General features: G+C 40.3%; 54 protein-coding genes and 3 pseudogenes (1 of these 57 cut by a window edge). 39 read left to right on the plus strand and 18 right to left on the minus strand.

Going from position 1 to position 57,671, the window contains the following annotated elements:
- From ACFW0C_RS00740 to ACFW0C_RS00825, 18 genes are all read left to right on the plus strand, one after another.
- The coding region (locus tag ACFW0C_RS00740; RefSeq protein ID WP_378104483.1) for a LysM peptidoglycan-binding domain-containing protein at positions 1–674 on the plus strand (674 nt) is incomplete at its 5' end.
- 422 nt (positions 675–1,096) lie between these two features.
- Positions 1,097–1,966 carry a 3-deoxy-7-phosphoheptulonate synthase gene (aroF, locus tag ACFW0C_RS00745; protein WP_378104486.1) on the plus strand — a complete coding sequence of 290 codons (870 nt, stop codon included), beginning with the start codon at positions 1,097–1,099 and terminating at the stop codon, positions 1,964–1,966.
- Between the two features lie 55 nt (positions 1,967–2,021).
- Positions 2,022–3,161, plus strand: coding sequence for a 3-dehydroquinate synthase (aroB, locus tag ACFW0C_RS00750; RefSeq protein ID WP_378104487.1), 1,140 nt, complete (start codon positions 2,022–2,024; stop codon positions 3,159–3,161).
- Positions 3,162–3,164: 3 nt separating this feature from the next.
- Complete coding sequence (locus ACFW0C_RS00755; protein WP_378104488.1) at positions 3,165–4,067, plus strand: shikimate dehydrogenase family protein; 903 nt, start codon at positions 3,165–3,167, stop codon at positions 4,065–4,067.
- A 328-nt stretch (positions 4,068–4,395) separates the two neighbouring features.
- A complete protein-coding gene (gene leuS / locus ACFW0C_RS00760) occupies positions 4,396–6,810 on the plus strand; it encodes a leucine--tRNA ligase (RefSeq protein ID WP_378104491.1) in 2,415 nt (804 codons plus the stop codon).
- Between the two features lie 63 nt (positions 6,811–6,873).
- Entirely contained in the window at positions 6,874–7,737 is an 864-nt protein-coding gene (locus ACFW0C_RS00765; protein ID WP_378104492.1) for a pyridoxamine kinase, read from the plus strand.
- Positions 7,738–8,116: 379 nt separating this feature from the next.
- Complete coding sequence (locus ACFW0C_RS00770; RefSeq protein WP_378104495.1) at positions 8,117–9,937, plus strand: oligosaccharide flippase family protein; 1,821 nt, start codon at positions 8,117–8,119, stop codon at positions 9,935–9,937.
- Positions 9,927–10,718 carry a pseudouridine synthase gene (locus ACFW0C_RS00775; protein ID WP_378104497.1) on the plus strand — a complete coding sequence of 264 codons (792 nt, stop codon included), beginning with the start codon at positions 9,927–9,929 and terminating at the stop codon, positions 10,716–10,718. Before ACFW0C_RS00770 ends, ACFW0C_RS00775 begins: the two co-directional genes overlap by 11 nt.
- A gap of 351 nt (positions 10,719–11,069) precedes the next feature.
- Positions 11,070–12,473: a dipeptidase PepV gene (gene pepV / locus ACFW0C_RS00780; RefSeq protein ID WP_378104498.1), complete on the plus strand. Its 1,404-nt coding sequence runs from the start codon at positions 11,070–11,072 to the stop codon at positions 12,471–12,473.
- Positions 12,474–12,477: 4 nt separating this feature from the next.
- Positions 12,478–13,272: a TrmH family RNA methyltransferase gene (locus ACFW0C_RS00785; RefSeq protein ID WP_378104500.1), complete on the plus strand. Its 795-nt coding sequence runs from the start codon at positions 12,478–12,480 to the stop codon at positions 13,270–13,272.
- Between the two features lie 112 nt (positions 13,273–13,384).
- Positions 13,385–14,017, plus strand: coding sequence for an HD domain-containing protein (locus ACFW0C_RS00790; protein ID WP_378104501.1), 633 nt, complete (start codon positions 13,385–13,387; stop codon positions 14,015–14,017).
- Positions 14,001–14,345 (plus strand): winged helix-turn-helix transcriptional regulator, encoded by a 345-nt coding sequence (locus ACFW0C_RS00795; RefSeq protein ID WP_378104503.1) that lies wholly within the window; start codon positions 14,001–14,003, stop codon positions 14,343–14,345. Before ACFW0C_RS00790 ends, ACFW0C_RS00795 begins: the two co-directional genes overlap by 17 nt.
- A 533-nt stretch (positions 14,346–14,878) precedes the next feature.
- Complete coding sequence (gene pheS, locus ACFW0C_RS00800) at positions 14,879–15,925, plus strand: phenylalanine--tRNA ligase subunit alpha (RefSeq protein ID WP_378104505.1); 1,047 nt, start codon at positions 14,879–14,881, stop codon at positions 15,923–15,925.
- A gap of 6 nt (positions 15,926–15,931) precedes the next feature.
- Positions 15,932–18,361 carry a phenylalanine--tRNA ligase subunit beta gene (gene pheT, locus ACFW0C_RS00805; RefSeq protein WP_378104507.1) on the plus strand — a complete coding sequence of 810 codons (2,430 nt, stop codon included), beginning with the start codon at positions 15,932–15,934 and terminating at the stop codon, positions 18,359–18,361.
- A gap of 183 nt (positions 18,362–18,544) precedes the next feature.
- The gene (locus tag ACFW0C_RS00810) at positions 18,545–20,029 is read left to right on the plus strand and encodes a gluconokinase (RefSeq protein ID WP_378104510.1); all 1,485 of its coding nucleotides are present in this window, start codon (positions 18,545–18,547) and stop codon (positions 20,027–20,029) included.
- A gap of 159 nt (positions 20,030–20,188) precedes the next feature.
- Positions 20,189–21,172 carry a phosphate acetyltransferase gene (pta, locus tag ACFW0C_RS00815; protein WP_290489932.1) on the plus strand — a complete coding sequence of 328 codons (984 nt, stop codon included), beginning with the start codon at positions 20,189–20,191 and terminating at the stop codon, positions 21,170–21,172.
- Between the two features lie 645 nt (positions 21,173–21,817).
- On the plus strand, positions 21,818–22,285 hold the full coding sequence (gene tsaE, locus ACFW0C_RS00820; protein WP_378104511.1) for a tRNA (adenosine(37)-N6)-threonylcarbamoyltransferase complex ATPase subunit type 1 TsaE: 468 nt from the start codon (positions 21,818–21,820) through the stop codon (positions 22,283–22,285).
- Between the two features lie 47 nt (positions 22,286–22,332).
- The gene (locus ACFW0C_RS00825) at positions 22,333–22,872 is read left to right on the plus strand and encodes a GNAT family N-acetyltransferase (RefSeq protein WP_378104514.1); all 540 of its coding nucleotides are present in this window, start codon (positions 22,333–22,335) and stop codon (positions 22,870–22,872) included.
- Positions 22,873–22,930: 58 nt separating this feature from the next.
- On the opposite strand, the gene ACFW0C_RS00830 is transcribed toward ACFW0C_RS00825, so the two are convergent.
- Entirely contained in the window at positions 22,931–23,170 is a 240-nt protein-coding gene (locus ACFW0C_RS00830) for a TraX protein (protein ID WP_378104516.1), read from the minus strand.
- A gap of 227 nt (positions 23,171–23,397) precedes the next feature.
- Between ACFW0C_RS00830 and murB the strand changes: the two genes are divergently transcribed.
- From murB to ACFW0C_RS00855, 5 genes and pseudogenes are all read left to right on the plus strand, one after another.
- Positions 23,398–24,333, plus strand: coding sequence for a UDP-N-acetylmuramate dehydrogenase (murB, locus tag ACFW0C_RS00835; RefSeq protein ID WP_378104517.1), 936 nt, complete (start codon positions 23,398–23,400; stop codon positions 24,331–24,333).
- An 87-nt stretch (positions 24,334–24,420) separates the two neighbouring features.
- The gene (locus tag ACFW0C_RS00840; protein ID WP_378104520.1) at positions 24,421–26,082 is read left to right on the plus strand and encodes a DUF3744 domain-containing protein; all 1,662 of its coding nucleotides are present in this window, start codon (positions 24,421–24,423) and stop codon (positions 26,080–26,082) included.
- 39 nt (positions 26,083–26,121) lie between these two features.
- Positions 26,122–26,832, plus strand: coding sequence for an AzlC family ABC transporter permease (locus ACFW0C_RS00845; protein WP_378104523.1), 711 nt, complete (start codon positions 26,122–26,124; stop codon positions 26,830–26,832).
- A 10-nt stretch (positions 26,833–26,842) separates the two neighbouring features.
- Positions 26,843–27,154: an AzlD domain-containing protein gene (locus ACFW0C_RS00850; protein ID WP_378104525.1), complete on the plus strand. Its 312-nt coding sequence runs from the start codon at positions 26,843–26,845 to the stop codon at positions 27,152–27,154.
- A 198-nt stretch (positions 27,155–27,352) separates the two neighbouring features.
- Positions 27,353–27,562, plus strand: a pseudogene (locus tag ACFW0C_RS00855) ((S)-ureidoglycine aminohydrolase); the annotation flags it as partial.
- 300 nt (positions 27,563–27,862) lie between these two features.
- Here ACFW0C_RS00855 and fni read toward each other — a convergent pair.
- The 4 genes from fni to mvk all read right to left on the minus strand — a co-directional run bounded on the left by fni (position 27,863) and on the right by mvk (position 32,157).
- Positions 27,863–28,912 (minus strand): type 2 isopentenyl-diphosphate Delta-isomerase, encoded by a 1,050-nt coding sequence (gene fni / locus ACFW0C_RS00860; RefSeq protein WP_378104527.1) that lies wholly within the window; start codon positions 28,910–28,912, stop codon positions 27,863–27,865.
- Between the two features lies 1 nt (position 28,913).
- Complete coding sequence (locus tag ACFW0C_RS00865; RefSeq protein ID WP_378104529.1) at positions 28,914–30,098, minus strand: phosphomevalonate kinase; 1,185 nt, start codon at positions 30,096–30,098, stop codon at positions 28,914–28,916.
- Positions 30,082–31,095: a diphosphomevalonate decarboxylase gene (gene mvaD / locus ACFW0C_RS00870; RefSeq protein WP_378104531.1), complete on the minus strand. Its 1,014-nt coding sequence runs from the start codon at positions 31,093–31,095 to the stop codon at positions 30,082–30,084. Before mvaD ends, ACFW0C_RS00865 begins: the two co-directional genes overlap by 17 nt.
- Before the next feature lie 63 nt (positions 31,096–31,158).
- Positions 31,159–32,157, minus strand: coding sequence for a mevalonate kinase (mvk, locus tag ACFW0C_RS00875; protein ID WP_378104533.1), 999 nt, complete (start codon positions 32,155–32,157; stop codon positions 31,159–31,161).
- Between the two features lie 176 nt (positions 32,158–32,333).
- On the opposite strand from mvk, the gene guaA reads away from it, so the two are divergent.
- Positions 32,334–33,920 carry a glutamine-hydrolyzing GMP synthase gene (gene guaA, locus ACFW0C_RS00880; RefSeq protein WP_378104534.1) on the plus strand — a complete coding sequence of 529 codons (1,587 nt, stop codon included), beginning with the start codon at positions 32,334–32,336 and terminating at the stop codon, positions 33,918–33,920.
- 220 nt (positions 33,921–34,140) lie between these two features.
- Here the strand turns inward: guaA and ACFW0C_RS00885 are convergent, their stop codons facing one another.
- From ACFW0C_RS00885 to ACFW0C_RS00910, 6 genes and pseudogenes are all read right to left on the minus strand, one after another.
- Entirely contained in the window at positions 34,141–34,308 is a 168-nt protein-coding gene (locus tag ACFW0C_RS00885) for a hypothetical protein (RefSeq protein ID WP_378104537.1), read from the minus strand.
- Between the two features lie 63 nt (positions 34,309–34,371).
- A complete protein-coding gene (locus tag ACFW0C_RS00890; protein ID WP_378104538.1) occupies positions 34,372–34,596 on the minus strand; it encodes a hypothetical protein in 225 nt (74 codons plus the stop codon).
- A gap of 57 nt (positions 34,597–34,653) precedes the next feature.
- Positions 34,654–35,628, minus strand: coding sequence for a KUP/HAK/KT family potassium transporter (locus tag ACFW0C_RS00895; RefSeq protein ID WP_378104540.1), 975 nt, complete (start codon positions 35,626–35,628; stop codon positions 34,654–34,656).
- A pseudogene (locus ACFW0C_RS00900) lies at positions 35,522–36,175 on the minus strand (KUP/HAK/KT family potassium transporter). The gene ACFW0C_RS00895 and the pseudogene ACFW0C_RS00900 overlap by 107 nt, the downstream one beginning before the upstream one ends.
- Before the next feature lie 411 nt (positions 36,176–36,586).
- A complete protein-coding gene (locus tag ACFW0C_RS00905) occupies positions 36,587–37,249 on the minus strand; it encodes a Crp/Fnr family transcriptional regulator (RefSeq protein WP_378104542.1) in 663 nt (220 codons plus the stop codon).
- 153 nt (positions 37,250–37,402) lie between these two features.
- Entirely contained in the window at positions 37,403–37,849 is a 447-nt protein-coding gene (locus ACFW0C_RS00910; RefSeq protein ID WP_378104543.1) for an organic hydroperoxide resistance protein, read from the minus strand.
- 277 nt (positions 37,850–38,126) lie between these two features.
- Between ACFW0C_RS00910 and ACFW0C_RS00915 the strand changes: the two are divergent.
- The 3 genes and pseudogenes from ACFW0C_RS00915 to ACFW0C_RS00925 all read left to right on the plus strand — a co-directional run bounded on the left by ACFW0C_RS00915 (position 38,127) and on the right by ACFW0C_RS00925 (position 39,174).
- Positions 38,127–38,602 (plus strand): annotated as a pseudogene (locus ACFW0C_RS00915) (DUF3955 domain-containing protein).
- Positions 38,603–38,772: 170 nt separating this feature from the next.
- The gene (locus ACFW0C_RS00920; RefSeq protein ID WP_378104545.1) at positions 38,773–38,952 is read left to right on the plus strand and encodes a PTS lactose/cellobiose transporter subunit IIA; all 180 of its coding nucleotides are present in this window, start codon (positions 38,773–38,775) and stop codon (positions 38,950–38,952) included.
- Positions 38,953–39,006: 54 nt separating this feature from the next.
- Entirely contained in the window at positions 39,007–39,174 is a 168-nt protein-coding gene (locus tag ACFW0C_RS00925) for a MupG family TIM beta-alpha barrel fold protein (RefSeq protein WP_378104727.1), read from the plus strand.
- A gap of 73 nt (positions 39,175–39,247) precedes the next feature.
- Here the strand turns inward: ACFW0C_RS00925 and ACFW0C_RS00930 are convergent, their stop codons facing one another.
- Positions 39,248–39,760, minus strand: a complete 513-nt coding sequence (locus ACFW0C_RS00930; RefSeq protein ID WP_378104547.1) for a GNAT family N-acetyltransferase — start codon at positions 39,758–39,760, stop codon at positions 39,248–39,250.
- A gap of 444 nt (positions 39,761–40,204) precedes the next feature.
- Between ACFW0C_RS00930 and ACFW0C_RS00935 the strand changes: the two genes are divergently transcribed.
- The 5 genes from ACFW0C_RS00935 to ACFW0C_RS00955 all read left to right on the plus strand — a co-directional run bounded on the left by ACFW0C_RS00935 (position 40,205) and on the right by ACFW0C_RS00955 (position 45,282).
- Positions 40,205–41,551 carry an ABC transporter substrate-binding protein gene (locus ACFW0C_RS00935; RefSeq protein WP_338191264.1) on the plus strand — a complete coding sequence of 449 codons (1,347 nt, stop codon included), beginning with the start codon at positions 40,205–40,207 and terminating at the stop codon, positions 41,549–41,551.
- Positions 41,552–41,615: 64 nt separating this feature from the next.
- Positions 41,616–42,509, plus strand: a complete 894-nt coding sequence (locus tag ACFW0C_RS00940) for a carbohydrate ABC transporter permease (RefSeq protein WP_378104550.1) — start codon at positions 41,616–41,618, stop codon at positions 42,507–42,509.
- Positions 42,509–43,396, plus strand: a complete 888-nt coding sequence (locus ACFW0C_RS00945) for a carbohydrate ABC transporter permease (protein ID WP_378104553.1) — start codon at positions 42,509–42,511, stop codon at positions 43,394–43,396. Before ACFW0C_RS00940 ends, ACFW0C_RS00945 begins: the two co-directional genes overlap by 1 nt.
- A 12-nt stretch (positions 43,397–43,408) precedes the next feature.
- On the plus strand, positions 43,409–44,533 hold the full coding sequence (locus ACFW0C_RS00950) for an ABC transporter ATP-binding protein (RefSeq protein WP_338191261.1): 1,125 nt from the start codon (positions 43,409–43,411) through the stop codon (positions 44,531–44,533).
- Positions 44,534–44,544: 11 nt separating this feature from the next.
- Positions 44,545–45,282, plus strand: coding sequence for a glycerophosphodiester phosphodiesterase (locus ACFW0C_RS00955; RefSeq protein ID WP_378104556.1), 738 nt, complete (start codon positions 44,545–44,547; stop codon positions 45,280–45,282).
- Between the two features lie 69 nt (positions 45,283–45,351).
- Here ACFW0C_RS00955 and ACFW0C_RS00960 read toward each other — a convergent pair whose 3' ends face one another.
- Both ACFW0C_RS00960 and ACFW0C_RS00965 read right to left on the minus strand, forming a co-directional pair.
- Positions 45,352–46,326 carry a Gfo/Idh/MocA family protein gene (locus tag ACFW0C_RS00960; RefSeq protein WP_378104558.1) on the minus strand — a complete coding sequence of 325 codons (975 nt, stop codon included), beginning with the start codon at positions 46,324–46,326 and terminating at the stop codon, positions 45,352–45,354.
- A gap of 29 nt (positions 46,327–46,355) precedes the next feature.
- Positions 46,356–47,369 (minus strand): Gfo/Idh/MocA family oxidoreductase, encoded by a 1,014-nt coding sequence (locus ACFW0C_RS00965; protein WP_378104559.1) that lies wholly within the window; start codon positions 47,367–47,369, stop codon positions 46,356–46,358.
- 214 nt (positions 47,370–47,583) lie between these two features.
- Here ACFW0C_RS00965 and ACFW0C_RS00970 point away from each other — a divergent pair, with 214 nt between their 5' ends.
- The 3 genes from ACFW0C_RS00970 to ACFW0C_RS00980 all read left to right on the plus strand — a co-directional run bounded on the left by ACFW0C_RS00970 (position 47,584) and on the right by ACFW0C_RS00980 (position 50,239).
- Positions 47,584–48,447, plus strand: coding sequence for a MurR/RpiR family transcriptional regulator (locus ACFW0C_RS00970; protein ID WP_378104561.1), 864 nt, complete (start codon positions 47,584–47,586; stop codon positions 48,445–48,447).
- On the plus strand, positions 48,440–49,390 hold the full coding sequence (locus tag ACFW0C_RS00975; RefSeq protein WP_378104564.1) for a Gfo/Idh/MocA family protein: 951 nt from the start codon (positions 48,440–48,442) through the stop codon (positions 49,388–49,390). The genes ACFW0C_RS00970 and ACFW0C_RS00975 overlap by 8 nt, the downstream gene beginning before the upstream one ends.
- Positions 49,391–49,462: 72 nt before the next feature.
- A complete protein-coding gene (locus ACFW0C_RS00980) occupies positions 49,463–50,239 on the plus strand; it encodes a Cof-type HAD-IIB family hydrolase (RefSeq protein WP_378104566.1) in 777 nt (258 codons plus the stop codon).
- Between the two features lie 165 nt (positions 50,240–50,404).
- Here the strand turns inward: ACFW0C_RS00980 and ACFW0C_RS00985 are convergent, their stop codons facing one another.
- The gene (locus ACFW0C_RS00985; RefSeq protein WP_378104568.1) at positions 50,405–51,214 is read right to left on the minus strand and encodes an HAD family hydrolase; all 810 of its coding nucleotides are present in this window, start codon (positions 51,212–51,214) and stop codon (positions 50,405–50,407) included.
- Between the two features lie 171 nt (positions 51,215–51,385).
- On the opposite strand from ACFW0C_RS00985, the gene ACFW0C_RS00990 reads away from it, so the two are divergent.
- Positions 51,386–51,778 (plus strand): YccF domain-containing protein, encoded by a 393-nt coding sequence (locus ACFW0C_RS00990; protein WP_378104571.1) that lies wholly within the window; start codon positions 51,386–51,388, stop codon positions 51,776–51,778.
- Positions 51,779–51,828: 50 nt separating this feature from the next.
- Here the strand turns inward: ACFW0C_RS00990 and ybaK are convergent, their stop codons facing one another.
- A complete protein-coding gene (gene ybaK, locus ACFW0C_RS00995; protein ID WP_378104574.1) occupies positions 51,829–52,311 on the minus strand; it encodes a Cys-tRNA(Pro) deacylase in 483 nt (160 codons plus the stop codon).
- 273 nt (positions 52,312–52,584) lie between these two features.
- Here ybaK and ACFW0C_RS01000 point away from each other — a divergent pair, with 273 nt between their 5' ends.
- Positions 52,585–54,768, plus strand: a complete 2,184-nt coding sequence (locus ACFW0C_RS01000) for an amino acid ABC transporter substrate-binding protein/permease (protein ID WP_378104729.1) — start codon at positions 52,585–52,587, stop codon at positions 54,766–54,768.
- A gap of 95 nt (positions 54,769–54,863) precedes the next feature.
- Here ACFW0C_RS01000 and ACFW0C_RS01005 read toward each other — a convergent pair whose 3' ends face one another.
- Positions 54,864–55,823 carry a 2-hydroxyacid dehydrogenase gene (locus ACFW0C_RS01005; RefSeq protein WP_378104575.1) on the minus strand — a complete coding sequence of 320 codons (960 nt, stop codon included), beginning with the start codon at positions 55,821–55,823 and terminating at the stop codon, positions 54,864–54,866.
- A gap of 133 nt (positions 55,824–55,956) precedes the next feature.
- On the opposite strand from ACFW0C_RS01005, the gene ACFW0C_RS01010 reads away from it, so the two are divergent.
- Positions 55,957–56,232, plus strand: a complete 276-nt coding sequence (locus tag ACFW0C_RS01010; protein ID WP_378104578.1) for a DUF503 domain-containing protein — start codon at positions 55,957–55,959, stop codon at positions 56,230–56,232.
- Positions 56,233–56,236: 4 nt separating this feature from the next.
- On the opposite strand, the gene ACFW0C_RS01015 is transcribed toward ACFW0C_RS01010, so the two are convergent.
- Positions 56,237–56,680, minus strand: coding sequence for a YaiI/YqxD family protein (locus ACFW0C_RS01015; RefSeq protein ID WP_378104580.1), 444 nt, complete (start codon positions 56,678–56,680; stop codon positions 56,237–56,239).
- Between the two features lie 112 nt (positions 56,681–56,792).
- On the opposite strand from ACFW0C_RS01015, the gene ACFW0C_RS01020 reads away from it, so the two are divergent.
- A protein-coding gene (locus ACFW0C_RS01020; RefSeq protein ID WP_378104582.1) for an exonuclease domain-containing protein crosses the window boundary here: on the plus strand, positions 56,793–57,671 show its 5' portion. The gene runs 66 nt beyond the window's last position; only the first 879 of its 945 coding nucleotides appear in the window; the start codon lies at positions 56,793–56,795; its stop codon lies off the right edge, out of view.

Here is a 57,671-nt window from a genome sequence, read left to right on the forward strand (position 1 = left end):
CAAGTTCGTCTTCTTCATCAAGCGCAAGTGCAAATACTGGTTCATCTTCAGCATCTACATCAACTGGTAAGTCATACACAGTTAAATCTGGCGATGGCTTATACACAGTTGCGCGTGCTTTAGGTATTTCTGTTTCAGAAGCTCGTGCCTTAAACGGTGGTTCTGACTTAATTCACCCAGGTAAAGTATTTACTGCAGCTTCATCTAGTCAAGCGTCTTCTAGTTCAGCTTCATCAACTTCAAGTGCTTCAACTAGTCAATCATCTGCAAGTACATCAACAAGCGTAGCATCAGCTTCAGGCAACTCTTACACTGTTAAGTCTGGTGACGGTATTTACACTGTTGCACGTGTCTTAGGTATTTCATTAGCTGAAGCCCGTGCCTTAAATGGCGGATCTGACTTAATTCATCCAGGTAAAGTATTTACAACTGGTGGATCTAGCCAAGCTTCTTCAAATGCGTCAACAAGTTCATCTAGTCAAGCCAGCACAAGTTCATCTACATCAACTGCATCCTCTTCAGCAACTTCAAGTGCGAAGACACATACAGTTAAATCTGGTGAAACTTTATACCGTATCGCTAAAAACAACGGGTTAAGCTTAGATGAGTTAATGACATTGAACGGCTTATCAAACTACAACTTGTATATTGGCCAAGTCTTAAAACTAAACTAATTTGATCAAATTATGACACCTCAGCTTGTTTAGCTCCCCCTTTGCAAGCTAGGTGTTTTTTTTGGATAAAATTAGAATCAAATTAGAAATTTGTTGACAAGGTTAAAAAAGACTGCTAAAGTTGCATTATTAAATAGCGAGAGGAGGACTACAGCCATGAAATCATTACTAAGTACAACATTCTATAACTTTTTCAACTTTTACTTTTACTTTTACGGTTTTGGTAAAGGTGATTTTGTTGTACTTGAAAAAGGATATGGCTTTAGTTCTTAAGCAACTAGCATAGGTGCTAGTTACACAAGAAAGTCCTTTACAACAAAAATCACTCAAGGGTGGTTTTGTTGTAAAGGACTTTTTTCTTGCTTAAATACCAACCTTGGAAAATGGATATGGATACTGCGTTTAAAAAAGGAGAAAATAAAATGAATACACAAGTAATGACCGCAGAAGCGGAAGAAACGGTTTTAGCGAATATTAAAGAGCCATACAAACGAGCGAGCTTATCATACAAGTCGACACCGTCCGTTGTACAAGTCGGCAATATCCAAATTGGTGATGGTCATTTTGCCATGATCGGTGGTCCTTGTTCAATCGAAGGTTTAGACAAATTAGACGAAGTGGCTGCAGCGGTAAAAGATTCAGGTGCCAATATGTTACGCGGTGGGGCGTTCAAACCACGTACTTCTCCATACTCATTCCAAGGTTTAGGGCAAGAAGGTTTAGATATGTTAGAGGCTGTTGGTAAGAAATACGACTTACCTGTGGTGACAGAGGTGATGGCTGTTGATCAAGTACATTTATTCGATGGAATCGATATGTACCAAGTGGGTGCACGAAATATGCAGAACTTCGACTTATTGAAAGCGATTGGTCAAACGACGAAACCAGTTTTGTTAAAACGCGGTATGGCTGCTTCAATCGAGGACTTGTTAATGGCAGCTGAATACATTTTAGCCCACGGTAATCCTAATGTAATTTTATGTGAACGCGGTATTCGTACTTACGAAACAAGCACGCGTAACACTTTGGATTTATCAGCGATTCCCGTTTTACGATCAAAAACGCACTTACCCATCGTGGTTGATCCAAGCCATGCAGTAGGTAAACGTGAGTGGGTTGAATCAATGGCAATGGCTGCGGTGGCTGCTGGCGCTGACGGTTTGATTATTGAAATTCATCAAAATCCAGATGAGGCTTGGTCAGACGGCCGACAATCGTTATACTTAGATGAGTACAAGGCGTTAACTGAGAAAGTGCAAGCATTACATACATTCTTAGCGGATTTAAATTAATCTACAAACGCCAGTTAAACCACTTATCGATAAGCGTATTTTAAAGAATTGAGGAATGAAATTGGAAAAAGTAAATGTAGCAGTTGCCAATCCCTACGATGTGATCATTGACAACGATTTGATTAAAAATGCCGGACACCATCTGGAAGATTTAGTCCAACAACGTAAGGTCATGATTGTTACTGACGAGAACGTTGCTTCATATGGCTACCTAGGGACTTTACAAGAGGCGATTAGCCCAATTACGACTGATGTCGACACCATTACCTTACCGGCCGGAGAAGCCCAGAAATCATCTGCAAACTATATCCGCCTGCAAGAAGAGTTGGCCACTTTGAATTATTCACGTTCAGACGTCCTAATTGCCTTGGGTGGTGGGGTAATTGGTGACTTAGTTGGCTTTACAGCGGCGACTTACTTGCGTGGTATTCCTTACATTCAAATTCCGACGACCTTACTTTCAGCTATTGATTCTTCAGTAGGCGGCAAAACGGCCATTGACTTACCCCAGGGTAAAAACCTAGTTGGCGCCTTTAATCAGCCAGCACGCGTCCTTTGTGATTTAACTACCTTCCATACTTTATCGCAAACTATTTTCGAAGATGGGTGTGCAGAACTAATTAAATACGGCATGATTTTAGACAGTGATCTACTGAACAACTTAATGACCCGCAACCAACCTTTAAATGCTTTGAGCGAAGACTTGGCAGCTGTTGTTAAACGTTGTGTTGAGATTAAACGAAGCGTTGTGTTAGAAGACGAACTAGATTTAGGCTTGCGTCAACTATTGAACTTTGGCCATACCATTGGCCATGCGATTGAGCAAGTATCGCATTACAAAGTTTCCCACGGTCGAGGCGTTGCAACGGGGATGATTTTGACCCAGTTAATGGCTGAAAAAGAAGGGCTGACAGTATTAAGTTTGGCTGACCGTTTTAACAATTTACTCAACCAATACCATCTATTAGACCAAGTGCATGTGGCAAAAGAGTATACCTTTGAGGATATTCTTGGTGCCATGACCAATGACAAGAAACGTCGGGGTGGGGAAATTACAGAAATCTTCCCAGAATCATTCGGTAAATGTGAACTTAAAACCATTACGTTTGACCAATATGCCGGCTGGTTAGCATCCATTTTCGCTGATCTAAAAAACGATCAATTACCTATCACAATCGTAGAAGCGGAGGCTTAATGCGTGGATTCAATTACAGATATTAATGGGTCAACGAAGTTTGCAGCGGTGATTGGGCAACCCTTGAGCCACTCGCTTTCACCCATCATTTACAATACGTCTTTTAAAGCTCAAGACCTGAATATGGTTTACATCGCTTTTGAAACGGGCGAAGATGACACAATTGAACGAATCGAGCATTTGAAAGCCCTAGACGTTCAAGGGATAAACATTACCATGCCAGGGAAATTCAAGGCCATGCAGACGGTTGACCGCCTAGATGTTGCTAGTCAGTATGTCAACGCTGTCAACATGATTACCCGAGACGACAAGGGGCAATGGGTAGGCTACAATACGGATGGTGCCGGCTTATGGCTTGCCGTGAAAAATAGAGGCGTTGACCTCATTGGCAAGCGGTTAGTCGTTTACGGTTCTGGCGCAACGTCTAGAATTATTATTGCCCAGGCCGTAATTGAAGGCATCAGAGATATTTCTGTGGTGGCACGCAATATCCAAGAAAAAGACTTGCTGATTAAGGTGTGCGATGCTTTAAGAGCAGATTACCCACAAATTGATTTAAAAATGATTGACCTTTCAAACCAAGTTCAGGTGGGTCAAGCAGTCAAACAGGCTGAAATCGTGATTCAATCAACGAGCCTTGGGATGGCAGCAAGCCAGGGCCAATCCATTTTGGCGGATGAAAACTGGTTACAAGAGGGGACCGTGGTCATGGATGTGATTTACGACCCTATGGAAACCCGGTTTATGCAACAAGCAAAAGCAAGAAATTGTGTGGTCATTGGTGGTTTAGATATGTTAGTTTACCAAGCTAAATTAAACTACCAATTATTTGCCCATAAAGAAATGCCAGTGCAAGTAGTCTTTGATACTATTAAAGGTCAGTTAGCTGCTAGAAAAGCCAAATAAGACTTTAAAAACTGGATTGAGCCGGTTTGCTTTTACTGGGTTAAAGTGCTAGAATAAAGGCAATATTTGAACTTTTTCAGAGGTAGTAACAAGTTGTGTTCGATGAAGCGAGTATACGGTTGGTGGAAGTATATTTGAACCACTTGTGAATTAGGCTGGATTATAAGTTGGTGACGATGAGAAGCATCCGTTACCACGTCGCGCCAACGTTATCGGTATGAAGAGTACAAATCATAGGTGGTACCACGAAATTATTTCGTCCTATATACGTTTTTTTGACGTATGTAGGGCTTTTTTATTTTCACAATTAAAGGAGAGACAGAAAACAATGGCTTTTAATCATAAAGTAATTGAGAAGAAATGGCAGAAATATTGGGACGAGAATAAAGAGTTTAAAACTTTAGAGGATTATTCAAAACCTAAATATTACGCACTAGACATGTTCCCTTACCCATCAGGGGCTGGACTACATGTAGGACATCCAGAAGGGTATACAGCAACAGATATCATGTCGCGTTACAAACGTGCACAAGGGTATAACGTCTTACACCCAATGGGATGGGATGCTTTTGGTTTGCCTGCTGAGCAATACGCCTTAGATACAGGGAATGACCCGGTTGATTTCACTGCGAAAAATATTGCCACATTCAAACGTCAAATCAAATCACTAGGATTTTCTTATGATTGGGACCGTGAAATCAATACAACAGATCCGAAATTCTATAAATGGACACAATGGATTTTCACTAAATTATATGAAAAAGGTTTAGCCTATGAAGACGAAATTTTGGTTAACTGGTGTGAAGCTTTAGGTACAGTATTAGCCAATGAAGAAGTTATCGACGGTAAGTCAGAACGTGGTGGCTACCCAGTGGTTCGTAAACCAATGAAACAATGGGTATTACGGATTACTGCTTACGCTGACCGTTTATTAGAAGGTTTGGAAAATGTTGACTGGCCAAATTCAGTTGTTGAAATGCAACGTCACTGGATTGGTAAATCTGAAGGTGCCCAAATAACTTTCGATATCAAAGATCATGACTTAACTTTTGATGCCTTTACGACGCGCCCAGACACTATTTACGGCTTAACTTTCGCTGTTTTAGCGCCTGAACATGACTTGGTGCGTCAAATTGTGACTGAAGCGCAACGTGAAGAAGTGGAAGCATATTTACTTGCAGCTTCAATGAAATCAGACTTAGACCGTACAGATTTAGCCAAGGAAAAAACTGGGGTATTCACCGGTGCTTACGGTATCCACCCATTAACTGGTGAACCATTTGAAATCTGGGTTGCTGACTATGTTTTAGCTTCATACGGTACTGGTGCTGTGATGGCGGTTCCTGCCCATGATAGCCGTGACTACGAATTTGCTAAACAATTCAACCTACCCATTCGGCCGGTAATTGAAGGTGGCGATGTTGCTGTTGAAGCATACACTGGAGACGGTGCCCACATTAATTCAGGTGAATTAAACGGGTTAGAAACTGCAGAAGCTATTGAAAAAGCGATTGAAATGCTAACAGCTTCAGGTCGCGGTGAACGTCAAACAACATTCCGTTTACGTGACTGGGTCTTCTCTCGTCAACGTTACTGGGGTGAACCAATTCCAATTATCCATTGGGAAGATGGCACAACAACTGCAGTTCCAGAAGATGAGCTACCCGTTCGTTTGCCAAAATCTGATAACATTAAACCATCTGGTACAGGTGAATCTCCATTAGCCAATATTGAAGAGTGGTTATATGTCACTGATCCAGAAACAGGTATGAAAGGCCGTCGTGAAACAAACACAATGCCTCAATGGGCAGGTTCATCATGGTACTTCCTACGTTATATCGACCCTAAAAATTCAAATGAATTTGCTTCCAAAGAAGCTTTAGACTACTGGTACAATGTGGACTTGTATATTGGTGGGGCTGAGCATGCGGTATTGCATTTACTATATGCACGTTTCTGGAACATGTTCTTATATGATTTAGGCGTGGTACCAAATGAAGAACCATTCCAAAAACTATATAACCAAGGGATGATTCTTGGTGAAGGTAATGAGAAAATGTCTAAATCTAAAGGGAACGTTGTAAACCCTGACGATGTAGTCAACCAATACGGGGCGGATACCTTGCGTCTATATGAAATGTTCATGGGTCCTCTAGATGCGTCAATCGCCTGGTCTGAGAATGGCCTTGAAGGTTCTCGTCGTTTCCTAGAACGTGTATGGCGTTTACTAGTTGATGAAAATGGCAAGATGCGTGACCGTATTACGACAATGAACACTGGTGAATTAGACAAAGTTTACCACCAAACAGTTCAAAAAGTTACGGAGGACTTTGATAACCTACACTTTAATACAGCCATTTCTCAAATGATGGTATTTGTAAATGAAGCCAATAAGGCTGAAACCCTATACTATGAATACGTGAAAGGCTTTATTCAATTGATTGCTCCAATCGCGCCACATCTAGCTGAAGAAATGTGGGTAATTGTTGGAAACGAACCTGGTATTTCATACGTAGACTGGCCAACATTTGATCCAGCAATGATCGTAGACGATGAAATCGAAATCGTTGTTCAAGTGAATGGTAAAATTAAAGCGAAATTGCAAGTGCCAAATGATAGTGCTAAAGAAGCGTTGTTAGAAATTGCCCACGCAAACGAAAAAGTGCAAGAAGCAATTGCAGGTAAAACAATCCGTAAAGAAATCGTTGTACCAAACAAACTAGTCAATATTGTGGCAAATTAGTGGACAGCATAGCTGTCTTGTGTATAATATGGTTAGTTTAAATTAAGGGGAGATGGCTTTTACATGAAAAATATTTTAATTATCCACGATACATCTAGCTTCGGTAAATGTTCTACAACAGTGGCATTACCAATTCTATCAAGTATGCAACTGCAAGGAACTATTTTACCAACAGCCTTGTTATCAACACATACAGGGCCTGGATTTGAAGGATTCACATTTCTAGATTTAACTGATGAAATGGAAAAAATCGTGGATCATTGGCACTCATTTGGCTTAAAATTTGATGCAGCATATGTAGGTTACTTAGGTAGCGTTCGCCAAATCAAGTTTTTAGAGAATGAATTGCCAAAATTATTAAAAGATGATGCAAAATTCTATCTTGATCCTGTTATGGCTGACAATGGTAGCTTCTACTACGGTTTTGACGAAGAATATGCCAAAGAAATGTTGAATTTATGTGCGATGGCTGATGTGATTATGCCTAACCAAACAGAAGCGAGCTTCTTGTATGGTGTGGATTACACTGAAGGTATCTGGCCACAAGAAAAAATTGACGAATTCTTAACATTAGTTCGTAAACAAACGAATGCTTCAGTGGTGTTAACTGGTGCAGGATATGACGGCGAAAGCCAAACTGGGGCTTACTACTTAGACGTAGAGACTGGTGAACAAGGTTTAGCGACTGGACCATTTATCGGTGGTAAATTCCACGGTACTGGTGATATCTTCGGTTCAATCTTTGTTGGTGCATTAGCAAATGGTGCTTCTGTTAAAGGGGCTAGCCAATTAGCGGTGGACTACATTCCAAAAATTATCGAAAAATCATTAGATGATCCAGATGTTATGATGAATGGTTTACAATTTGAACTATTCTTAGGCGACTTGTCTAACTTCGTAACAAAATTAAAAGCTAACCAACAATAATATTCAGACAAATCATAATCTGGCAGTTGTGTAGACTACATAACTGTCAGTTTTTATTTGGCAAATTTCACGTTATTTGGCTAAGGCTTTACTAATCATTGCCTTAAAAATTGAAGATAGTCGAGGTGGCGAGTAATACTGCATGCGACTATCTTTGGTAAATTTAAACACCAGGTTTTCTGATATAATAGGATTGTTATATACGTGCCAAAAGGCCAAAATTTACATCCTTTGTTTTAAACCTTAAGGTCTTTTTAATCTGATGATGATTGAAATGACGGTAGGTATTATATAAAATGAAAGCTAAGTATTTTTCAAAGATAAATAAATATAAAAAATTGAAATAAATCAAAAATATTGTATAAGGAGCAAAATAAATATGGGTATAGACGATCCGAATTTAAATCGGACTGATGGAGTAGAAGAAGTGATTCAACCTGAAGAAGTGGATCCTCTTGATCTGCCACCTAGAAAACCAAGTACCAGCGCACAAGAAAAAATGAATGCTGGGGCATCTTGGATGACCATTGCCTCAATGGTGTCACGGATCTTAGGGGTCCTTTACATCATGCCTTGGTACAAATGGATGGGTGAACCACACATCGCCAATGAAGCCAATTCCTTGTTCAATATTGGGTATAGTTACTATGCGATTTTCTTGTCCATTACAATCGCCGGGGTACCAGATTCAATCGCTAAGCAAATGGCTTATTATAATGCACGAGGCTACTATAAAACAGCCAACCGCTTGTTCAAGGCGGGTCTAGCCTTGATGACGGTTACTGGTTTAGTAGGTGGTGTCCTACTTTGGACATTCGCACCTATTTTGGCCCAATCAACGCCAGCTCGTGATTTCGATTCAGTAGTCTTGGTTATCCGTTCCTTAGTGCCAGCTTTAGTTGTTCTACCAACGATTTCAGTAGTCCGCGGTTACTTCCAAGGGCACCAAGATATGAAACCATCCGCGATTTCACAAATTACTGAACAAATTTTACGTGTCCTATACATGTTAGGAGCAGTTTACATCATCCGTGTGATTAATAACGGTGAGATGGTCAGAGCTGTAACCCACTCTACATTTGCGGCCTTCGTTGGGGCACTCGCAGCCTTAGCCACATTGGTATTCTTCTTTATGCGCTACCGCAAAGGTTACAATAAGGAAGAAGAATTGTACGCAGTCAAGGAAGAAACCTACGTCTCTTCTAAAAATTTATTGCTTGAAATTGTCATGATTGCCATTCCTTTCATCGTTTCTGGTTCAGCAATTGAGTTGTCTCGTTTAGTCGACACTAACACCTACATGCCGATAATGACACGCGTTTCTCAACTTTCACATGATCAATTAATCAATGAATACGCCATTTTCGGTGCCAACGCCAATAAACTCGTGACCATCATTGTTTCTCTAGCTGTTGCCATCGGTTCGACATCCATCGCTGTTATTTCAGCTACCCATTCAGAGGAGAAAAGAGATATCGAGGCCAAGTTGGCAAACAAAGCACAGCCAAAACGTATTGACCGACATGCCACGCATGATTTCCCAGAAACAAAAGGGTTAATCGGCCACAACTTGAAATTATTCTCACTAGTCATGTTCCCATCTGCAATCGGGATGGCGGTTTTAGCTGAGCCCTTGTACGCGATCATCTTTACCCACGATCCACTAGGTACCTCACTATTACAATTATCAGCGGCAGTAGCTGTGACCATGGGGCTGTTTTCAGTTCTTGTAGCTATGTTACAAGCCATGTCCTTCTTTAAAGATGCTATTATGGGCATGTTACTTGGGATAACACTTAAATTGGTCCTGCAAGTACCTTTCCTAGCGATTTTTAGTACATCTGGTGCCTTATTAGCTACAGGGGCAGCCTTTATCGGAATTGCCATATTCTACTTGTGGCGCCTAAAAGTACGTATCAACTTATCAGTAGTTGAAGTTTTAGTCCAAATTAAAGGCATTGCCTTGTTATCTGGCGCTATGGGGATTGCCACTTGGCTAGTCAACCAATTCTTACGACGTACTATCTTATCACCTGAAATCTCAATTGTGCACCAAGTAGCGCAAGTTGTGATTGTAGCTGGTGTTGGGGTAGCAGTTTATGTCATTGGTGGCTTACGCTTTAAACTATTAGATACACTACTTGGCGACAAGGCCAAAATGCTTCGTGCGAAATTAGGGATGGGCCGCTATGACAAATAAAAAAGCAGGGAAGAACACCCAACGTTTAGATAAATTTGTCTCTAGCATGACCCCTTATAGCCGAAGTGACGTGAAGACCTTAATCAAAAAATCCGCTATTTACATCAATGGATTAGTGGCCAAGAAGCCTAATCAACCAGTCAATGTAACAGAGGACAAGGTGGAAGTGGATGGTCAAGTAATCGTCTATGAACCTTACGTTTATATCATAATGCACAAGCCAGACGGCGTTATATCCGCAACCGAAGACAACCGTTGGGAGACAGTGATTGACCTTTTACCGGAAGACTTGGTCTTAACCTACCAACCATTCCCAGTTGGACGCCTAGACAAGGACACAACAGGCCTGCTACTGATCACCAACGATGGCCAATTCAACCATGCCTTAATGGCCCCTAAGAAACACGTGGAAAAGGAATACGCTGTGCTTGTTGACGGGTTATTATCAGACACGCATATTGGCCAATTTGAAAAAGGCTTGGACATTGGCCAAGGCGAAAAAACAAAGCCAGCACAACTCTTCATCGACCAAGTAGACGAAGAAGCGGGCCAAACCTTTGCCCGTGTGGTCATTGCAGAAGGTAAGTACCACCAAGTTAAGCGCATGTTCCATGCAGTTGATTGTGAAGTCGTGCAATTACATAGACAACGCATTGGGCAATTGACACTACCGGATGCCTTAACTGAAGGTGAATTCGTTCAAGTAGACTATCAAGATCTCTACGACGCCATCTTCGAAGGTACAGCATTAACATCACAGAATAATCACTCAAGAAGCTAGGTCATGCACCTAGCTTTTTTGATGGGCGGTAAGGTAGTATTTGCAGATAAATGACTTCAAAAGGGCTTCAACTTAACCAGCAAAAATTGCGGTAACTTATTTAGTAAAAACAAGCGAACTTCATTTCATGAAGTTAAGAATGTTCAAAGATTTTGATTTAAAATAGCAACATTTAGCGCATATTAAGAGGGAAATTGTTCAGAGCTGAGGTTGAAACATATCTAGCAAGCCTTCGCGGTGAAAAGAGAATGGTCTAGCGCGCACCCTTACATTTTGTTAGTTGTATTATGTGAGATATCGTCAAATCTGTGGTAAAATATAAACAAGTATAAATTTCTAGGAGGATTCTAAATGACAATTAATTGGCAAGAAGAAATCAACAATCGTAAAGATGACTTAATCAATGACTTATTTACATTATTAAGCGTAAACAGTGTTCGTGACGACAGTAAAGCAAGTGCAGATGCACCTGTTGGACCTGGCCCTAAAGAGGCGTTAGAAACTTTCTTGAAGATTGCTGAACGCGATGGCTTCACAACTAAAAACGTTGATAACCTTGCAGGTCATGCTGAATTCGGTACAGGCGATGAAACGCTTGGCGTTTTAGCCCATGTAGATGTTGTGCCAGTTGACGATAAATGGGATACTGATCCATTCAAACCTGAAATTATCAACGACCGGATCTATGCCCGTGGTGCTTCAGACGACAAAGGTCCTTTAATGGCTGCCTACTACGGCTTGAAAGTCATCAAAGAATTAGGCCTACCAGTTGAGAAACGTGTTCGTTTCATCGTTGGTACAGACGAAGAAAGCGAATGGCAAGGTGTCACACGCTACTTTGAAGTTGAAGATGAACCAGATTTTGGATTCTCACCAGACGCCGATTTCCCAATTATTAACGGAGAAAAAGGAATGTACTCAGCTAAGCTCGTTTTCGACCGGCGTTCCGAAAAATTACTTTCATTTGAAAGTGGTCTTCGTGAAAATATGGTGCCAGGCGAAGCGCATGCTGTCGTTTCTGGTTTAACATCTGATGTCAACCAAATCGTTGCAGACTTCCAAGCAGCAAACCCAGATATTACCATCATTGTAAGCCCAGAAGCGGATGCAACTGCCTTTACAGTTGAAGGTAAAGGGGTACATGCCATGAACCCGAGTGTTGGTTTCAATGCGGCAACTTACTTAGCAAAATTATTATTACAATTAGACGAAGAACTAGCCCAAGACGACTTATTGAAATTCCTAGGTGACTTATTACACTTAGACTTTAACGGGGAAAAATTAGGCATTGCCCATGAAGATGAAATCATGGGTAAAGTGACTGTAAACCCAGGTTTGGTTGGCGAAGAAGACGGTAAATTATACACAGTCTTAAACATTCGTGTACCACGTGGAAAAGATTACAGTGAAATTGACGCAACATTTGCGGGTCACGGTGAAACTTACCACTACAGCTTTGTAGACGGTACGAAAACTAATAAAGTACCGCATTACGTACCAGCAGATGATCCTTTAGTGCAAACTTTATTAGCTGTTTATGAAAAACAAACAGGCGAAAAAGGGCAAGAACGATCAATCGGTGGAGGAACTTATGGCCGTTTATTAAAACGTGGTGTAGCCTTTGGTGCCTTATTCCCAGATTCAGTAGACACTATGCACCAAGCCAATGAATTCTTTGCGGTTCGTGACTTAATGAAATCAGCAGCTATTTACGCTGAAGCCATTTACGAATTGATTAAACCAGAAAACGCATAAGACTATGGTTGAACGCTTAATTTCATCTGTTCAAAATCAACAGATAAAAGAATTAAAGAAACTTTTTACCCGTAAAGGTCGCAAAAAAGCAGGACAGTATTTGCTAGAGGGGCCACATCTTGTAGAGATGGCTGTCAAGGCGGATGCAGCAATTCAAATGATTTACTATGTGCCTGAAAGTAGCCATCAAAATGTGATGCAAATACAAGCTTTAAAAGCTGATTTGCCGCTGACACAGGTAACGCCTGAAGTGGCCAAGGTACTAAGCCAAACAGATCACCACCAAGACATCTTTGCAGTAGCCAGCTTACCGCAAACTAAGTCATTGGACATTGACCAATTGTCAAAAGGATTACTGATTTTAGATCAAGTGCAAGATCCTGGAAACCTAGGTACCATAATCCGTACAGCGGATGCCTTTGGTTACCGTGATGTCTTACTAGGGGCTGGAACAGTGGACTTGTATAACGACAAGGTGCTTAGATCGATGCAAGGAAGTCATTTTGCCGTGAATACCTATGATGTCGATTTGATGGAAGTGATTCCTAAGCTGCAAGAATCAGGCTATTTTGTTACGACAACAGAATTAAACGACCAAGCACAAGCGAGCAACGCTTTTGACTTAAAAGCTAAAGGGAAATGGGCCTTGGTTATGGGGAATGAAGGGAATGGTGTAAGCAAGGTAACTAGTCAGTTAGCGGATATGGCTTTATATATCCCCATGTCTGGTTCAGCTGAATCCTTGAATGTAGCGGTTGCCGGTGCAATTGTGATGTATCAATTTCCTATCGATGACTAAATCATTTTCTTCTCAATCGTAAGACATGACAGTATTTACCACAACTCTTGCAATGTATTAAGTTAGCTTGTAGCAATCAGTAGAATGTAGTGAATTTTGTTGGAAAAGGGTGATGAATGTGACAGCGCAAGAACATTATTTTTGGGAAGACGATCAAGCGTATATGCAGATCATAGCTGACATTAAGGATCATCCCTTCGTTACGGACCTGGCTTATTTTAAGCAACACGTCCACGGGAATCGCTTGACCCATTCTTATCTAGTGTCTTATATGGCCTATAAAGTGGCTAAGACGCTAGGTTGGGATTACAAGGCCTGTGCACGTGCTGGTTTATTACATGATTTATTTTATTATAGACCAGGTGAAGTCACTTTTTCTAAAGGGACCCATCTTAGGAACCATCCTAAAATTGCCTTAATGAATGCTCGTGTAGTGACGGATTTATCACCTGTTGAAGAAGACATTATTTTAAAACATATGTGGCTCGCAACCCCACATTTTCCTCGCTACAAAGAGTCCTATGTGGTCACTTTCGTGGATAAATATATTGCAACTGAGGATTTTATAAAACCTAGTTTGGCCAACTTATCACAGAGACAAATGATGAAATCTTTTAGGAACTTCGTCGGTAAATTGGTTATTCCAGCGCTTGCTGGCACAAGTAGTAAAGATGTCTCATTAGAAGAAAAGGAAGAATTAGTAGAAACGCAAGAGGAGATTGATCAAGATGGAAATTACCATTAAACAAGCAGATTTACCGGTAATGTGTAGTAAGATGGAACATGCTTGCAAAGTGATTGGTAAAAAATGGAACAGCTTAATTATTGAAGTATTACTGGCAACACCACTAAGATTCGGTCAATTACGTGACTCAATCAACGGTATTTCTGACCGTGTGTTAATTGAACGCTTACGTGAGTTGACAGAAGAAGGTATCGTCCGCAAAGAAGAATCAGCATCAAACGGCCACAACATTACCGTTTATACATTGACTGAAAAAGGACAAGACTTACAAAAAATCTTTAACAACCTACACAATTGGGCAGACGAATGGGTAGACCCAGCAGAATAAGCCTTATTAATAGGTAAAATGTCTTACATTACAGGTGCAGAAAACGGCGAAGCAATATATTTTCTTTCGCTAAACGCCCTGAACAATATCTTACGTTCATGGCATTGCTAGGAAAGTGAATGCTGAAGGCATCTAAATTAACAAGTGTTATGTTTAGTATTTGATGGTTGGTTACTGAGGTTGACAAATCAAGTAAAATCGCTAAAATATAAAGAGAAATTACGTTAACAGAAGACAATTTTTAACAATATGTAGTCTAGAGAGTAAGTGGCGCTGGGAATCTTACCTACATAGTTAAAATATTTTCACTTCTTGAGTAGGCTTGCGGGAGAATAGCTGTGCTATTTGAAAGCAGGTCCGGTCGACCCGTTAAAACGATCAATGAGTGCTGGTATGGACTAACTATACCGGAATCAGGGTGGTACCACGGTCTTTCGTCCCTTTTTTTAGGGGACGGAGGACCTTTTTTTATTGGTCTTGATACTCACAGTTAGAAATACTCATACAAAGGATAAAAGTCAGGAGATGGAAAAATGCAAATTATTGATGATTTAAAAGCCATTGAAAGCCAAATCATAGATGAAATTGATGCAGCACAATCACTAGCTGATATTAAAGCTGTTCGTGTGAAATATTTAGGGAAAAAGGGTCCTATTACGGAAGCCCTACGCGGTATGCGTGATTTATCAGCAGAAGAGCGTCCAAAAGTTGGTGCTTACGCCAATGAATTGAAAGCAAAAGCCGATGGCAAATTAAGCGAAAAAGAAACCTTACTTTCTGCAGCAGCTTTAGAAGCCCAATTACAAGCGGAAGCGATTGACGTTACTTTACCTGGTGAAAAACCAGCAACTGGTACCAAACACGTTTTGACACAAGTCATGGAAGAAATTGAAGACTTGTTTATTTCTATGGGTTACGAGGTGGTTGAAGGGCCAGAAATTGAGTCTGACTTCTACAACTTCGAACGGATGAACTTACCAAAGGACCACCCAGCGCGTGACATGCAAGATACTTTCTACATCAACGACGAGGTCTTATTACGTACCCATACATCACCGGTACAAGCACGTGCAATGGATGCTCACGACTTTGAGGCGGGCCCATTAAAAATGATCTCACCTGGTAAAGTTTACCGCCGCGATGATGATGACGCGACGCATTCACACCAATTCCATCAAATTGAAGGTTTGGTTGTTGACCGTAATGTGTCACTAGCTGACTTAAAAGGGACTTTAGAATTGTTTGCCCGGCATATGTTTGGGGAAGAAACTGAAGTGCGTTTACGTCCGTCTTATTTCCCGTTCACTGAGCCATCTGTTGAAATTGATGTCACTTGTTTCAAGTGTGGTGGTGATGGCTGTAACATCTGTAAGCAATCTGGTTGGATTGAAATTCTAGGTGGTGGTATGGTTCACCCTTCAGTGCTTGAGATGGCTGGTATTGATTCTACTGAATACACTGGTTTTGCCTTTGGTTTAGGACCTGACCGTGTGGCTATGTTGAAATATGGTATTGATGACATTCGTCATTTTTACCAAAATGATTTACGATTCTTAAAACAATTTACGGAAGAGGGGTAGCAATAAATGAAAGTATCATATAATTGGTTAAATGAATTTATCGATCTTGCTGACTTGAATCCGCAAGATATTGGGGAACGTATGTCACGTACTGGTATTGAGGTTGACGGCGTGAATGCCTTAGGTACTGGCTTGAAGAAAATTGTTGTGGGCCACGTATTAACTTGCGAACCACATCCAGATTCTGACCATCTGTCAATTACGACTGTTGAAGTGGGCGAAGATGAGCCTTTCCAAATTGTCTGCGGCGCGCCAAATGTGGCTGCAGGTCAAAAGGTTATCGTTGCCTTACCAAACTCTCGTATTGCGGGTAATGTGAAAATTAAAAAAGGTAAAATGCGTGGTGTTGTTTCTCAAGGGATGATTTGTTCACTTGAGGAAATTGGTTTCTCAAACAGTGTCGTTCCTAAAGAATACGCTGACGGGATTATGGTCTTACCTGAAGAAGCACCAGCTGGTATGGATATTGTTGAATACCTTAAATTAGATGACCCGATCATTGAATTAGATATTACACCAAACCGTGCAGATGCCTTCTCTATGCGTGGTGTAGCTTGGGAATTAGCGGCTGTATACAACCGTCAACCAAACTTTGACTACACTGATATCACTAAGTATGACGGGAAAGATTTAGCAGGCGCGATTGACTTGAAAGTTGCAGACACTGAATTAGTGCCTGAGTACAATGCTTTCTTGGTGAAAAATGTCACTGTTGAACCATCACCGCTATGGCTACAATTACGCTTAATGGCAGCTGGCATCCGTCCCATTAATAACGTAGTGGACATCACTAACTATGTTTTACTAGCAAATGGCCAACCATTACATGCCTTTGACTATGATAAATTAGACCATAAGGTAATCGAAACGCGTCTAGCTAAAGAGGGCGAACGAATCGTCACGCTTGATGAAGTGGACCGTCCCTTACTAGATTCAGATATCGTCATAACCGACGGTGAAAAACCAATTGCACTAGCTGGTGTTATGGGTGGGTTAGATACTGAAATCGATGAAAATACCACAAATGTATTGATTGAAGCAGCCAACTTTGAACCAATCCATATTCGCAAAACTGCTCGTCGTAATGGCTTGCATTCTGAATCATCTATGCGTAACGAACGTGGTATTAACAAGGCAACAGTTGCTGAATCAGGTGCATTTGCAGCTGAAATGATTGCTGATTTAGCCAAAGGTGAAGTCGTTGAAGGTAGCGAACGCGTTTCTGCCATCGACTTAACCCCAGTTCAAGTCACCACTAGCCTAGCATACGTTAACAAACGTTTGGGGATGGACTTATCTTATGAAGACATCCAACAAATCTTCAAGCAATTACAATTTGAAGTAGCGGGTAACGGCGACGAATTCACTGTTTCTGTACCATCTCGTCGCTGGGATATCAGCATTCAAGCTGATTTAGTAGAAGAAATCGCCCGTATCTACGGTTATGACAAGATTCCTTCTCGCTTACCGGCTGTTAACGCACAAAATATGGGGCTTACTGACTGGCAAGCTTTCAAACGTCGTACCAATAACCAAATGTTGGCAGAAGGATTTAACCAAGTGATTGCTTACTCATTAATCGGGGACAATCAAACGGTATTGGAAATGGCGAACGCGAAACCAGTAGCACTTGACTTCCCAATGTCAGATGACCGTCGTTTCATGCGGACTAATCTTTTAAGTGCCTTACTTGAAATTGTTCAATACAATGTAGCCCGTAAAACTTCTGATGTCGCTATTTTTGAATCAGGCCGTGTTTTCAAATGGGCAGACGCTGACCTACCAGTGGATGAAACACATTTAGCCGCTGTTTGGACTGGTAACACGCAAGCGAAAACTTGGAGTCACCAAGCGAAAGCTGTTGATTTCTATGACATGAAGGGTGTAGTTGAAAGTATTTTAGATTCATTCAACCTTGATGTGGCAGTTGCATTTGAAGCAACGTCTGAGTTGGCAGATATGCATCCAGGCCGTACTGCCAAAATTTATGCAGTAGGTCAATCTGATGAACGTGTTGAATTAGGTTACATTGGGCAATTACACCCAAGTGTTGCTGACAAATATGACTTGAAAGATACCTTGGTATTTGAAATTTCATTAGACGAAATTTACGCCTTACCAAAAATAGATGTCAAACAATCAGCAATCCCTAAATTCCCAGGTTCTGACCGGGATATCGCTATCCTTGTGTCTGACCAAGTAACGAATGCGGATGTTATGAAAACTATTCAAAAGGCTTCTAAAGGAGGCATCTTAGTCGATATCGAAATCTTCGATGTTTATCAAGGTGAAAATATTGAAGACGGTAAGAAATCACTTGCTTACAGCTTGAAATACTTGAACCCACAAGCGACTTTAACGGATGAAGAAGTGTCGAATGATGTTGCTCGTATTACTGAAGCACTAACAAACGAATTATCAGCTGAAATCCGTTAATATTTAGCTGAGAACACTTTAATAAACTAGCACAAGCGCAATGATGTCCGGTTAACCTTTATCGTGGCTTCATTGCGTTTTTGTGGTTAAATAGAGGTATCCTATTCCTTTTTAAAAATGGCTATCGAAAATTAAGCTGTTTTTCCAGAAGAAAATAATTGTATTTAGAAAGTAGGAATCATTTTGCAATACTTTCAATATTTCGTCGCCGATCTTGGCACCACCAACCTAAAATTTGCCTTGATGGAAACCCCGTACCGGGTCTTAGACACTATAGAAGCACGCAATCACATTCAACAAAATAGCGATGGCAAGCATGAAAGTAATCCGCTAGTCGTTTTCCAACAATTCGTGGACTTACTTAAAGCAATGCAAGCCAAGTATCCCTGGGTCAACACTTTAATATTTTCAAGCCAAATGCATGCGTTGCTTGCAATGAATCAAGCAGGTCATATTCTGCAAAACACCATGACTTGGGCAGATTTGCGGGCCAAGCATGTGGGGCAGGAAATGCAGGCATCAGGTCAAGCGGCTGCTTTTTTCGCCCAATCAGGGACACCAATCCATGCCATGAATCCCTTTGTGAAATTAGCCTATCTAAACATGGCACGTCCCGAATTGTTCACCGACAAAACGGTACAATTTATGGACATCAAGGCTTATATTATCCGTCAGTTAACGGGAAACTTTGTGATTGACCGACCTACGGCATCTGCTATGGGGCTGATGGATTTAGTCCAAAATACTTGGTCCGAAGACTTACTAAAGGTGGTCGGCCTAACTGAAAACCAGTTGCCGGCATTAGTCGATTCAACAAAAGAATTGCCTGTAAAATCTGACTTTATCCAGTCCTTAGGCTTAGCTAACGATTTCCATATACTGGCAGGATCAACTGACGGCGCCTTGGCCAACCTATCTAATTTAGCCTATGCTAACCAGAAAGGACAGGGACTCAGTCCATTCGTTTTATCTTTTGGGACTTCAGCAGCTGTTCGGACCTTAACTGACCAATTAACCTTGCATAAAAGCGGTCGCATTTTCACCTATATCGTTGACGACCAGCCCCATTATGTCGTCGGTGGGCCAGTTAACAATGCCGGCAACGCATTGGATTGGTGCCATCAACACTTTGGCTTTAGGGCAAATGGGCAATCTTTTTCAGATATGTTAGCCACACTTTTGGCGCATGATTTATCAGCTAGCGGCCCTTACTTCTTGCCATTCTTAAACGGGGAAAGAGCCCCATATTGGAATGCCAACCTACAAGCTGAATTTAAAGGGATTCAAGGGCACACGAGCCAGTTAGACATGGCTAAAGCTGTCTTTGAAGGGGTCTTTTTTGAAATTCGGCAAGTGGTAGATATGGTCTTTGAGACCGCTGATTTAGATCAAAAAATGATTCAGGTAAACGGAAAAATATTTAAAAACCCTAAAATAGGGCAATGGATCGCAAATATTATGGGGATAACCTTGCAATATGTTTCAGATGACGACGCGAGCTTGGTTGGGGCCGGTGTACTTGTGGAAGGGCCTAGCTTAAGGCAAGACTTGTCATTTTCCACTATAGCGCCGGATGAAAAAATGGCTGAAAAATATAAAGAAAAATTTAGGCTATATCAAAAATACGCGGATTCTGCTGACCGTGAATCAAAAACATTTTTGTATTAAAATAGACAAATTTCTCGTTCAAAAATTAGACGAATAATTGACTGAGCGTCTGCTATTTAATGTCAGCACATCTTTGCAGTATTTGTTATGACAAATTTTTTGGAATCGTGTAAAATACAGAGAGTAAGCGTTTTAAATTTCTGAGGAGGAATGTTAAAAATGGATATGTTTGATAGCTTAAAGGCCAAGATCCAAGATAAAAATGTCCGTGTCGTTTTCCCGGAGGGGTACGATGAACGTATTCTAGGAGCTGTTGTGCGTTTGAAAGCTGAAAGAATTCTTGAACCAGTTTTATTAGGAAAACCAGAAGAATTGAAAACAATCGCCCATGATCGTGGCTTTGATATCGAAAACATTGAGGTTATTGATCCAAACAACTACGAGGCATTCGACGAAATGGTTGAAGCTTTTGTCGAACGCCGTAGAGGTAAGGCTACTGAAGAACAAGCACGTAAAATTTTACGCGACGAAAACTACTTCGGTACTATGTTGGTATACCAAGGTCTATGTGATGCCTTAGTATCAGGCGCCCGTCATTCTACAGGTGACACAGTTCGTCCAGCCTTACAAATTATTAAAACAAAACCAGGCGTTAAATCTACATCAGGTGCCTTCATCATGTTGCGTGGTCGCGACCAAGAGAAATACTTATTCTCTGACTGTGCGATTAACATCAACCCAGATGCAGAAGGTTTGGCTGAAATTGCCGTTGAATCTGCTAAAACAGCTGCGATGTTTGACATTGATCCAAAAGTTGCTTTATTGAGCTTCTCAACTAAAGGGTCAGCAAAATCTCCAGAGCAAGAGAAAGTTGCTGAAGCAACCCGTCTTGCGAAAGAAAAAGCACCACAATTTGAAATTGACGGTGAATTACAATTTGATGCAGCTTTTGTAGATGCAGTAGCAAAACAAAAAGCACCAGATTCTAACGTTGCTGGTAAAGCAACAGTATTCGTATTCCCAGAAATCCAATCAGGTAACATTGGCTACAAGATTGCACAACGTTTCGGTAACTTTGAAGCAATCGGCCCAATCTTACAAGGTATGGCGAAACCTATTTCAGACCTTTCACGTGGTTGTGTAGAAGAAGATGTTTACAAATTAGCTATCATCACAGCGAACCAAGCCATCTTAGAAGACTAAAGTAAATAAAACAATATTGAAAGAGGAATGGCTTTTTTTGCTGTTTCTCTTTTTGCATATGAAGAAGGAAATGGTTTTTACCTAATAGGTTAAAATGTTCCAATCTCTAGGGGGAGTTGTCTTATAATGGGGGTATGATGACTTAGGCATGGGGCAGTATTGTGGAATCAAGATACAAAAATCCATTGCTTGAAAAGGTGTGGTCGAATCATGCAAAGTCAACCTACGTGCACGGTGATGAGTTTGTTATGATATTTATGCGTAGAATCAGAGAATTAAAAACGGTAGGTAGTGTCAAAGAAATCAAAAATAGTTTGGGCGCTGTCATCTATTAAAAGGAAATAGAAAAGACCAATACGACATGGCTATTTTACATCCATTTAGGTTGATATTGGAAAAAGATGGTGCAAAGTGACATTTCCAGTAGAAAGGCGTAAGGCATTAATGGTTAACATGGATATGTCTCAAGGAGAATTTGCCAAAAGGATGGGTTTCAGTCAAAACATGTCTCAAATTTAATCAATAGAAAAGTGAGATTACCACCGAAACAGCTTTGAAAAATGAATAAAGAATGCTTGAATCTTGTAGTCTTTTTGATTTTTTAGTAAAGTAAGTGAAGATATTATAAGGGAGAGAAGGTGTCATATGACTTATACAATTGAATGGGCGAGTGAGGCTGATACAGATGCTTTTGCCCAAAAATTAGCCAACCAAGTGCAAGCAGGGGACATTATTTGCTTGGAAGGCAATTTAGGAGCGGGGAAAACCACTTTCACCAAATACTTTGCCAAGGCTTTAGGTATTGATCAAGCCATTAAAAGCCCGACTTACACGATTATTCGCGAATATGAAGACAACGACATCCCTTTATACCACATGGATGCGTATCGATTAGAAGAAACAGGCTCAGATAGTGTCGGTTTGGAAGATTATCTTAACGGCGATGGGGTGACCATTATCGAATGGCCTCAATTTGTAGCCGAGGATTTACCTAAAGATTATCTCTGGATAACCTTAACTGCAACTTCTGAAAACAGTCGTGAGGTAACCTTAACCTATGAAGGCCCGCGAGGACAAGCATTGTATGATGGGGTAGTGGCTGACCTCACTTAAGCTAACAGCCAATTTTACGAGTAGTCACATAGAAGGATTGAGACAATATGAAAAAAGAACAATTAGAAATTACTTTAGCAGACGCTATGCCTAAAGATGCAAAAGCCTTATTAGACTTCTACAAGGAAGTGGGTAACGAAACTGACTTCCTTTCATTCGGTGAAGAAGGCTTAGGAATTAACCAAGAACAAGAAACCCGCTATTTAAAATCTTTACAAGAAGTGTTGAATAATCGTGTGTTAATTGCACGATTAGGGGATGATATTATTGGTGTTGCAAGCATTGGGGCAGAACAACATGCTAAAGTGGCGCATATGGGTGAACTAGGCATTTCTATTCTACGTCGATTCTGGGGACTGGGTTTATCCCGTGTCATGATGGAAGATATGATTGACTGGGCAACAGAAAATGATATCTTACGTTACTTACGTTTAGAAGTATCTAAAGATAATATGCGGGCCATTGGCTTGTATGAAAAATTCGGTTTTGAAGAAATTGGTGTAACCCCTAAAGGGATTTATCATGACAATGCCTTCCATGATTTAGTCATGATGGGCTTAGCAGTCGAAAACCAAGACCAAGCATAAGTATATCGCATAGCAAAAAGGTCGAGACCATTTCAGTCTCGACCTTTTAAAATTCATATTACTTTAGAATGGCCATAGCGATCATTACAATTAATAGCATGACTTCAATTGTTACAAGGGACCAACGCCATTTATTGTCTTTTTCATTAAAGGCGAAAATCATGGCAATAATTGGAATAATGATAGATAGTGAGATGTTTGTCCAAGCTAAATCCGCTGCAGGACGGGCAATCTGCAAACCTGCGTAGATAAAGGTTAAAGCGAGCATCATTAAGGCATTTTGTCTGATTTTATTCATAGAGAGGTCCTTTCGTATTAAAGGTTGGGACAATTTGTCACTAATTAAAATAATACTATAACACGTTTTTAAGAGAATGTTAACGAATCTGCCACACAAACCCTTTAACCTAATGTAAAAATACGTTAAAATATGTTATTATGAATTAGATTTAACTAGCAGTTTATCAGCAATTTTTGCTGTTTTTTTATTATTGCTAAATATATTACCAGGAAGGGTAATTTACCATGTTTTTAAACGATTTGCGCAAAGCATTTCCCCAATCAACGATAAAATTCAACGAACCATTAAATAACTATACCTATACAAAAACGGGTGGACCAGCGGATGTTTTAATTTTCCCAGAGACCCCAGAAGAAATCCAAGCACTTATTCGTTTTGCCAATAAAGCCCACGAACCAATTTTAGTTCTTGGTAATTCGTCAAACGTAATCATTTCAGATGAAGGTGTGTCAGGAGTTGTCTTGATGCTGACTGAAATGGATTATATCCAAATTGACGGTACACACATTAAAGCTGGCGCTGGCTCTAAAATCATCGATGTGAGTCGTTCGGCAGGTGCTGAAGGCTTGACTGGTTTTGAATTCGCTTGTGGTATCCCAGGCTCCACTGGTGGCGCGGTATACATGAACGCAGGTGCTTATGGCGGCGAAATTTCTGAAGTCCTAGTTGAAGTGGACGTGGTCACAAAAGCCGGACGCATGTACACTTTGAAGAACGAAGACCTAAATCTTTCTTACCGACACTCTGACCTACAAGAAACAGGCGACATTGTGGTTGAAGCCCGTTTTAAATTGAAAAAGGGTGACCTAAAGTCAATCTTAGCTAAAATGGATGAGTTGACTTACCTTCGTGAATCCAAGCAACCGTTAGAGTATCCATCATGCGGATCTGTTTTCAAACGACCAGAAGGCCATTTTACAGGGAAACTGATCCAAGAAGCTAAATTACAAGGCTACACTATTGGTGGCGCACAAATTTCGAAAAAACATGCTGGTTTCATTATCAATGTGGGTGGTGCAACAGCAACTGACTATATCAATATGATCCACCACATTCAAGAAGTGATTTGGGACCTGAATAAGGTAGCCCTTGAACCAGAAGTGCGTATTTTAGGTAAGCGGTCTAAATACGATACAGTAGATGCGGATTTCGCCGACTAGGGATTCACCAGCTATTAGATAGAATTCATATAACCATTCGCATGTAAATATTATTGAAAGGGGCATGGATTTATGTCAAATCCTTGGATGCAATTTAAAAATATGTCGTTTACCTATGAGGGTGCAGGTAGACGGGCATTAAAAAATATCAATCTAACATTCTATCGCGGTGAAAAAGTGTTGATCATCGGGGCTAATGCCTCAGGTAAATCCACCCTAGTACGCGCCTTACGCGGAAAATTAGCGAGCGACGAATTTCAAGGAACTATTGAAGGGGAGATTATCAATTTCGACCTAGAAATGGAAACTATGGACGCAACAGCTATGGCTGATGCGGTCGACCATCACTTGGCGCAAACCCTTGAAGAAAACGGTAAGCGCAAGCGGTCAAGTGATTATATCCCTAATTTTTCGGAAGAATTAAAGCACCGTATCCTTGAACACCCAACCGAAGCAGATACTAGTATAGAGCGTCTTTCAGAAGGGCAAAGAGACATTCAAAATTTTGTCAATAACGTCAACTATGAGCAATCCGTCTTTATTTTTGATGAGCCTTTAGCGAACTTAGCACCCCGCGCTGGGCAAATTTTCATCGATTTAGTAGATGATATTCACCATAATACTGACGCGACGATTGTCATGGTTGATTACCGGATTGAAGAAGTTTTATACCGTCCAGTTGACCGCGTCATCGTCCTTTCCGAAGGTCGTGTTATTTTTGATGGGGATTCAGAGAAATTATTAAAACGGAATATTCTGAACAGTTTAGGTATTGGCGAGCCAGCCTATGTATCGGCGATTCGCTATACCGGCTATCCTTTAGAAAAGGTCCGTAACATATCAAATGTCAATTATATACATGGTCCAGACCTAAAACGAACCATTGAATCCTGGCTGATGACCGTACCAAATTTCGTCCAAAAACGTAGTGATGAATCCGTTCTGACCCTTGATAATGTATCCTACACTTATCCATGGCGGAACCGGCCCACCTTGCGCAATATTTCCACTCAAGTTTTCAAGGGTGACATGATTGCCATTGTCGGGAAAAATGGGTCGGGTAAGTCCACGCTGGGTCAAATGATGGACGGAAACATCCGCCCGGATTCGGGCACGATGACTTGGTTAGGTGAAGAAGTCACTGACGATAACCTATGTCAAATGAAGCAGGAAACAGTCTATATCCAACAAAATATCGATCAATCCATCCTGGATTTCACTGTGAAAGACTATCTGAATGGGATTGCCGCTAATTGTAATTACTCCGCGGAAGAAGCAGAAGAAGTCATTCGAGATTCCTTAAAACGAACGGGTTTGATTTATGCTGCTCAACTACGAATTGGCCAGTTATCCTTCGGCCAACAAAAACGAATTATGTTGTCGTCTGCCTTAATCAACAAGCCGTCACTATTAATTATTGACGAGCCTTCTGAAGGCCAAGACTACCATCATTATAATGAATTCATGCAGTACCTATATCAAATTAACCAAGAACAAGAAATTGCGATTATCATCAACACTCATAACACGGACCTAGTATTAGAATTTACTCGTCATGCTTGGGTATTATCTGAGGGCGAATTAATCGCGGATACCCAACCTATTCGAATCGCCACGGATTACCGTTTAATTCAGAGAGCCTTCTTACGGGAATCAAATTTATATATCTTTGCCCGTCAAATCGGCTTAATCGATCCTTACAATTTCATCAAAAAATTTATGGATTATCATAGAGAAGTTAACCGTTAGTTAGGTGTGACTTTAATCAAACATAAGGGAGGGTGTTTAATGGAAGAAACAGTGGACGCCAAGTCCGAACGAATCAAGCTATCAATCCCCATTATCGTGGCTTATCTACCAGTTGGTTTGGCTTGTGGTTTACTACTCGCTAATACCGGCTTAACCTGGTGGCAGGTCGTGCTGATGTCCAGTTTAGTATTTGGGGGCTCCGCACAATTTGTGGCAGCAGCTCTGATTGCGCAAAACGCTGGTGTAATGGAAGTATTTATTTCAGTACTATTATTAAGTTCCCGCCAAGCCTTGTATAGTGTATCTTTTGGCCCTTATTTAAAACAAGCGCCTGATTTTAAGGTCGCTTGGTTAGGCTACATGACAGCAGACGAATCTTACGCCATCAATATCTTAAAACTGCAGGATAACAATCCACAGAAACCATGGGCCATTAACGATGCCTTATTCGTCGCCACTGCAACATGGCTTTCCTGGATCCTATTTACTGCATCAGGTGCATTGTTTGGTACATTCATTCAAATTCCTGACGTCATTTCAAACTTTGTCATGGTTGCTATGTTTATCGGCATTCTTGTCCCGAATCTAAATAACCGCATGATGCTCAATACCATGTTATTTACCGGTGTGATTGCCGTCATCTTGATGACTATTTTCCAATCATCTTATGTAATTATTATGGCCACAGCCATCGCCTTAGCGGTCGTATTCTATTTCTTACAGCGTCAAGAAAATAAGCGTGTAGCATAGGAGGGGTTTCATGACATTATTCGTAGTAACACTCGGCTTACTGTGCACCGCCCTGCGCGTCGTACCTGCACTCGTTATGCGTAACAGCAAAGTTTCTCCAATGGTATACAAAACAATGGCTTATCTACCCGTTATTATTTTTACCGCAATGATTTACACCGACATATTTTTCTGGGAAAGCCACTTCAACCTTAACCTATTGGAGAACATCAAACTGATACCAGCACTCGTGTCCTTGTTCGTCGCCTACCGGTTTAAAGACATCATCAAAACCATCATTGCCGGCGTTGGCACCATCGCCATTTTATACATTTTCTTATAATTTTTTGAAAAAGGGTATAGCGATTCCAAGCTAGCCTCAGACCGTGACTCGAGGGCCATGGTCTTTTTTACTGTCGTCATTTGTTTAAAATCAACAATCCTTTGTTTAAAATTGTAGGGTGTGAAGGTGGCGCTTTTATTTTAAAGCGGTTACACTTTAAGTGGTCAATCATAAATGAAACAATTGGAGGCGGATGAAATGGGCTACAAAAATAAAAACACAGGCTACCGGGATGGACTACTTGAAAACCGGTCCATCATTCAGAAAAATAATTACGCTATCTTGACCCATGATGGTTTAGTTAATAACCTAGTACCAGGCTTTGAAAATACACGAATTTCCATTCTTGGGTCACCGCGAATGGGGGCAAGTTTTTCAGACTTTATCGCAGAATTTGAAGAAGGTGGGGCATTTGTCAATAGGATGAACGTCCCTTTGTTTTTGGGTTACCTGGTATAAATAGGTGGCAGTCCTAATAAAAATGTACACAAAAAAAGTGCCTTGCTACTGTTGCGCTGGCACTTTTAGGTAAATATTTAAGTTAAAGTGATATTTGTGTCACATTTTTATAAAGGGGCTCTCGCACCTCATAGTCGAGTTCAAAATGTCAGACCCGTGCCACTTCAGAAATAAGTTGTGTGATGTGCCATCACTACACTTCTTTCTTCCACTGTTACGAGTCTAAACGACATTTTTTACATCCTTCTCTTAATTCTGGCTTCTTGATGCGAAATACTCGATATTGATTCGGCGGAGTCTTGACCATTCGGCTGGTTTGCCGGTGATCATTAAGTCTGTGTCACGCAGTTCGTTCAGGTTTTGGCAGTCCAATACCATCATCAATAAGCGCAATTGTTCGTCGTAAGACTTGACCATTTCAATCGTAGCGTCTACGCCTTCACCAAGGACTGAATGCAGGAATTGACCTGACATACCGACGGCAGATGCGCCTAGGGCAAGTGCCTTCATCATTTGCATCGGGTCTTTAATCCCACCAGAAGCGACGATGGCCGTCTGGCTCATCAAAGGCTGTGCTTCTAATAATGAAATGACGGTTGATTGACCCCAGTCAGCCATGTAGGCGAATTCTTGGTGTTCACGGCGGGCGTTTTCGATTTTGGCGAAATTCGTCCCACCTGTACCTGAGACATCGATGGTATTGACGCCTAAACTTTGTAGGTGGTGCATGGTTTGGTATGACATACCAAAGCCAACTTCCTTGACCATAACAGGTCGGTCTAAGTTTTCAACGATAGCGACGATATTATCTTCTAGTTTTCTGAAATCACGGTCGCCTTCAGGCATGACAATTTCTTGAGCCGTATTCAAATGAATTTGTAGGGCATCAGCGTCTAATAAATCGACTGCTCTTTTGGCATCCTCTAAGGTCTTATCAGCGCCGACATTGGCCATCAAGAAACCATTAGGATTCACGTCACGAATAATGGTAAAAGAATCTGCTACAGAAGGGTCTTTTAAAGCTGCAGAAACGGATCCTGAAGCCATTGGTAAATGACATTCACGAGCCACTTCAGCGAACATACCATTGATTTTTTTGGTCCATTCAGATCCACCAGTCATGGCATTAATATAGAAAGGGCGGTCAAACTGTTGCTTAAACAAAGTGGTCGACAAGTCGATATTATTGAATTCTTGGTGGGACAGGGATGGGTGGACAAAGCGGACAGATTCAAAATCAGTTGGCGCTGTTTGGTATTGCATTTCAGCATTATGCACGTGGGCATCTTTACGGTTCATACTATCTCTCCTGTTCATTTCTTTGCCAGAAAGCGAAGGGGAGAACGACTAGGTCATTTTCTCGCCATAAGCCTTGGATGGCTTCGGCCTCATCAGCTTGACTAGAAATCGCGTAAGCACAGTCTCCAGCCCCCGCCCCAGAAATTTTGGCGACGGTTTTTTCTGATGTGACTAACTTCAATGCTTTCTTAAAGGACTTGGTCAAATAAGGCTTATTCAGTGTTTGGGTATAGGTTAAAATACTGTCGAAATTTTCTTTGATGGCAGATTTGAATAAAGACCATTCATTCATTTGGATAGCTGCCTTAGCCATTAAAACTTGCCGTTTGGCCAATTGTTTAAAACTAGCCATGATTTCTTCTAGTTCTCGTTCAGAAATATGGTGAGCCACCATTTTTAACAGATCTTCAGTAGACGCTTTTTCTTTCGACCAAACTAAGGACAAAGTCCAGTCTGGGTGAATCGGCAATTGTTCAATCATCAATTCCGGCCAAAATTCTTCGATTAAGGCATGAATTTCTTGTCCAGTTGACTTGGCTTGTTGGTCAAACCATGCCCGGTCAAAGTTTTGGTAGTAGATGACACCAGTTTGGGCGCTAGCTGCAACATCACCAAGTGACCCTACCATACCCAATTGTGCTTGAGCGATGGCAACTAATTTAAAGACTCGGTAGACCCACTGTGATTCCGTAATGTCTTGGTCTAATTTATAGAATTTCAACAAGGCTGAAACAACAGCCACTGAGATGGCACCAGATGATCCTAAACCATATTTAGTCCCGTCAGCCGCGTCTAAATCAGACTGAATTGTCAAATCAAAGTAATCTGGTGTCGCTGCGGATTTCATGCCGACTGCTTCCGCATATGCTGTCACAGTTTGCAAGGCTTGCCAAATTAGTGGGAATTCGCCAGCTGCTTGGTCGTTAGAAACGACTTGTCCATTGACGTCGTAGGTCCAGGCAATTGGATGGTCAGCCTGGTTGGTGATTAAGTAGCCATTTTGCCCAGAATTTACCTCTAAAGTGAGATGTAAGAAGGCGTCAACAGTCGTTAATAAGGCAGCTTGGCCAGAACTCACCACTGCATATTCGCCCGCAAGGAATAATTTCCCCGGCACGGCCACCTTGACGGCGTCTGTTTCGTTATTCGTATGGATTATCGTGCTCTCATTATAAGATTGCGCCATCATCATACTCCCATCTATCTAAGGGTTTAATCCCCGGTCCAGCAGTTGTTTGGATAAAGTTCATATCTTTAAACCGTTCTGCAAAAAAGGCTTCCACCTCGTCCATCTGGCTCGCTTTACATAAAACTTTCACGTTTGGCCCAGCGTCAATTGTATAGTAAGCCAAAACGCCAGTCGCGCGTAAATCCTGAACTGCTTGAATGGCTTTAATGGTTTCAGGTTCAAAATAGGTGAATGACGGATCAGAAGCCATAGTTGTTGCATGCATCCGCATGGCATTGGCTTCAGCGATTTCACCCATCAATTGGAAATCGTGCTTGGCAATGGCTGCTTTAATCCGTTCTAAATCAATCATGTTTTGACGGACCCATTCAGGGTAGAAAGGCGAAGTTCGCAAGGTATGGGCCATCCCGTCACGAGAAGAAACCCGTTTCTCAGCGGTATTAATGGCCATAATGACCATGCCAACATCCCAGGTGGCGTCGTCAATTTCAACTGCCATAGAGTTTTCATTGCTGGTCCCTTTTTGCCATTCAACAAAGCCACCGAAAATGGACCGGGTTGCTGATCCAGATCCTCGTCGTGCAAATGTCGATAGAGCCTGGTCAGAAATTTGATTTTCTAAATTCAAAGCCTGTCTAGTAGCCGCCGCTAAGGCCGAAAATGCCGATGAAGAAGAAGCCAGGCCTGCCGCAGTGGGCACATGATTGACACTTTCTACTTTAGCTCGCAAGTCTACGCCAGCTTCCGCCCTAAACATATCTAAAAACTTGCTAATTTTCGCCGTATCTGCTTCATTGCCTAAGTGACTGTTTAAATAAAAAACATCCGCATCCAATTCATTTGAAAAAGTTACGCGCGTGTCTGTATACAAAGCGTCTAAAGTGAGCGACAAACTAGATGTAGTGGGGATAAACAGGTCCTTATTCGCCTTACCCCAATATTTAATTAATGCAATATTGGTGTGCGCCCGGTAAGCGCCTTGAAAAACTGACATCTCGATTCTCCCTCAAAAAATTTTCTTTCCTTCATTATAACCGATTTCCAATGATTTCGCCCACTATTCGCTGACATTCTCATCGATTGATGAAGACTTGAAGGGCACTACCCAGCTCGCCACTGCCATATTTTCCGTTTTTAAAGCTTTAGCCAAAAGGACAGCCTTGTCTTTGCTGTCACACAAGGCGAAATAGCAACCGCCACGGCCACCACCAGTTAGCTTGGCTGCGCCGGCCCCATTCGCTTCCGCAAAAGTGACGCCTGCCTCAAGTTCAGGGCTGGATACCTGTAAAGCCCGCAAGTGCTTGTGAGCATCCTTAAATGTGCGACAAATAGCCGTAAACCATTGGTCATTGCCCATTTTGTCAGGATCTAATTCAACTAAATCAATAAATTGATTTGCCGCCTCACCAAGCTGACGTAAATTACTTTCAACCGCTTGACGACGGGTAATAAAAGCTGAATTTAAACCAGCTGCCACGTCAGATACCGCATTTTTAGTGTTGCCGTGAATACCAGTATCTGCAACCACCAACCAATAAGGGGTTTCGAAATGTACGATAGTCATTGGTTGATTTTTTTGATAAATCAAAGGGACGCCAAGGCCGGCCACACGTGCATCCAAACCAGACGGATTGCCGTGACTAATTTTTTCAGATAAGTCTACGTATTTTAATAGTTGGTCTTCTGTAAGGGGGAGGTCATAGTAATTGTAGAAAGCGCGGACCAAAGCTGTTGCCATGGCTGCTGAAGAACCCATACCACGCTCAGCGGGTATAGATGAGTGGATATCAATCAGCCAGTGACTCTGGTTTTGGGTCATTAAATTCGCCCGCAATTGGTCATAAACAGCTAGCAAGTTCTGCAAATCAGATGGTGCTTGGTGGAGTGGCCCTTCATATAAGTCACTTACCAAATAAGCATTGGTTTGAATCTGTTCAATGGTGACTGTCATTTCTACCGCATGAAAGGGTAGGGCTACAGATGGATACCCATGAACCACGGCATGTTCACCAATAATAATGATTTTCCCGTTGGCTTTACCAGTCGCTTTTTTCATACTTTCACTCCTATTCTGTTCTATTATATACAATATTTACAGCTACCAACACCTTTGAAAACGAATTAAATATAAACTTAGCAAATTATTAAAAATTGTACAGGTAGATTCCGAACAATATTTTATTATCCTTGATAAATTCCTAGTAATCACAAATATTAAATGCTAGAATAAAGATGAAATTCGAAAAAGGAAGTGAAAACATGAGTGTCCAACAATCAATGCAAGATATTGAAAAAATCATTGTACTTGATTACGGTAGTCAATATAACCAATTGATTACCCGTCGTATTCGTGAGTTAGGCGTTTATTCAGAACTATTATCACATAAACTAACAGCTGACGAAATCATGGCGAAAGGTAATGTTAAAGGAATCATCCTATCTGGTGGTCCAATGTCAGTGTATGCAGACGGTGCTTTTTCAATCGATGAAGCCGTATTTGATTTAGGTATCCCAGTTTTAGGGATTTGTTATGGTATGCAATTAATGACATTTAAAAACGGTGGTGTAGTCGCTCGCTCTGATAAACGTGAATATGGTCAACAACCATTATTCATTGACAAGACAGATTCAGCCATTTTTAAAGGGTTAGAGGCAGAAGAATTGGTTTTAATGAGCCATTCTGACCGTATCGAACAAATTCCAGCAGGATTTGAAGTCACTGCTCGCGGTGAACACAGTCCAGTAGCAGCCTTTGAAAACACAGAAAAACAATTCTACGGTTTCCAATTCCACCCAGAAGTACGCGCATCAGTTCACGGTAACGACATGTTACGTAACTTTGTATTTGATATTTGTGGTGCACAAGGATCATGGTCGATGGAGAAATTTATCGATATTAAAGTCCAAGAAATCCGCGAATTAGTCGGTGAAGGTAAAGTTTTACTAGGCCTTTCTGGTGGGGTAGACTCTTCTGTTGTTGGTGTATTGTTACAAAAAGCCATTGGTGACCAATTAACTTGTATCTTCGTAGACCACGGTTTATTACGTAAAAACGAAGCAGAAGAAGTAATGGAAACACTAGGTGGTAAATTTGGTTTAAACATCATCAAAGTAGATGCTGAAGACCGCTTCCTAAGCAAATTAGCAGGCGTATCTGACCCAGAACGTAAACGTAAAATTATCGGTAACGAATTTGTTTACGTATTTGACGACGAAGCGCAAAAAATTAAAGACGTTGATTACTTAGCGCAAGGTACTTTATACACTGACGTTATTGAGTCAGGTACAGATACAGCGCAAACCATCAAGTCTCACCATAACGTTGGTGGCCTACCAGAAGACATGACCTTCTCATTAATCGAACCTTTAAATACCTTATTTAAAGATGAAGTACGTGCAGTAGGGACAGAACTTGGTATGCCAGATAAGATCGTTTGGCGCCAACCATTCCCAGGACCAGGTTTAGCTATCCGTATTATCGGTGAAGTAACCCCTGAAAAACTAGAAGTCGTTCGTGAATCTGACTTTATCCTACGTGATGAAATCAGAAAACACGGTCTAGAAGGCGACATCTGGCAATACTTTACAGTCCTACCTGGTTTCAAATCAGTAGGGGTAATGGGTGACGAGCGTACTTACGAATACACAATTGGTATCCGTGCCGTAACTTCAATCGACGGTATGACATCTGAATGGGCACGCATCCCTTACGACGTATTAGATACCATTTCTAAACGTATTGTAAATGAATGTGCACACATCAACCGCGTAGTCTTAGACATTACGAGCAAGCCACCTGCAACAATCGAATGGGAATAAAAATAAAAGACCTCACAAGCATTGATTTAACAGTGTTTGTAAGGTCTTGTTTTTATGTATTGGGCTTATTTTGGGCTTTAAAAAATTTCCTGATCAAAAAAAGGAACGTCTTAAGTAATGACGCCAAAGTTACGGTATCAACGAACTTTGGGCTTTTTTACCTATTTGAAGTTGCTTTTATGTAGTTAAATTTTATGTATGTAAAATGACTTAATGGTTGTCATCTTTTCTGTTTTTGCAAACTATTATTGGTGATTTCAGTTAAGGCAGTTTTTCTCTTTTTACCAATCACTAGGGGAACATATTCGTTTAATACTTCTGCGTAATCCAAGCCGAATGCGGATGCAGTAGTTTGGACGTGTTCTTTAATAAAGAGTTTCAGCTGCATAATTTGACGTTCAATTTGGGTAAGCTCTGTTGTATGTGAAAGCTTTTCGTTAATGATGACAAATTAGAAATCGCCAACTTCTCTACCAGGTGTAATGGTATATTTCTGTGGTTGTTTAGGTAAACGACCACTTTCCATCAGATCATGAATAATTTGACGGATGTACACATTAATTTCTTGAGTCACTTTGAAACCAAGATGGAGTTTGACCTTCACAATATAATCAGTCCCCATCATATCCACTTCATAAGCTTTAGTATAGGGTTCGTCTGTTACTACAACATTCACGAACCAGTAGACTTTGGCCTTTTTCGGACGTTTATCAAGGATAGAATAAATGTATTGCTACCCAATAATGGAATTGTTCATATGTGATACGAGAAAGACAACATTAGTCTGGTCTAAACTTAAGAAAGTATCACTGCGCGATTCACAGATTTGATCGAGATAATCGTTAAGGTCAATCGAATCTTCCGTCTTCGCTTCAATTTGGTTGCCCCATTGCCAGATCACCATAATGAATAGGATCACCGTGGCAATAATGACCGCTACATAACCACCATGGAAGAACTTGGTGATACTAGAAATAAAGAAAATACCTTCAATCATGGCAAAGAATAGCGTTAGGGTGTGGGCGACAATTTTGGGTTGGCCAATCTGTACTAGGTAAGCATGTAGTAAGATTGTAGTCATCAACATGGTATTAGTAATGGATAATCCGTAGGCCGCTTCCATACGCGCCGACGTTCTAAAGGCGATTACTACGCATGATGTAACAAGCCATAGCAGAACGTTGATTGTTGGAATGTACATTTGTCCGACTGAAGAACCAGGATATAAGATTTTTAGTCTCGGCAATAACCTTAGTTTGATTGCTTCTGATACCATTGAGAAAGACCCAGAAATCAGCGCTTGGGAGGCAATGACTGCGGCAACTGTTGCGAATAGGACCCCAAATACTAGCCAGCTTTCTGGAAGCATTACGAAAAATGGGTTTAAATCCTCAACTTCTTGGTAGTTGGGATTATTTCCTACCTTCAACAACCAAGCAGCTTGTCCCAAGTAATTCAATGTTAAACAGATTTTGATATAGGGCCAACTTGCACGGATGTTGGCTAAACCAGCATGACCTAAATCAGAATACAAGGCTTTTGCCCCCGTAGTGGCTAAGAAGACACTACCTAGAATGAAAATACCGGCCTTATTTTCTGGGCTAAATAGGACTTTCAAAGCATAGTAGGGGTTTAAAGCACGAATAACAGTCCAAGCGCCTACAAAATTTAATAATCCAGCGATTCCTAAAAAAGGTAAACCAAGCAAACATAATTGGTCCAAATGCACGGCCCACAAAGTATGTACCAAATCGTTGAATTGCGAACAGTACGAAGATAATGGCCAAGGTAATCCCAATCACAATATTTTGGTTCTCGCCAAAACGACTTTAGAATTCTGGTACTCCGCGCAAACCTTCAACGGCTGTTGTTACTGTAACTGCAGGGGTCAAAACACCGTCAGCTAGCAGCGTAGCGCCACCAATCATTGCGGGTGTGATCAAATAGGACGCCTTTTTCCGGACTAGGGTATATAAGGCGAAAATACGACCTTCACCGCGGTTATCAGCTTTTAGGGCAATCACGACATACTTAATCGAGGTTAAGAGGGTAATTGTCCAAAAAACCAAGGAAACAGACCCGATAATAAAATCAGTACTGATATTCGCCAAGCCACCATTTCTAGCCACAATAGCCCTCATAACATAGAGTGGGCTAGTAGCAATATCACCATAAACAACCTCCATTGCGATTGATAAACCAGCGAAGGAAAGTTTTTGATGTAAAGCATTTTTACTTTTCATTGTAATCTCCATTAATATTCAAAATTTAGGTTATTTTTTTTTAAAATATTATCAAATTATTGACTTTTGTAAATAAAAGTCCATAGATTTTGGCGAATTTTCTTATGTAGGAAATTTGATCTTCTACAGGGCTAGAGGGTATGGCTTAATAATGTATTTGATATTCGTTTTCAAATTCATTTGGAAGACTGTCTAAAATGGATTGGACATTAAAGTGAGAGAGTGGATAAGTAATGATTTAATATGTTTGCTAGCAAGAATACCTTGTAAATAAAAACACCACTTATCTATTAAGAGTAAGAGGTGTTTTGAGAAATTGGGCCCCCAAATGGGTCAATTCCCTATTGTTAATATGCAAAATTTCACTGTTCTTATTATAGAGAATGGCAGTTGAAAGTAGGTATGAATGAAATACCTTTTTCTTTAAAGCTGTTCTTTACGTTCTAAATTTAAAGCAGTTTCTAATCCTCTTTTATCCAATATTTCGATAATATTTGGTATCGGTTGAGAAACAAGCATGTCTTTGGTTAATTTTGATAAGCAACGGCTGAAGGTTTCTGGGGACATGCCTAGATAGGAGGCTGTCGCTTTTTTTGTGGTAGCTAATTTCACGTGTAGATTCTGCTGCTTGTCGCTCATATCCAATAAATATTGAATTAATCTCGCTTTGGTAGAGGTTGTCGTGATTCCCGTGGTTTGTTGTTCGGCATCATCCAGTCGGCGGGCCATTTCCCCTAATAATTCGATAGCGATTTTCGGGTGCGATAGCAAGACTTGCTCGAAATCATCACGTTGGATGGCGCATAATTTACTGACTTCGGTGGCTTCGATATAGTAGTCATAATGGCGCTCATCGAATAAGGACATCTCACCCACAAAGTCACCTTGCTGCAGTATTCGGATGAGTTGTTCTTTTCCAGAAGCAGATAGCCGATAGACCTTCAGTTGACCTTCTTGAATTAAATATAAGGACCCTAATTTTTCACCAGCCGAATAAATCAGCTTTCCAGCAGCAACTTTTTTCTCCGTGATATAAGCTTGAATCGACTGAATATCCGCCACAATCAACCCCTGAAATAAGGGCATGGTACTGATGCAGTGATGATATTTTGTGAAATCTATTGCCTCTGTCATACGCACCAATCCTTTCAGGTATATTATATCACAGCAAAACGCCTACTATCCTTGCAATCCTAGTGAACGTCTCGTGTTTAAGATTTTAGTGAACGGGAAAAGGGCCTACTTTTCTTTGCTGGCGTCATAGTTGACTGCGCGAACAGTCACTTCAATAGCATCGCTGACAGCCTTAGAATACGGGCATACCTTGTGAGCTTCATTCGCTAACTTTTGTACTTCTAGGGTGTCAAGATCGCGGATAGCCACAGTAATTTCAACGGCTAATTGGAAGTCAATAGCATCAGGTTTCTTATACAAACGGACAATATTGGTGACTTGAGAATCTTCGCGAACCTTGTGTTGGGCTTTAACGATTTCTAAAGCACCATGGAAACAAGCACTATAACCTAAAGCAAACAATTGCTCAGGATTTTGGCCTGTACCAGAACCACCCATTTCCTTAGGTGTTGTAATTTTCACCTCGTAAGATCCATCATCTAAATAAGAGACCCCATCACGACCACCAGTATTAGTAGCTTGTGTTTCGTAAATTTCTTGATAATCAGACATATTGAACACTCCTTATCTTTTGATATTGTAAGTATAATCGCTAGAGAAGGAAACTACCTTGACCTAGGTCAAGACAACAATAATTTTTGGAGTTTTTATGATTGTGATTAATCATAGATCTAGAAAATTTAAGTCAAAAAGGGTGTATCATCTTTGACCTAAATCTTCCAATGCAAGGGCCACTGTCCCTTGATATAATAGCATGCAAGCAGGGCTTGCTTGGAAGGTGCTAATATATAACCTAAGCTAAGGTTACATCGATGAGAGGACTGAAGAGATGAAATTCAATGAAAAAATCAAAGAGATTCGACACAATCTTGGTTTGACCCAGGACCAGTTTGCCGGTCAATTAAATGTGACAAGGCAGGCGGTTTCCAATTGGGAAAATGATCGTAATCTACCAGATTTAGAAATGATTAGCAAAATTGCTGAGATTTTTCACCTTTCTCTTGATGAATTAATCTTAGGGAAAGTAGTATGCAAAATGAAATCACAGAAAAATTAATTAAAGATGGTAGTGAAACCAGAAAGGCTAAGTTGAATTTGAGCTCGACCATTATTGGGACTGTTCTACTATTAATAGGTCTAGGCTGTTTCTTCATTAAAATGAACTCAGTAGGGTATATCGAGCAAGCGGGCATTTTACATGAAAACTTTTTCTTATTACCAATAGGTTTTCTTTTCTTGTTTGCAGGAGGCATTGTATTCCTAGTGACAGGGTTGAAATACCTGAAGGACAGATTTTTAAAATAAAATTTTGTGAAAATAAATGAAATTTAAAAGCAGAAAGTCGTTCTGTGACCACTTTCTGCTTTCTATTATTGCTATTTTGCATCCCATTGTTTTAGAAGGAGCTGTTTATTATTTGTTAGTTATTTATAATTTTCAAGTGATAGATTATGTACAATTCAGTAAACGATCTCATGAAATTATATCTCACAGGAAGTAAGTTGAAGGAGGGTATTATTTTTTTAATTATTTCATATGGCGGGTCTGCGAAAGCACTAGTCTATGAGGCGATTGAAGCGTCAGATGAAGGGGACTTTGAAAAGGCACAATCCTTACTAGAAGAGGCGAACGCGTCATTTAAGGTGGCGGCATAATACGCAGACCCAATTGTTAACGGCTAATGTGAATGGCGACAATTAGGGCTATCTATTTATCTAGAAAAAGCCAGTTTTGGAGAGCTAAGAAGGTATTTAGAATTAGCGGTTGCAAACGGATTTCAACGAATATTTTCTTGTCTGTTGTCAGCAGAAGAAGATAAAACTTCTATATCCTTGATGAAATCAAACCTTGGCAGAAATTTAGATTGCAAGAGGTAGCGTAAACAGAATAGTAAGCAAAGATCCCTGGGTCCATGTCCAGGGATCTTTTATTTCTTCTAGGTCATTTTTTCTATAGGTCTTTATAGTAGATTAAGTCAATTTGTTCATCGTCAGCCATGAAGAAAGAATGTTGGCTTATGTGACGGAAGCCCATTTTGCCATAGAAATTTAGGGCACGTTGGTTATGTTCCCAAACGCCAAGCCACATACCGGTTACACCAAGGTCTCGGGCGATTTCTTCTGCAGTTTGAATGAGTTTAGTTCCGTAACCATGACGTAGAAAGGCTGTCCGCACATAAATCCGTTCAACCTCAAGTAAGTTGTCACCTATGTATTCAGTCTGGGCATCGCCAACATTCAGTTTCAGGTAGCCGACAGTTTCAGTATTCTCCTTCAAAAAGAAGAACTGGCTGTTAGTTTCAGCTAGTTCAGCCGTGAGTTTCTCCCTGTTATAGGCATCCTCCAAGTAAATCCGCATATTTTCATCTGAGTTAAATTCTCCAAAAGTATCCGTATAGGTTTCGATAGAGACAGCTCTTAGCTCATCCACATCGGCCACACTACATTGATGTAATTGTGTCATAAATGACCATCCTCCTTACAAAATGAATTCCCTATATCATAACCTAAAAGTATAGAAAACTTAAATCATATATATATAGAACGAAATGGAAAATAGGGATTAACTGAGAATAGCTATGAATATTCTAATCGAAGTATCCATAATAAACGAATATGGGACGTTAATACCGGGAAATTGTAAATAATTCACTTAATATTTACAAAAAACACATCTAATTTTAGGGATCAGCAAACTTTGAATCCAGCTACGGGCTTGATGTGACAGGAATTTATTCGTTTTTTTATCTCAGATAAAGTCAATTAAGTGTAAATAATTCGAATTAAAGACTTTACTGATTATTTTCAAAACCAATACTGAAACTTGATTGGAAGTTAATATTGGTAGTTTAAGATAAATAGCAGAGTTAAAAATTTAAGATCAATTTTTCGGGAGGAAATAAGGACAATGAAATTTAACAAGAAAGTTATGCGCTTTGGTGTGGGGTTATTATCAGCTGCATTATTAGCTGCATGTGGAAATGGTAGTGCAAGTTCTGAATCATCTAACTCATCTACTGGTGCTGCAGAAGGCGAAACTGAATTAGTATTCTGGCATGGTATGGGTGGATCTACTGGTGAAGCACTACAAAAAATCGTTGACCAATACAATGAGTCACAAGACGAAGTTTTCGTAAATGCGCAATACCAAGGAACTTATGATGAAACATTAACAAAATTACGTTCATCTGCTTCTGGTTCTGATGTTGGGGCCGACTTAGTTCAAGTATTTGAACAAGGGATGACATTCATGATCGACTCAGGTTTAACAGTTCCTGTTCAAGATTACGTTGACGAATCTGGATTTGAATTAGGTGACCTAGAAGAAAACTTATTAGCTTACTATACGAAAGATGATACTTTATATTCTATGCCATTCAACTCATCTACACCATTAATGTACTACAATGCAGACCTATTTGAGCAAGCTGGTATCGAAGAAGTACCAACTACATTTGAAGAAATTATTGAAATTTCACCACAATTGACTGAAGCAGGCGTTGAAATGCCAATGTCATTAACTATCTATGGTTGGTACATCGAGCAATTCATTAACAAAACTCAAGAAGATATGTACAACAATGGTAACGGACGTGAAGCTGCACCAACAGAAGTTGTGTTTGACCAAAATGGTAGCATGTTACGTGCCTTAGAAACTTGGAAAAAAGCACAAGACGAAGGTGTTGCACCTAACGTAGGACGCACAGGTGGACAAGCTGAATTTGTTTCAGGTCAATCAGCAATCACTTTAGCTTCAACAGCAACTTTACGTCAAATCTTAACAGAAGTTGACGGCCGATTCGAAGTGGGGACGGCATACTTCCCAGCACTATCTGCGGAAGATGAAGGTGGGGTTTCAATTGGTGGTGCGTCACTATGGATGATCGAATCTGAAGATGACGCAAAGAAAGACGCTACTTGGGACTTCATGGAATACCTAGTAACACCAGAAGTTCAAGCGCAATGGAATGCAGACACAGGGTACTTCCCAGTTAACAAGAATGCCCATGATGAACAAGTATTCAAAGATAACTTAGCAGAATTCCCTCAATTCAAAACAGCGATTGAACAATTACATGATGCAACACCTGAAGATCAAGGTGCTTTATCTGGTGTAAACCAAGAAGCACGTATGTACTTCGAAGCAGAATTAGAGCGTCTATTAAATGATGAAATCACTGCTGAAGAGGCAGTTCAAAATATGGCTGATCAAACAAACGCAGCACTTGAGAACTACAATGCGACTAATCAATAAGATTTAGACCTTGTACAGCCGGAATCTTTTTCCGGCTGTTTTAAATTTTGAAAGGAGCACAATTATGGAACGTACAGATGAAATTGTAATCATTAAAGCGAAGAAGACCTTGGGTGAACGAATCCAACCTTATATGTACCTGTTACCAGCTTTGTTAGTTTTAACAGTGTTTATGTTTTGGCCTTTTATCCAAACGATTTTCCGTTCGCTATATCTAACAGATTCTTTCGGCCAAATGTCCCAGTTTCTTGGATTGAGAAACTATGCTGAATTATTTGCCAGTAAATCATTCTGGCACTCAATGATGGTATCATTCCAGTTTGTTTTGATTGTTGTACTTTTTGGTGTGACTGTTGGATTAATAGCGGCTATGCTATGTCAACAGTCATTTCCTGGGATTAGATTTTTCTCTACCTCTTATGCGATGCCGATGGCTATTGCATCTGCAGGCATGGCTATGATTTTTCAAGTCATGTTAAACCCGACAGTTGGGATTGTAAACAAGTTAATTGGCACTAATCAGAACCTTTTAACGCATCCAACATGGTCTTTGCTAGTTGTAGGGATTTTAACTGGCTGGTTAAATTCTGGGATGAACTTTTTATATTTTTCTTCTGGATTAGCGAGTATTGAAGATGCTTTATATGAAAGTGCCTCAATCGATGGGGCCAACAGTTTTCAAAAATTTATCAATATTACCATTCCTTCATTAGGCCCAACTTTCTTCTTTGTTATTGTAACCAACGTGATTAACGCCTTTCAAGGTTTCGGTCAAATCAATATCTTGACTAAAGGTGGTCCAGGTGAAGCAACCAACGTAATCGTTTACGATATTTACAAGAATGCCTTTATGAATTATCGGTATGGCTTTGCTTCAGCAGAATCAGTTGTTTTATTCGTCATCATTATGATATTAACCATTATCATGTTCATCATTCGAGGAAGGAGTAATAAATAATGGCCAGCACGCATGCAATTTCAACAACAGTTACTAACCGTAATAAACAAGATCAAAATTATTTGATGCAGCAAAGCGTTCAACGAGTAGGGGTAATTGTCCTTAACGTTATCATGTGGCTTTTTATGATGTTTCCTTTAATTTATGCCGTCTTAATGGCCTTGAAACCATCAGCTGAATTATATGACCCAAATTCAATGCTATTCCCGCAAAACCCAACGTTAACAAACTTCATTCAAGTTTTTGATATTGCCCCTTTAGGTCGGTATATTATTAACTCAATTATTGTAGCAACATCTGTTACTTTATTACAGATTCTGACATCTTTATTAGCCGGTTTTGCTTTCAGATTTGTAAACTTTAAGGGCAGTAAATTAGTGTATGCCTTAATCCTTTCTACCATGATGGTACCAGGTGAAGCGGTGATTATCTCTCAATTCTTGATGGTATCTGGGTGGGGCTTAAATGATTCAATTATTGTGTTGATCCTGCCATTTATGGCTTCAGCATTTAACATCTTTTTATGTACACAAGCGCTACAAAACTTCCCTTATGAAATTTATGAAGCAGCTAAAATGGACGGTTGCAAAGATTTACGATTTGTATTTGAAATTATGTTTCCATTACTGAGACCAACGCTTGGTTCAATGGCCGTTCAGTCATTCCTTGCAGGTTGGAACATGTACATGTGGCCGTTACTAGTAACTAATAATGATAATGCGCGAACTGTTCAAATCGGGATTTCAATGTTGAATAGTGTCGACTCGCAATCATTAGTTTTAATGGTAGCAGGTGTTATTATTTCAATGATACCTAGTCTAGCCATCTTTGTTATCGGATCTAAGAACATGGTTAAAGGTTTAACTGCAGGGGCAGTGAAAGGTTAATAGGAGGATAAAATGGCAAAAGTTCAATTAAATAAAGTTGGCAAAATTTATGAAGATGGATTTAAAGCAATCCATAATATTGATTTAGACATCGAAGATAAAGAATTTATCGTATTTGTAGGACCATCTGGTTGCGGCAAATCGACAACCTTACGTATGATCGCAGGATTAGAAACTATTTCTGAAGGGGCATTAAGTATTGGTGATGAGGTTGTCAACAACACACCTGCAAAAGACCGTGACATCGCAATGGTTTTCCAATCATACGCCTTATACCCACATATGAATGTTCGTGACAATATTGCCTTCGCTATGAAAATGGAAGGTATTTCAAAAAAAGAACGTTATGCAAAAGTTGAAGAAGTAGCGAAACCACTACAACTAACAGAATACTTAGACAAGAAGCCAGGTGCCTTATCTGGTGGACAACGTCAGCGCGTGGCTTTAGGTCGTGCGATGGTACGTAATCCAAAAGTCTTCTTATTAGATGAACCATTATCAAACTTGGATGCGAAATTACGTGTATCGATGCGTTCTGAAATCGTTGAATTGCATCGTCAATTACAAACTACCTTCATTTATGTCACACATGACCAAACCGAAGCAATGACAATGGGGACGCGTATTGCAGTGTTAAATGCTGGTTGTGTTGAACAATTTGATACACCAGAAAACTTATACAATAATCCAGTGAACCGTTTTGTTGCAGAATTCATTGGCAGTCCTCAAATGAACTTAATAAACGGTCGTTTAGTGAAAACTGACAATGGTATGGCAATTGAATCAAGCGAGGAAATCTTCCCATTAGCTCAAGAGATGCAGGATAACATTTTAGTAGAAGCAACTGGTCAAGAAATTCAAATTGGGTTACGCCCAGAGCACTTTGAATATATGAATGACCGTATTGATAACCAAACTATTTTAGCGCAAACTAAAAATGTTGAACAAGTGGGTGCAGATACCTTCGTCTACTTTGATTTCCATTCTTCAGAACGTGAAATGACAGCGCGCTTAAGTCCAGCGAGAAGAGTGCCAACACATGCTGATGTGTATTTACAAATTGATATAAATAAAGCATACTTATTTGATAAAACAACAGGTAATTCAATCTTAAACCGTCGTTACCACGAAGAATAAGGAGTGAACCTATGACAGGCATTATTGCCCACCGAGGCTATTCAAAGTTATTCCCTGAAAATACCATGCTCGCTTTTAAAGAAGCAGCTAAGTTTGACATCACAGGTATTGAGCTTGATGTACAATTAACGAGTGATGGTGAGGTTGTGATTTGTCACGATGAAACCATTAACCGGACGTCAAATGGCACGGGCTTTATCAAGGACATGACCTCAGCGGAATTAAAAACCTTCTATTTCTACGGCAAGTTCCAAGGTCAAGTTGAAGAAAATGAAGACATTCAAATCCCAACACTCGAAGAATTTTTCAAGTGGTTCCAAACCCTGGACATCATGGTCAATATTGAATTAAAAACCAATATTTTCCGTTATGATGGTCTAGTTGAAAAGGTGAATGACTTGATCCAACAATATGACCTAATTGATCGCGTAGTCTTATCTTCCTTCCAACACCACACCATGAATGATGCCAAAAAGGTAAATCCGGCCTTAAAAACGGGCCTTCTAACAATGAGTGGCATGTTGAACCCAGGTGATTATACGGCTAGTCACGGGCATGAATTTTACCACCCATTCTTCATGACTTTAGAGTCAGAAGATTTTGACAATCTTGCAGCCAACAATATCGGGATTAATACCTATACTGTAAACCAAGCTGAAGATATGGAAAAACTAATTACTGGTAAAGTAACCAATATTATTACCGATGATGTGGCTTTAGGGTTGCAAGTCTTGAATTCTTTCAAATAGTTTATACAGAAAAAGCCTATGGCCCCAATTGTGGGTGCCATAGGCTTTTGTCGTTTACTTTAGTGGTTATTAACCTAGTTGTAGATCTGCTGAAGCAAGGGCTTGGTCAATGACTGCCATCACCGCTTTAGAGTGGGCTAAGTTTGCTTTAACCCGGTCCATATCGTGAGTACGGATGATATCTTCAAATTCAACAAATTCTTCATACATACGGTGGTTGTGAATCCGTTTGTCGGTTGTCTGCGAAGATTTTCCGCGTAGGGCTAGGTCATAACTTGCTAGGGAATTGGTTGGACCATCGATTATCAAGGCACCGTTTCGTCCTTGAATAGTTGATTTAATCGGTGCATCTGTATCTTTTGACCCGATGCAGACCGCTTTAAAAGTTTCAAAATCCATCATCAGCATACCAGATGTGTCAATCCCACGGTCAATATTAGCAAAATAGGTGGCTGATTTCGGCGCACCGAATAGGCCGACTAAGAGATGGACGTTATAAATGTTGATGTCCATCAAGGCACCACCAGCTTTTTTTGGATCAAAGGCTGGTAAAATCTCACCGTCCATAAAAGCATCATACCGGCTTGAATATTGTGAGTAGTTGGCTTCAACGATTTTAATAGTCCCTAGTTTAGTTAAATCTGCTTTTAGTGCTTTGAAGTTTTGGAAGTGTTGGTTGGTAATCGCTTCTACTAATACCAAATCTTTTTCCAGAGCGATGGCTTCCAGTTCTTCCAGTTCTGCCAAGTTTAAGGTGAATGGCTTCTCACAAATTACGTTTTTATTGGCTAATAGTGCTTTTTTTGCAAATTCATAATGCAAATGGTTAGGCAAGGCTACGTAGATGGTATCGATATCGCTAGCTAATAGGGCGTCCAGGTCCGTGAAAACGTGGTTGATTCCGTGGTCGTCCGCCATCGCTTGGTTTTTAGCCAAAGATCTTTCAGATGATAAAAGGGCAACCAATTCTATAGCTGGGATATCGTGGACCATTGACAGGAAATCCACGACAATCTTACCAGCACCCAAAATTCCTAATTTCATAATCATTTCCTTTCTTTAGTGAATCAAAATTAATGTAAATCGACTTGTCCGTCTTCCATAATTTGCATCACTAACAATGTTTCTTCATCTTTCACGACTTTCTCTTTACCGTTAACAATTGTTTCATAAATATCGCGGTAAACTTGACGATAGTCGCCAACTTCAGAAACAACCGCTTCCTTGTGGTAGACTCCATTGTCATCGAGATAGGTTAAAGTCCCGTAATGTTCAGGCAAGTCTTGTCCAAAACCAGGTTCATCAGGGGTGTAGTTGAGTTTCAAATGATCTTCTTGACGGTCTTTTGTTTGCTTGATGAAGACACCTCTTTTCCCGTAAACGGCAAAAGATGGTCTGGCTTCAAACCGCATCAATGAACCGGCTACTGCCACTTTTAAATTACCGTAATTTAAATCAAAGTCAAAGTAGTCGTTTAATTTGCCGGCACCAAGAATTTGACGGGTATCGAAGTGGACGTCGTCAGGCATACCAAAGTAAGAAATGGCTTGGTCAAGGGAATGGGAACCAAGGCCGTAAGTATAGGAATCGATCAAACTATAAGTTGAATTTTCTGAAAATTCAGGATTATAACGGTCGTAGTGAATTTCGACATCGATCAGATCACCAAGGACGCCTGATTCGATGACTTTTTGCGTAGTTAGGAAGTCAGAATCGTAGCGACGATTTTGGTAGCACTGGATGAATAGGCCCTTTTCTTTGGCTAAGTCGAATAATTCTTGGGCTTGATCACGGGTTTCCGCAAATGGCTTTTCCACCAGGACATTCTTGCCAGCTTCAAGAGTTTGTTTGGCTAAATCATAGTGGCTGGCGCTAGGTGTGGTGATGACAACCAGGTTGATGTCTTCATCTGTGTAGATGTCATCTAGGTTACTCGTGTAATTGACGCCCTCAAGACTTGGCCAAGCACTTTTCCCAGACCGCGAGTAAATTGTTTGAATGTTGACAATTTCCGGTAGGCGGCTAGAAAAGGGTAGGTGGTACCGGTTGGTGGATTTACCGTTTCCAATATAAGCAATATTTAACATGAACATAACCTCCATAAATGTATTTATCTTAAATATAGCGGTATTGATGGAAAAATGATAGCGATTTGGTTATTCTGGTAGTAAGTGCCAGAAAGGGCTTAAATTAAAAGGGTCTTTTGAACATTTTGGCCAAAAAAATATCTTTTATAACAATTTTCAGGCAGATAGCTTAGAATGTTATGAGTAGAGAACCCTTCCAGGAAAAGGTGAGAAAATGCATTTAGTGCAAGCACTTAAAAATAATCAACAATTTACCCCCAATGAAAAGCGCATAGCGGCTTATATTTTGGGCAACCCTTTAGCGACCAGCCAGTTTAATTTGACGGATTTAGCAACCAAAACATATACTTCGCATTCAGCGATTGTCCGTTTCACCCAAAAGTTAGGTTATGAAGGTTTCAGGGATTTTAGGGTGGCTTTAATTGCCTATGCCCAGCAGGACCGGTTCAAGGAAGAGGCAGTGGATGCCAATTTTCCCTTCGCACCAGATGATTCAACAAGTGGTATAGCTAACAAGATGGCTAGTTTAACCAAGCAGACGATTGAAGCTATGCAAGCCAATTTCGACGAACAGACTTTTGAGGCCTGTGTGAAGACTATGCTAGATGCCAAGCGGATATTTATTTTTGCCAAAGGTGACACGCAAATTTCAGCCCGATCTTTTCAGAATAAACTGGCTAAATTAGGGATTTTCATTGTGATTGCGGAAGAATACGCGGATGAGGCTTGGGTGGCGTCCAATATTACAAGGACAGATTGTGCCATATTTACCTCCTACCGGGCAGATTCGGTCAAGTACCAACATTTTATTGAGATTTTGAAAGCTGAAAGTGTGCCAACTATTTTGATTTCGTCCCTAAACGCTAAAGTTTTAGCGGGGATGACCGACCATTGGCTGACAACTGTTGATTTGGAGCGGTCAGACTCCTTAAAAATAGGAACTTTCTCCTCGCAGATTGCCATTGAATATATTTTTAATGTTTTATATGCCATGATTTTTATGACCAATTACCAGAAAAATAACGAACAAATTGCCAAGAAGTTTACGCGAATCCAGAGAGGAGCATTAGATGATTAAGTGGGGAATTATCGGCGCAGGAAATATCGCCAACCGTTTTGCGGATAGTCTAGAGGAGGTAACTGACGGTGAATTATACGCGGTTGCCAACCGGACGATTGAAAAGGCTGAAGCTTTCAAAGCTAACCATCCATGTGAAAAGGCTTATGGAAGTTACCAGGAATTATTGGACGACGATCAAGTGGACGCAGTCTACATTGGCTTACCGCATAAATACCATTTGGAATGGGTCTTGAAAGCCATCGAAGCAGGCAAAGCCATTCTTTGTGAAAAACCAGCGACTATCAACCAAGCGGAGGTAGAAGAAATTGAAGCAGCTTTAGAGGCAAAACCCGTTTTCTTTATGGAAGCCATGAAGAGTCGCTTTACCCCAGCTTATCAATCGGTGAAAGAGCTGGTCGCACAAGGTGAAATTGGGGAAGTCCATACGGTAACCACTTCTTTATGCCGAAGATTCGATGAATCCCATGCTTCTTACCATTTTGAACCCGGTCAAGGGGGCTGTTTACTGGATATGGGGATCTATAACGTGGCCTTACTAGTCGATTTCTTGCCAGGTGAATTTTCCTTGAAACACTTAGATTACAAGTTACATGAAAGTCAAGTAGAAGTATACGTGGATGCGATATTTGACGTGAACGGTAAGGAAGCTGTGCTAGAATCAGGTTTCGACCGGTTAACAGACGCAAAAGCAGTGATTTCAGGAAGTAAAGGGGAAATTGTGATTTATGACTTCCACCGACCAACTAAATTTGACTTAATTATAGACGATAAAGTCACCAACAATGAAATTTTAAATATTGTCGATGATTTTTATGGTGAAATTACCCATGTCCATGCCAATTTAAAAGCAGGTAGATTAGAAAGCAACCGGATGTCTATGGCTGACACCAAAAAATTAGCAGGTATTATTGATCAAGTGAAAGCAGAAATATTTGAGTAATTGCAGTCACTCAAGTCAAATGAAAGCGGAATCTGCTATAATGAAAAGAAGAAAATTACAGGAGGCTCTTCTATGAAGATTGAACGAGTGGCATTTTTTGATATTGACGGTACCTTATTTGACTCAAGCAAGTACCATTTACCCATTGAACAACAGGTTCCTGAGTCAACCTACCTTGCTATTGAAAAGTTAAAAGCCAATGGCGTGCTGCCAATTATCGCGACAGGGCGCTGGAAGAACCGGGCTCAGGACTTGGGGGACCTATTGAAGATTGATTCATTCATCACTTCAAACGGGCAGGCAGTTCATATCGAAAATGACCTAGTTTATCAAAATTATATTGACCAGGCCTTAGTTGAGCGAACAATTGATGAAATGCGTTTCCGCGATGTACCTGGCTTCTTCGACACTAAGAAGGGTTTACACCTGCTACCAAATGTCGTCCGTGCCAGAAATTATGGTGAACCTTTTAAGATTGTGAATGATAGTGAATATCCTGAAAATGTCCTTCAAATGCTTGTGACCACTGAAAATATTCGAATTGTAAGTGACTGGCTGACTGAATTAAAAGTCGTTCAAACGGGGCCATCGCATTTAGATATCTATCCGTTTGACGTGTCAAAAGCTAATGGGATTGACCGGGTATTAGAAATTTTGAATATGGATATTTCACAAACATATGCTTTTGGAGACGCTGACAACGACCTTGAAATGTTGGCCAAAGTCGGTACCTCAGTTGCCATGGGTAATGGGACCGATAATGTCAAGAAAGCTGCAGATATCATCACCGATGAAGTTTGGAATGACGGTATTTATAAAGCCTGTGAACAATTAGGCTTGTTTGATTAATATTTGAAAAGAGCAATCACCTGAATGTTTAAAGACCTTTACGGCATTTCGGGGATATCTACAGAGGAACAAAGAAGAACATACTAGAAGGAAAAACACAGGAAATGGCTGACCAAGTGAGGTTCAACTACTTTCTGTGTTTTTGTTTTATGGTTATGTTGTTTTTTAGCAGTTACCGTCTAACAAGTCTTGAATGACTGTTGAGACGCCTAGATCATTATTAGAAGGGGCGATAAAATTAGCTTGTGCCTTAATATCATCATGGGCATTTGCCATAGCATATGAATATTTCACCGCAGCCAACATTTCAATATCGTTATAGTTATCACCAAAAGCCATCATTTGGTCTGTGGTGATATTGAGTAAGTTGCTCAGTTGGTACATAGCTTGTCCTTTATTGATATTTTTGTTCATAATATCAATCCACTCTTTACCAGATGTTGTGGCAGAGAACTGCTTAGTTAAAGCCGGTCCGTAAATGTCCTCATATTGGTCAACGGCATCGTTATTTGGTGTATACACTGTAAACTTGTTAGCAACAGCATCTACTGATGCAAAGTCGTCATAATAATAAATATTTGTATAGAAAGTCCGGTAGACTTGGTCATATTGGTCATGGACTTTTGGAATATAGGCAGCGTCTAGGGCGCACAAGATTGGGATGCCAGCCGCTTCGTTTTGCTCAAGGGTAAAGGCCATCAATTTGCGGTAGTCATCTGGTTCGATGATTGAATTAAATAATTGTTCTCCTTGTTTGGTGATGGCAGCACCATTATCAGATACGAAAATCAAATCATCTTCAATATGACTGAACATATCTGCCAGAGTATAAAGTGGTCGTCCGGATGCGATAACCACTTGGATACCTTTTTCTTTTAAGGCATGTACCTGGTCTGTAAAGTTCTCAGGGAGCTGTCCCTTGTCATTTAGCAAGGTGTGGTCCATATCAATGGCAATTAATTTAATATCTGTCATGTAAATCCTCCAATTGGCATTTGTTACTAGCGAGCTTTTGTAGACGGTCATATAGCGCTTACAATTATTTTTAATTTAAAAATTACACCGTTAGACGGATGGCTAGTATACTTGTCTATGCTATATTATAACCATAAACTATTGAAAACGAAAATGAAAGGATGAACGCCCATGGGTTGTTTAGGAAATTTAATTTGGATGATCTTTGGTGGGATTATTTCTGCCATCTCCTGGTTTTTTATCGGCTGTCTATGGTGTCTAACGATTATTGGTATCCCCGTAGGCCAACAATGTTTCAAGATGGCCAAATTATCATTAATGCCATTTGGCAAGGACGTTGTCCGTGAAGAAAGTGGCTTTGGGAGCTTGCTATGGAATATTCTATGGTTAATCTTTGGTGGTCTAGAATTAGCAGCCATGCACCTATTTACGGGGGTTATTTTAGCCATTACTATTATCGGTATCCCATTCGCCAAACAACACTTTAAACTAGCCGTACTATCGCTTGTACCATTTGGTGCACGAATTGTGCCGTCAAATACACTTTACATGGATATAAGATAGTAGAATAGAAATAGGAAAAACTAGCCAGTTTTCTCTTGGCTAGTTTTTTTTTAGGCTAGAATGTTGGCAAAATCTAATTGGGCAATCACTTTTCCCAAGTCATTAACGGGTGCTTCAACTAGGAATCCGCGTTTTCCGGCTGAAAAAATAATGGTCTCATAATTTTGAGCGGTGGCATCAATTACGGTTGGAAAGGCCTTCTTCATACCAATCGGAGAACACCCACCGTGAATGTAGCCAGTTAAGGGTTCAAGATCTTTTTGGGCAATCATATGAATATTCTTCTCGCCAACGGCAGCAGCGGCCAGCTTTAGATCTAACTCATGGTTAACTGGGACTAGAAAGACATAATGGTTTTTCGATTTTCCATGTGTGACTAGTGTTTTAAATTGTTGGTCTGGATTAATGCCGAGGATTTCAGCAACTTCTTCACTGGAATGTGGTGTGAAATCTTCAGGAAGAGTCATTTCTGTATAGGGAATTTTTTGTTGGTCTAATTTACGGATTACATTGGTTTTTTTAGCTTTGGCCATAATTCAACATCACTTTCTTTTTTATTTTCAACCTTCGATTTAATTCTATAATTAAATCCTATTTTACACATTTATATTTATTATGCGAAAAAAAGTGATTGGGTATAAAAAAGGGGACGTGTGATTAAATAGACCGGTTTTATCTACTTATGTAATAAAATCTGACATTTCACGTAATGTTTCCTTTCCTTTTTTGCAAATTTCAAGGTATACTTGTAACCATCTTGTGAAAGCATTAAAAACATATGAAGAAAGAAGTGAGGGAAAGACATGATGAAGCATAAAAAGCTATCATTTTCCGTATTTATTGTAAGTTTACTTACGCTATTATTTTCAATCGTACCTGGTAAAGTTGAGGCAACTGAAACAGGTAATGGTGAAACTTATATTATTGCAACCGATACAACTTTTGCACCTTTCGAATTCGTAGATGATTCAGGGGATTTTGTGGGTATTGATGTAGATATCTTAGAAGCAATCGCTAAAGACCAAGGATTTGAATATGAGTTACGTTCATTAGGTTTCGATGCAGCGGTTCAAGCTGTTGAAACTGGTCAAGCGGATGCAGTAATCGCTGGTATGTCGATTACAGATGAACGTCAACAAACCTTTGATTTCTCTGATCCTTACTATGAAGCAGGTACAGCTTTTGCAGTTTTAGATGACTCTGAATACCAATCTTTGGAAGATTTAGAAGGGCAATCCGTTGCTGTTAAAACAGGTACGCAAGGGGCAACAATTGCAGCCGATTTAGCGGACCAATACGGTTTTACAGTGAATACTTTCGATGACTCGCCAAACATGTACCAAGATGTTATTTCTGGTAACTCAGCGGCAGCGGTAGAAGATTATCCAGTAATGGGTTACGCAATCGAATCAGGTGGTTTAAACTTACGATTCATTGGTGACAATTTTGAAGAAGCACCATATGGTTTCGCCGTATTAGGTGGTCAAAATGCTGAATTACTTGAAATGTTCAACGCTGGTCTTGAAAACATCAAAGCATCAGGCGAATATGATGAAATTTTAGCTGAATATGGCGCTGGCCAAGGAGATTCATCTTCTTCACCTGAAACTCCAGCAGCTGGTTCAGGTGAAACTTACACAATTGCAACCGATACAACCTTTGCACCATTTGAGTTTGTAGACGAGAATGGTGACTTTACTGGTATCGATGTTGAATTATTAGATGCCATTGCAGCTAACCAAGGTTTCAACTATGAGCTGAAATCATTAGGGTTTGATGCGGCGGTTCAAGCTGTTGAGACTCAGCAAGCAGATGCGGTAATCGCTGGTATGTCGATTACAGAAGAACGTCAACAAACTTTTGATTTCTCAGAACCATATTTTGATTCAGGGACAACATTCGCCGTTCTGGCAGATTCAGATATTGAATCATATGAAGACTTAGAAGGACAAAATGTTGCCGTTAAAACTGGTACACAAGGAGCAACAATTGCCCAATCAATGGCCGACGAATACGGTTTTACCGTAACAACATTTGATGACTCTTCTAACATGTACCAAGATGTTATTTCTGGTAACTCTGCAGCAGCGGTAGAAGATTATCCAGTAATGGCTTACGCAATTAACTCTGGTGGTTTAAACCTTAAAGTTATTGGTGACCAATTAGAACCTGTATCTTATGGGTTTGCTGTTTTAGCTGGTGAAAACCAAGAATTACTACAAATGTTCAATGACGGACTAGCGGCTATTCAAGAATCTGGCGAGTACGACGAAATCGTTGGCAAATACTTAGGTGATTCTGAAGAGGGCGAAACAAGCGCTTCTAACGGCTTCTTAACTCAATTAGCGAACAACTTCCCAGCCTTATTATCAGGTTTAGGAACAACTGTTTACTTAGCTATCGTATCATTAGTAATTGCGACAATCTTAGGTATTTTCTTAGGCCTGATGCGTACAAGTGGTAACTTTGTGCTATCAGGGATTGCGACAGTATATATTGACATCATGCGTGGTTTACCACTAATTGTAATGTCATTCTTCATCTACTTCGGTATTCCGCAAATGTTTAACATTACCATTTCAAGTAACTTGGCGGGTATTTTAACCCTTTCACTAAATGCGGCAGCATACATGGGTGAAATCGTTCGTGGTGGTATCCAAGCCATCGATACAGGTCAAACTGAAGCAGCACGAAGTCTAGGTTTAACAAATGGTCAAACAATGCGTCATATCATCTTGCCTCAGGCAGTAAAAGTGATGGTACCGTCATTCATTAACCAGTTCGTTATTACATTGAAAGATACGTCAATCCTATCCGTAATTGGTATCGTAGAATTGACGCAAACAGGTCGTATCATCATCGCCCGTACTTACCAATCAGGTAGCATGTGGTTGATCGTTGGTTTGATGTATATCATCATCATTACGATTCTAACGAAACTTTCAAACTATATTGAAAAGCGTTATGTAGGTTCAAGAACTACACGCTAATAAATAAACGCTAATCATAAGAAAAATCCAGGCCCCTTAAACCGGGTAGCCTGGATTTTTTTATTCTTTTGAATATCGATTTAAGCTAGCAGAAACTAGGCTTCTTGAACGATGTTTTGTGGTTTACCGTCGATAAATGCTTGCGTGTTGTCAAAAGCAATTTGCGCTCTTAATTCCATAGCTTCGTCAGATAAGAAACCAACATGCGGTGTCAAAATAGCATTCTTAGCCGATAACAATGGGTAGTCAAGAGGCAGTGGCGGTTCGCCGTCAAAGACGTCAATTCCAGCCCCGGCTATTTTGTCATCATTCAATAAGTCAGCTAAGGCTGCATTATCGATAATTGGCCCGCGGGCAACGTTAATGATCACAGCAGATTCTTTCATCAAGCTTAATTTTTCTTTATTTAACAAGTGTTTTGTTTCATCATTTAAAGGCAAATGAACTGATACAATATCTGCACTTTGCAATAATTCATCCAGTTCAACTAATTCAACGCCTAAGTCTTTGGCTTCCTGCTTTTCAGACCGGTTGTATCCGATTAAATGAGCGCCGAAAGCTTTGAATAATTTGGCCGTTTCAATTCCGATATGACCAGTACCGACGATACCAACCGTTTTTCCTTTGATTTCACGGCCTTGGAAGGGACCTGAGAAGTTGGCATTACGGATGTCGTCGTTACCCTTTGTGATGGCGCGGAATAGGTCTAAAGTCAAACCTAAAGCCAATTCAGCAACCGATGTTGTTGCATATCCTGAAGCATTGGCGATGGCGATTCCTTTATCCTTACTGGCTTTGCTGTCAACATGGTCGAAACCAGTAAAAGCCACATTGATAAATTTTGTATTTCCTAAACGCTCGATCACTTCAGCCGGGTATGGATTGTTGGCAATCATCACAATATCCGCATCCTTAGACCGTTCATAAAGTTCGTTTGGATCAGTCGTTTTGTCAGGGTAATAGGTAAATTCATGACCAGCGTCAATCAGTGGTTGGGCCAATTCGTTAATGCGGGCTTCTGGTACGCGTAATGGTTCTAGTAAAGCAATCTTCATGGAATCTTCCTTTCAATATTTAATTATACAATCGATTCATACTTTCACTATAAGGCATAAAACCCTTTAATTCAAACAGTTGACACCCGGAAATAGTATGAGAAAATTTAGGAAGAAGGGGTAGGTGTGTGACATGATTTTACTGGGATTGGAAATTACATTTACATTTGCTAGCGATTCGCTGAAAGACAAACGCCAAATCCTACAAAGTATGATGAAAAAAGTATCCGCCAAATACGGGGTTTCAGTTGCAGAAACAGGAGACCAAGACGTCATCAACCAGGCTATTCTTGGCATTGGTATTGTGTCAAATTCATACAGCTTTGCGGAAAAGATGCTCAATCAAGCTGTTGACTTTTGTGAAGCCAATTATCCAATTGAAGTCATCCAACAAGATTGGTATGAATAGCTTTTTAGAGGCGGTCTTGAATAATCTTGTCTAGGGCTTGAATAAAATGCTGACGGTCTTCTGCAGTAAAGGGTTTAGGCCCCTTCGTCCGCATTTTTGCCTTCCGCATCTGTTGACTTTCATACCGCTGGCGGAGCAGTTGGTCGATATTCATGTCGGTATAAATCATGCCAGAGTGGTGAATGACCGTCGCTTTTGCCAGAGCTAATGACGCTAGACCGTAATCTTGGGTGACCACAATATCTCCGGCACTGATCATGGATAGAATTTTAAAATCGGCCGAGTCTGCACCTCTTTCCACATAGACAGTTTCCACATGGTCAGCGACTGGCTTTTTTGAAAAATGGTCAATCGAGGTTACTAAAACGACCGGTAAATCATATTGTTTCGCCAATTGAATTGTTTCTTGTTTAGTTGGACTACCGTCACCGTCGATAAAAATTTTCATCAAAACATCCTTTCTAACATTAACTAATAGAAAAATAAAACGTATAATATAATGAATACAAAATAATGCGCAATTAAGGTGTAAAATCACCAGTAAATAAGGAAGTGGCAATATGGTTTACAATAGAAGATCTGGTCAACAACGACCACACATGGGCAAGTCAATCATCGGTTTTCCAAAAGACTATGTCATGATTGATATTGAGACAACCGGTTTAAAACCAAGTAATGACGAAATTTTAGAGTTGTCGGCTATTCGGATTCGCGACCACCAGATGGACCGAACTTTTTCAACCTTGGTCCAACCCAACCGGCCAATTTCAGGATTTATCACCAATTTAACCGGTATTACCAACAATATGGTCATGACCGCACCGCGAATTGACCAAGCCATGCCAGAATTCTTAGATTTTATCCAAGAAGATATTATTTTAGGCTACAACGTCAATTTTGACCTGGGTTTTATTTATGATACCGCAGTAAACCTTTATAATTTCCCAGTGAAAAACGACTACCTGGACGTGCTAACCATCGCCCGTAAATTAGTAATAGGAACATCCAACCATAAGTTGGGGACTATGGCCCAATTCTACGGCATCTCTTATGAAGGCGCTCACCGTGGGTTAACAGACTGCTATATTACTATTGAAGTCTATAACCAGCTCTTTAACCAAGCCAAACAGGTTTATCAAAGTGAACAAGACTTCAAAAATGCTTTCTACCGTCGTAGCTATCCAAAACAAATCAAAGTAGAGGACTTAAAGGCAGAAACAACTGATTTTAACCCGATGCATCCGCTATTTAATAAGACTATCGTTTTTTCAGGGGACCTAGACAATATGTCCCGTGAAGAAGCGATGCAATCTAGTTTGAATAAAGGGGCTATTTTAGGTAAATCAGTGACCCTTAAGACAGATTATCTTATTGTCTCACAATCTGATTTAAATAAGCAGAAGAAAACCAGTAAATTTAAAAAAGCTGAAGAATACGCC

The sequence above is a fragment of the Aerococcus sp. NPDC058936 genome, assembly GCF_042741995.1.
In the GTDB taxonomy this organism is placed as follows: domain Bacteria; phylum Bacillota; class Bacilli; order Lactobacillales; family Aerococcaceae; genus Aerococcus.

Bases quoted from the DNA above. Each gene is read 5' to 3' on its own strand.
- aroF (WP_378104486.1), top strand. From the start codon at position 1,097: ATGAATACACAAGTAATGACCGCAGAAGCGGAAGAAACGGTTTTAGCG.
- aroB (WP_378104487.1), top strand. From the start codon at position 2,022: ATGAAATTGGAAAAAGTAAATGTAGCAGTTGCCAATCCCTACGATGTG.
- leuS (WP_378104491.1), top strand. From the start codon at position 4,396: ATGGCTTTTAATCATAAAGTAATTGAGAAGAAATGGCAGAAATATTGG.
- ACFW0C_RS00765 (WP_378104492.1), top strand. From the start codon at position 6,874: ATGAAAAATATTTTAATTATCCACGATACATCTAGCTTCGGTAAATGT.
- ACFW0C_RS00770 (WP_378104495.1), top strand. From the start codon at position 8,117: ATGGGTATAGACGATCCGAATTTAAATCGGACTGATGGAGTAGAAGAA.
- ACFW0C_RS00775 (WP_378104497.1), top strand. From the start codon at position 9,927: ATGACAAATAAAAAAGCAGGGAAGAACACCCAACGTTTAGATAAATTT.
- pepV (WP_378104498.1), top strand. From the start codon at position 11,070: ATGACAATTAATTGGCAAGAAGAAATCAACAATCGTAAAGATGACTTA.
- ACFW0C_RS00785 (WP_378104500.1), top strand. From the start codon at position 12,478: ATGGTTGAACGCTTAATTTCATCTGTTCAAAATCAACAGATAAAAGAA.
- ACFW0C_RS00790 (WP_378104501.1), top strand. From the start codon at position 13,385: ATGAATGTGACAGCGCAAGAACATTATTTTTGGGAAGACGATCAAGCG.
- ACFW0C_RS00795 (WP_378104503.1), top strand. From the start codon at position 14,001: ATGGAAATTACCATTAAACAAGCAGATTTACCGGTAATGTGTAGTAAG.
- pheS (WP_378104505.1), top strand. From the start codon at position 14,879: ATGCAAATTATTGATGATTTAAAAGCCATTGAAAGCCAAATCATAGAT.
- pheT (WP_378104507.1), top strand. From the start codon at position 15,932: ATGAAAGTATCATATAATTGGTTAAATGAATTTATCGATCTTGCTGAC.
- pta (WP_290489932.1), top strand. From the start codon at position 20,189: ATGGATATGTTTGATAGCTTAAAGGCCAAGATCCAAGATAAAAATGTC.
- tsaE (WP_378104511.1), top strand. From the start codon at position 21,818: ATGACTTATACAATTGAATGGGCGAGTGAGGCTGATACAGATGCTTTT.
- ACFW0C_RS00825 (WP_378104514.1), top strand. From the start codon at position 22,333: ATGAAAAAAGAACAATTAGAAATTACTTTAGCAGACGCTATGCCTAAA.
- ACFW0C_RS00830 (WP_378104516.1), bottom strand. From the start codon at position 23,170: ATGAATAAAATCAGACAAAATGCCTTAATGATGCTCGCTTTAACCTTT.
- murB (WP_378104517.1), top strand. From the start codon at position 23,398: ATGTTTTTAAACGATTTGCGCAAAGCATTTCCCCAATCAACGATAAAA.
- ACFW0C_RS00840 (WP_378104520.1), top strand. From the start codon at position 24,421: ATGCAATTTAAAAATATGTCGTTTACCTATGAGGGTGCAGGTAGACGG.
- ACFW0C_RS00845 (WP_378104523.1), top strand. From the start codon at position 26,122: ATGGAAGAAACAGTGGACGCCAAGTCCGAACGAATCAAGCTATCAATC.
- ACFW0C_RS00850 (WP_378104525.1), top strand. From the start codon at position 26,843: ATGACATTATTCGTAGTAACACTCGGCTTACTGTGCACCGCCCTGCGC.
- fni (WP_378104527.1), bottom strand. From the start codon at position 28,912: ATGAACCGTAAAGATGCCCACGTGCATAATGCTGAAATGCAATACCAA.
- ACFW0C_RS00865 (WP_378104529.1), bottom strand. From the start codon at position 30,098: ATGGCGCAATCTTATAATGAGAGCACGATAATCCATACGAATAACGAA.
- mvaD (WP_378104531.1), bottom strand. From the start codon at position 31,095: ATGTCAGTTTTTCAAGGCGCTTACCGGGCGCACACCAATATTGCATTA.
- mvk (WP_378104533.1), bottom strand. From the start codon at position 32,157: ATGAAAAAAGCGACTGGTAAAGCCAACGGGAAAATCATTATTATTGGT.
- guaA (WP_378104534.1), top strand. From the start codon at position 32,334: ATGAAATTCGAAAAAGGAAGTGAAAACATGAGTGTCCAACAATCAATG.
- ACFW0C_RS00885 (WP_378104537.1), bottom strand. From the start codon at position 34,308: ATGCAGCTGAAACTCTTTATTAAAGAACACGTCCAAACTACTGCATCC.
- ACFW0C_RS00905 (WP_378104542.1), bottom strand. From the start codon at position 37,249: ATGCCCTTATTTCAGGGGTTGATTGTGGCGGATATTCAGTCGATTCAA.
- ACFW0C_RS00910 (WP_378104543.1), bottom strand. From the start codon at position 37,849: ATGTCTGATTATCAAGAAATTTACGAAACACAAGCTACTAATACTGGT.
- ACFW0C_RS00920 (WP_378104545.1), top strand. From the start codon at position 38,773: ATGAAATTATATCTCACAGGAAGTAAGTTGAAGGAGGGTATTATTTTT.
- ACFW0C_RS00930 (WP_378104547.1), bottom strand. From the start codon at position 39,760: ATGACACAATTACATCAATGTAGTGTGGCCGATGTGGATGAGCTAAGA.
- ACFW0C_RS00935 (WP_338191264.1), top strand. From the start codon at position 40,205: ATGAAATTTAACAAGAAAGTTATGCGCTTTGGTGTGGGGTTATTATCA.
- ACFW0C_RS00940 (WP_378104550.1), top strand. From the start codon at position 41,616: ATGGAACGTACAGATGAAATTGTAATCATTAAAGCGAAGAAGACCTTG.
- ACFW0C_RS00945 (WP_378104553.1), top strand. From the start codon at position 42,509: ATGGCCAGCACGCATGCAATTTCAACAACAGTTACTAACCGTAATAAA.
- ACFW0C_RS00950 (WP_338191261.1), top strand. From the start codon at position 43,409: ATGGCAAAAGTTCAATTAAATAAAGTTGGCAAAATTTATGAAGATGGA.
- ACFW0C_RS00955 (WP_378104556.1), top strand. From the start codon at position 44,545: ATGACAGGCATTATTGCCCACCGAGGCTATTCAAAGTTATTCCCTGAA.
- ACFW0C_RS00960 (WP_378104558.1), bottom strand. From the start codon at position 46,326: ATGAAATTAGGAATTTTGGGTGCTGGTAAGATTGTCGTGGATTTCCTG.
- ACFW0C_RS00965 (WP_378104559.1), bottom strand. From the start codon at position 47,369: ATGTTAAATATTGCTTATATTGGAAACGGTAAATCCACCAACCGGTAC.
- ACFW0C_RS00970 (WP_378104561.1), top strand. From the start codon at position 47,584: ATGCATTTAGTGCAAGCACTTAAAAATAATCAACAATTTACCCCCAAT.
- ACFW0C_RS00975 (WP_378104564.1), top strand. From the start codon at position 48,440: ATGATTAAGTGGGGAATTATCGGCGCAGGAAATATCGCCAACCGTTTT.
- ACFW0C_RS00980 (WP_378104566.1), top strand. From the start codon at position 49,463: ATGAAGATTGAACGAGTGGCATTTTTTGATATTGACGGTACCTTATTT.
- ACFW0C_RS00985 (WP_378104568.1), bottom strand. From the start codon at position 51,214: ATGACAGATATTAAATTAATTGCCATTGATATGGACCACACCTTGCTA.
- ACFW0C_RS00990 (WP_378104571.1), top strand. From the start codon at position 51,386: ATGGGTTGTTTAGGAAATTTAATTTGGATGATCTTTGGTGGGATTATT.
- ybaK (WP_378104574.1), bottom strand. From the start codon at position 52,311: ATGGCCAAAGCTAAAAAAACCAATGTAATCCGTAAATTAGACCAACAA.
- ACFW0C_RS01000 (WP_378104729.1), top strand. From the start codon at position 52,585: ATGAAGCATAAAAAGCTATCATTTTCCGTATTTATTGTAAGTTTACTT.
- ACFW0C_RS01005 (WP_378104575.1), bottom strand. From the start codon at position 55,823: ATGAAGATTGCTTTACTAGAACCATTACGCGTACCAGAAGCCCGCATT.
- ACFW0C_RS01010 (WP_378104578.1), top strand. From the start codon at position 55,957: ATGATTTTACTGGGATTGGAAATTACATTTACATTTGCTAGCGATTCG.
- ACFW0C_RS01015 (WP_378104580.1), bottom strand. From the start codon at position 56,680: ATGAAAATTTTTATCGACGGTGACGGTAGTCCAACTAAACAAGAAACA.